The sequence below is a fragment of the Acidaminococcus sp. HCP3S3_G9_1 genome, assembly GCF_052122455.1.
GTDB lineage: Bacteria > Bacillota > Negativicutes > Acidaminococcales > Acidaminococcaceae > Acidaminococcus.
The window spans coordinates 1-40,506 of sequence record NZ_JBQKCH010000021.1 but is presented as its reverse complement, the minus strand read 5'-3'; the positions used below and the strand labels follow the sequence as shown (position 1 = coordinate 40,506).

The 40,506-nt window shown below is 56.8% G+C and carries 29 protein-coding genes, 2 tRNA genes and 1 riboswitch; of the genes, 24 read left to right on the top strand and 7 right to left on the bottom strand.

Translation table 11 applies throughout. From position 1 onward, the window contains the following. Positions 1-287 precede the first annotated feature (287 nt). The gene (locus ACTQY1_RS10750) at positions 288-680 is read left to right on the top strand and encodes a multidrug transporter (protein WP_441369154.1); all 393 of its coding nucleotides are present in this window, start codon (positions 288-290) and stop codon (positions 678-680) included. 1,037 nt (positions 681-1,717) lie between these two features. Here the strand turns inward: ACTQY1_RS10750 and ACTQY1_RS10745 are convergent. Next, positions 1,718-1,806 (bottom strand) — tRNA-Ser (locus tag ACTQY1_RS10745). A 115-nt stretch (positions 1,807-1,921) separates the two neighbouring features. Here ACTQY1_RS10745 and hydE point away from each other — a divergent pair. The 5 genes from hydE to ACTQY1_RS10720 all read left to right on the top strand — a co-directional run bounded on the left by hydE (position 1,922) and on the right by ACTQY1_RS10720 (position 6,100). After that, positions 1,922-3,031 (top strand): [FeFe] hydrogenase H-cluster radical SAM maturase HydE, encoded by a 1,110-nt coding sequence (gene hydE / locus ACTQY1_RS10740; RefSeq protein ID WP_022488170.1) that lies wholly within the window; start codon positions 1,922-1,924, stop codon positions 3,029-3,031. Between the two features lie 147 nt (positions 3,032-3,178). Continuing rightward, the gene (locus ACTQY1_RS10735) at positions 3,179-3,391 is read left to right on the top strand and encodes a DUF1858 domain-containing protein (protein ID WP_022488169.1); all 213 of its coding nucleotides are present in this window, start codon (positions 3,179-3,181) and stop codon (positions 3,389-3,391) included. Positions 3,392-3,405: 14 nt separating this feature from the next. After that, entirely contained in the window at positions 3,406-4,014 is a 609-nt protein-coding gene (locus ACTQY1_RS10730; RefSeq protein ID WP_022488168.1) for a hypothetical protein, read from the top strand. Positions 4,015-4,027: 13 nt separating this feature from the next. Continuing rightward, positions 4,028-4,588 carry a hemerythrin domain-containing protein gene (locus ACTQY1_RS10725; RefSeq protein ID WP_022488167.1) on the top strand — a complete coding sequence of 187 codons (561 nt, stop codon included), beginning with the start codon at positions 4,028-4,030 and terminating at the stop codon, positions 4,586-4,588. A gap of 78 nt (positions 4,589-4,666) precedes the next feature. Further along, a complete protein-coding gene (locus ACTQY1_RS10720) occupies positions 4,667-6,100 on the top strand; it encodes an amidohydrolase (protein WP_154487324.1) in 1,434 nt (477 codons plus the stop codon). A 279-nt stretch (positions 6,101-6,379) separates the two neighbouring features. Here the strand turns inward: ACTQY1_RS10720 and ACTQY1_RS10715 are convergent, their stop codons facing one another. Further along, positions 6,380-6,571, bottom strand: coding sequence for a ferredoxin (locus ACTQY1_RS10715; protein WP_154487323.1), 192 nt, complete (start codon positions 6,569-6,571; stop codon positions 6,380-6,382). A gap of 781 nt (positions 6,572-7,352) precedes the next feature. On the opposite strand from ACTQY1_RS10715, the gene ACTQY1_RS10710 reads away from it, so the two are divergent. Continuing rightward, a complete protein-coding gene (locus ACTQY1_RS10710; RefSeq protein ID WP_441369155.1) occupies positions 7,353-17,714 on the top strand; it encodes an S-layer homology domain-containing protein in 10,362 nt (3,453 codons plus the stop codon). A 280-nt stretch (positions 17,715-17,994) separates the two neighbouring features. Here the strand turns inward: ACTQY1_RS10710 and ACTQY1_RS10705 are convergent, their stop codons facing one another. Continuing rightward, a complete protein-coding gene (locus ACTQY1_RS10705; RefSeq protein ID WP_441369156.1) occupies positions 17,995-18,183 on the bottom strand; it encodes a hypothetical protein in 189 nt (62 codons plus the stop codon). A gap of 183 nt (positions 18,184-18,366) precedes the next feature. Here ACTQY1_RS10705 and ACTQY1_RS10700 point away from each other — a divergent pair, with 183 nt between their 5' ends. After that, the gene (locus ACTQY1_RS10700) at positions 18,367-22,203 is read left to right on the top strand and encodes a zinc-ribbon domain-containing protein (RefSeq protein ID WP_441374183.1); all 3,837 of its coding nucleotides are present in this window, start codon (positions 18,367-18,369) and stop codon (positions 22,201-22,203) included. A 942-nt stretch (positions 22,204-23,145) separates the two neighbouring features. On the opposite strand, the gene ACTQY1_RS10695 is transcribed toward ACTQY1_RS10700, so the two are convergent. Both ACTQY1_RS10695 and ACTQY1_RS10690 read right to left on the bottom strand, forming a co-directional pair. Beyond that, positions 23,146-23,222 (bottom strand) — tRNA-Pro (locus tag ACTQY1_RS10695). A 24-nt stretch (positions 23,223-23,246) separates the two neighbouring features. Continuing rightward, positions 23,247-24,902, bottom strand: coding sequence for a DUF4127 family protein (locus tag ACTQY1_RS10690; RefSeq protein WP_441369157.1), 1,656 nt, complete (start codon positions 24,900-24,902; stop codon positions 23,247-23,249). A 60-nt stretch (positions 24,903-24,962) separates the two neighbouring features. Here ACTQY1_RS10690 and rsmD point away from each other — a divergent pair, with 60 nt between their 5' ends. From rsmD to ACTQY1_RS10675, 3 genes are read left to right on the top strand one after another with little or no spacing between them, the layout of a single operon-like run. Continuing rightward, positions 24,963-25,517: a 16S rRNA (guanine(966)-N(2))-methyltransferase RsmD gene (gene rsmD / locus ACTQY1_RS10685; RefSeq protein ID WP_022487438.1), complete on the top strand. Its 555-nt coding sequence runs from the start codon at positions 24,963-24,965 to the stop codon at positions 25,515-25,517. A gap of 53 nt (positions 25,518-25,570) precedes the next feature. After that, a complete protein-coding gene (coaD, locus tag ACTQY1_RS10680) occupies positions 25,571-26,065 on the top strand; it encodes a pantetheine-phosphate adenylyltransferase (RefSeq protein ID WP_022487439.1) in 495 nt (164 codons plus the stop codon). Positions 26,066-26,096: 31 nt separating this feature from the next. Continuing rightward, entirely contained in the window at positions 26,097-26,657 is a 561-nt protein-coding gene (locus ACTQY1_RS10675) for a hypothetical protein (protein WP_022487440.1), read from the top strand. A gap of 31 nt (positions 26,658-26,688) precedes the next feature. Here the strand turns inward: ACTQY1_RS10675 and ACTQY1_RS10670 are convergent, their stop codons facing one another. Continuing rightward, entirely contained in the window at positions 26,689-27,909 is a 1,221-nt protein-coding gene (locus ACTQY1_RS10670) for a tRNA(Met) cytidine acetate ligase (RefSeq protein ID WP_308664205.1), read from the bottom strand. A gap of 115 nt (positions 27,910-28,024) precedes the next feature. Between ACTQY1_RS10670 and ACTQY1_RS10665 the strand changes: the two genes are divergently transcribed. From ACTQY1_RS10665 to rnc, 13 genes are all read left to right on the top strand, one after another. Continuing rightward, the gene (locus ACTQY1_RS10665) at positions 28,025-29,221 is read left to right on the top strand and encodes an acetate/propionate family kinase (protein WP_022487579.1); all 1,197 of its coding nucleotides are present in this window, start codon (positions 28,025-28,027) and stop codon (positions 29,219-29,221) included. Between the two features lie 62 nt (positions 29,222-29,283). After that, the gene (locus ACTQY1_RS10660; protein WP_022487578.1) at positions 29,284-29,787 is read left to right on the top strand and encodes a YceD family protein; all 504 of its coding nucleotides are present in this window, start codon (positions 29,284-29,286) and stop codon (positions 29,785-29,787) included. A 24-nt stretch (positions 29,788-29,811) separates the two neighbouring features. Further along, entirely contained in the window at positions 29,812-29,994 is a 183-nt protein-coding gene (gene rpmF, locus ACTQY1_RS10655) for a 50S ribosomal protein L32 (protein ID WP_012938743.1), read from the top strand. Positions 29,995-30,136: 142 nt separating this feature from the next. Next, on the top strand, positions 30,137-30,793 hold the full coding sequence (gene fsa, locus ACTQY1_RS10650) for a fructose-6-phosphate aldolase (RefSeq protein WP_022487577.1): 657 nt from the start codon (positions 30,137-30,139) through the stop codon (positions 30,791-30,793). A gap of 116 nt (positions 30,794-30,909) precedes the next feature. Further along, a complete protein-coding gene (gene fapR, locus ACTQY1_RS10645) occupies positions 30,910-31,500 on the top strand; it encodes a transcription factor FapR (protein ID WP_022487576.1) in 591 nt (196 codons plus the stop codon). Continuing rightward, positions 31,484-32,500, top strand: coding sequence for a phosphate acyltransferase PlsX (gene plsX / locus ACTQY1_RS10640; RefSeq protein ID WP_308664206.1), 1,017 nt, complete (start codon positions 31,484-31,486; stop codon positions 32,498-32,500). The genes fapR and plsX overlap by 17 nt, the downstream gene beginning before the upstream one ends. Further along, positions 32,501-33,511, top strand: a complete 1,011-nt coding sequence (locus ACTQY1_RS10635) for a beta-ketoacyl-ACP synthase III (RefSeq protein ID WP_022487574.1) — start codon at positions 32,501-32,503, stop codon at positions 33,509-33,511. Beyond that, positions 33,508-34,455, top strand: coding sequence for an ACP S-malonyltransferase (gene fabD / locus ACTQY1_RS10630; RefSeq protein WP_154487316.1), 948 nt, complete (start codon positions 33,508-33,510; stop codon positions 34,453-34,455). The genes ACTQY1_RS10635 and fabD overlap by 4 nt, the downstream gene beginning before the upstream one ends. Before the next feature lies 1 nt (position 34,456). Continuing rightward, positions 34,457-35,200, top strand: coding sequence for a 3-oxoacyl-[acyl-carrier-protein] reductase (gene fabG, locus ACTQY1_RS10625; protein ID WP_022487572.1), 744 nt, complete (start codon positions 34,457-34,459; stop codon positions 35,198-35,200). Positions 35,201-35,240: 40 nt separating this feature from the next. Then, a complete protein-coding gene (locus tag ACTQY1_RS10620) occupies positions 35,241-35,483 on the top strand; it encodes an acyl carrier protein (protein ID WP_012938736.1) in 243 nt (80 codons plus the stop codon). An 87-nt stretch (positions 35,484-35,570) separates the two neighbouring features. Beyond that, a complete protein-coding gene (locus ACTQY1_RS10615; protein WP_022487571.1) occupies positions 35,571-36,524 on the top strand; it encodes an NAD(P)H-dependent flavin oxidoreductase in 954 nt (317 codons plus the stop codon). 11 nt (positions 36,525-36,535) lie between these two features. Further along, entirely contained in the window at positions 36,536-37,783 is a 1,248-nt protein-coding gene (fabF, locus tag ACTQY1_RS10610) for a beta-ketoacyl-ACP synthase II (protein WP_441374182.1), read from the top strand. Positions 37,784-37,798: 15 nt separating this feature from the next. Next, entirely contained in the window at positions 37,799-38,503 is a 705-nt protein-coding gene (gene rnc / locus ACTQY1_RS10605; protein ID WP_022487569.1) for a ribonuclease III, read from the top strand. A 35-nt stretch (positions 38,504-38,538) separates the two neighbouring features. Here the strand turns inward: rnc and ACTQY1_RS10600 are convergent, their stop codons facing one another. Beyond that, positions 38,539-40,212, bottom strand: coding sequence for a sensor domain-containing diguanylate cyclase (locus tag ACTQY1_RS10600; protein WP_441374181.1), 1,674 nt, complete (start codon positions 40,210-40,212; stop codon positions 38,539-38,541). Between the two features lie 95 nt (positions 40,213-40,307). Beyond that, positions 40,308-40,384, bottom strand: a riboswitch (cyclic di-GMP riboswitch). Positions 40,385-40,506 lie beyond the last annotated feature (122 nt).

Below are 40,506 nucleotides of genomic sequence, written 5' to 3'. Positions count from 1 at the left end.
GTTGGGTCCAAAAATGAGCACGCCAATTTTAAAGGATTCAAATTGTAGCCTGTCCAATTTTGTGGGCAGGTGCTACTCTTAAAAAGTGTCCACACTTATGGGTACAGTATAACGGCAGGGCCGCACGGATCCGTAGGGGCCGCACAACCGGCGGCCCGCCAGAACTACGAATCCCTGACCCCAACGCCGTAGGGGCTAGCCGCAGGCAAGCCCTTCCCGGCCGCCCAAGGGGCCTCTACAACGACGAACGACCCACGATGAATGAAACCAAAGGAGAAATTTCAACCATGTGCATTGAATCCGATTGGAAACTGTTCAGAAAACGCCTTCCAGGTTGGCAGGGAAATTACATGGCCACCCTGCTGGAACAGTATAAAGCCATCCTGGAAGAAGACACCCAGGCAGCCGAAAGGTTCCATAAACTGGAGGATGAACTCCTGGAACACAGAAAAGATGCAGGCGTACTCTGCGAAATGCGCAGGTCCCGGATGTTCAGCAACATCCTCTGCCTGATCCACGAAGGAGCCATCACCCAGGACGATCTGGAAGGCTTCAGCGAAGAACTGAGAAAACGAGTGGCTGGCTGGTTGAAGATGGAAGAGAAGGAAGATAGTAAAAAAGAGGTAAGGCATCGAGAGAGCAACTGGGTAAGGAATCCGGTTAAAAAAATCAAACCGTAAGTCCCCCCAGAGGGCATGCATCAACCGCCTCCCGCCAAAGGAGACCATTTGCCATGGGCAAATGTTTTTGAAGGAAAACGCAGCCCTGTGGGCTGCTAACCCACCACCCATGCTGGGCATGGATACCCCCGCCCTTGCAAAGGGCGGATATAAGACCGCCGGCCCTGCGCCCCTACAACGTTGGAATCGGGGGCCGACAACAACGGTCAGAGAAACGGATCCTCCGATAACCCCGTCCTCAGAATTTTCCGTGGTGAATCCCTGACCCCAACGCCGTAGGGGCTAGCCGCAGGCAAGCCCCTCCCGGCCGCCCAGAGGGGCCCATTCCGCACAAAAAAAGAGCCGTTGCCTGGGCAACAGCTCTTTTTTCAATTGCAGCGAAGGTGGGAATACCCTTATTCGCAAATGGTTAGACGAGCACGATAAAGACGGCAACTAGCCAAAAAATACCCCCGGGCTAGCCCCCCAGGGGTATTCGTGCAAGTATGCACCTTTTGTCCTTCTGGCTGATTCCATTATAGGCCAGAAAGACAGGAAAGTCAATTACGGGAACGGTATTGTATGTGTCAACAAGTTCTTGGAGAAGCCTCCATCACAGTACCGTTATTCATGCATGTTTGAAAGGGCAGAGTGAAGAGTGCAGAGGGAAGAGCGGGACGGCAGGGCCGCCCGCTCCATGCATCAACCGCCTCCCGCTAAAGGAGACCATTTGCCATGGGCAAATGCTTTTGAATGAAAACGCAGCCCTGTGGGCTGCTAACCCACCACCCATGCTGGGCATGGATACCCCCGCCCTTGCAAAGGGCGGATATAGAACCATGGGCCGGGCTGCCGTACAAAGTTGGAATCGGGGACTGACAACAACGGTCAGAGAAACGGATCCTCCAACAACCCCGTCCTCAGAATTTTCCGTGGTGAATCCCTGACCCCAAGGTTGTAGGGGCTAGCCGCAGGCGAGCCCATCCCGGCCGCCCAGAGGGGCCCATTCCGCACAAAAAAAGAGCCGTTGCCCGGGCAACAGCTCTTTTTTCAATATTTGGCGGAGGAGGTGGGATTCGAACCCACGGTCCCTTGCGGAATCGCCAGTTTTCAAGACTGGTGCCTTAAACCACTCGGCCACCCCTCCATAAGCTAACAGAGTTAGTATATCGTAGTGATTTTCCCTTGTCAAGGAACTCTGCCTACTCTTTTTATCCAACCTAGTGTATAATAAAAGTACTGCAATCAAAAGGAAAGGGCGGGTGGACATTGTGGATCTGGTGGACAAGCTGAAGGAATATTCCGTGCTTACGGAGGAGGAGTATAAAGAACTCCTGCTGACGGAGGATCCTCTGCTCCGGGCCAAGCTGTTCCGGGGGGCCCAGGAGGCCATGAATTTTGTGTTCCACCGGAAGGTGCATTTCCAGGGGGTGCTGGAATTCACCAACCACTGTCCCCAGAACTGCCTGTTCTGCCGCCGCCGGGAAGAGAACAACGACCTGCCCCGTTTCCGGCTGAACTGGGAACAGATCCGGGGCGCCTGCGAACTGGGGTACCAGATGGGGATCCGGTCCTTCCTGCTCCAGGGCGGGGAAGACCACTACTATACGGACATGATCATGTGCAACCTGCTCCGGAACCTGCAAAAGCAGTTCCCGGACTGTGCCCTGGGGCTGTCCATCGGGGAACGGAGCCGCCAGTCCTACCACCGGCTCCACCAGGCCGGGGCCCAGCGGTATTTCCTCAGCTTCCAGACCGCGGATCCTCTCCATTTTTCCCGGCTCCATCCTCCCACCCATTCCCTGTCCACCAAAATCGCCTGCATCAACGATCTGAAAGACCTGGGTTTTGAAACGGATACCGGGTTCCTGGTGGGAGCCCCTTATGAACAGGCGGAATACCTGGTCCGGGATCTGACCCTGCTCCAGGAGCTGGCTCCCCATTCCATCACCCTGACCCCCTTCCTGCCGGAAGAGGGGACACCTTTCTACCAGCAGGACCGGATGGCCCTGGAAGAATACCTGCGGCTTACGGCGGTGCTGCGGATCCTGTTCCCCCGGGCCAACATTGTGGCTCCCTGGTCCATCCGGCGGATCCATGCCCACGGCCAGATCCTCAGCGTCCAGAGCGGGGCCAATGTGCTGCGGATGCCCATGGCGCCTCCTGCCGGCCCGGAAGACCTGAGCCAGGACGCTCAGAAAAAGATGCTCCACACGGTGGAAGTCATGTACCGGTATCTGAAAAATTACGGGTACTATCTGACCCCGGGCCGGGGAGATTCCCTGCTGTATCCCCACCGGGTGGAAGACCCTGAGCCCGCAGCCCTGGAAGAGGCCAAGACGGAAGAGACGGAAAATCCCGAAACTGAATAAAGAAAACCAAGATATGTTGTTAAAACAACATATCTTTTTTTGTTCCTCCCGTATACTATGACATGTAAGGAAACAAAGAACCTGCCGCTAGGCCAGGTTCTGCTGATAAGGAAAAACAAAAATCATCATACAATGGAGGAAATGAAAATGGAAAACGCAAAGAAAATCACGGGCGAAATGCTGGTTGGCAAGATCTGTGCTGAACATCCGGAAGCCATCCCGGCTCTCCAGGCTGTAGGGATGCACTGCCTGGGCTGCCCTTCTTCCCAGATGGAATCTTTGAATGACGCTGCCTTCGTCCACGGGCTGGACCCTCAGAAGGTGGTTGACGCTGTGAACGCCGCTCTGGCGGAAAACTGAGGGGAGGGGAGACCATGAGCGCATTTCTGGGACCCATCCATCACTGGCTGTACGGCAAGATCCAGCTCCAGGAAGCCATCATCGCCCGGATCGCCGGAGAAGCGGAAAAACAGGGCTGGGGCACCGGGGACAAACCGGCAGCTGACTATGTAAAGGAAGAAACCCGTCCTCTGGACGAACTGATCGACACCACCAACATCCACGGCTGGCTCCAGGGCCGGATCCACGATGCGGAAGGCCGTTATGCCCAGCTGGTGTCCGCCCTGCTCCACCACAACGACAACCTGCTGCCGGAACTGGAAAAACTGGCCCGGGAAGTGGGCCAGGACCGGGCTCTGGGTTCGGACGCCGATGCTTCCGCCATCTACCGGGCCTTTGAAGACGCCTTCCTGAACGGCATGCCCTGCGACCGGGTGAACCAGGTCACCGACCAGAATCCGGATGCCTTCGCCTGGGACCAGACCGATGATCTCCACGGGGGCTACTGGCAGGAAGCGGACGTGAACCCCCGGGTGTACTACATCCTGCGGGATGCCATGATGGAAGGGATGCTGGAAAACACCGGCTACACCCTGGAACAGGAAGACCACACCCATTACGTGCTCCGTCCCAAAGCGGCCTGAAGGAGGAAGAACCATGACCTACAGCATTGAGTGCATGAAAAAAGAACATGAGAACATCAGCCGGATGCTGGAAGTGATCCGCCAGGCCTGCATCGGGATCCTGGAACTGTCTCCGGTGGACGTGGGGGATTTTCGGGACATGGTGGATTTCATCCGGAACTATGCGGACAAACATCATCACGGGAAGGAAGAAAAGTTCCTGTTCCCGGTGATGGTGCAGAAGCTGGGCCGGGTGGCGGACAACCTGGTGACCCACGGGATGCTGGTGGAACACGACCTGGGCCGGGACCACGCCATGAGCCTGGCCACCGCCCTGGATGAATACGAAAAGAATCCCAAGACCGAATACAAGCTGGACATCCTGACGGAAGCCATGGGCTACGCACGGCTGCTGAAGCGCCACGTGGAAAAGGAAAACAACGTGGTGTACACCTTCGCCGAAAACCAGCTGACCCCGGAAGACCTGGCGGACATCGACGCCAAAAGCAGGAAATTCGAGGAAGAAGAAGGGGCCAAAGGGGTCCAGGACCATTACCTGGGAATTTTGGAACGGTTGGAGAAGAAGTATCTGTGAGTAAAGGGGCTGCTTGGAAAAGCAGCCCCTTCTTTGTGCTATAATGAAACCATCTTCTATTCTAGGGAGCGTGATGGTATGGATGCACAGAAAATCATTGAACGGGCGGTGGATGACCGGTACCGGGAGGAACTGATCGGCCTGAGCCGGAAAATCTGGGAACTGGCGGAAGTGGGCTACGAAGAAACCCGGTCCGCCGAAACCCTTTGTGAGGCCCTGGAACACCACGGGTTCGCCGTTACCCGTCATCTGGTGAACATTCCCACTGCTTTCAAAGGCGTCTGGGGCAAGGGACGCCCGGTGGTGGGGATCCTGGGAGAATACGACGCTTTGCCGGGACTCAGCCAGGAAGCGGGCTGCCCGGTGAAAAAGCCGGAACACGAAGGCTGCCCCGGCCATGGCTGCGGCCACAACCTGCTGGGCACCGGGGCACTGGCCGGCGCCCTGGCCCTGAAGGACTATCTGGAAGAAACCGGCAAACCGGGCACCGTGGTGTATTTCGGTACTCCGGCAGAAGAAAACCTCAGCGGCAAAGCCTTCATGGCCCGGGACGGGGCCTTTGACGGGGTGGACTTCTTCCTTACCTGGCATCCGGCTCCGGAAAACCGCACCGCCACCCCCCACCTGAACGCCAACGTGTGCCGGACCTACAAGTTCAAAGGCATCACCTCCCACGCCGGAGGCGCTCCCGAACTGGGCCGCAGCGCCCTGGATTCCTGTGAGATCATGGGGGTGGGGGCCAATTACCTCCGGGAACACGTGATCATGGAAGCCCGGATCCACTACGCCTATCTGGACGTGGGCGGCCGGGCCCCGAACGTGGTCCAGGACCATGCGGCGGTCCGCTATGTGGTCCGGGCCCCCTATTACCGGCAGGTGAAGGAAATCGTTCCCCGGCTGGACGACGTGGCCCGGGGGGCGGCTCTCATCTGCGGCACCCAGGTCACTGTGGAACGGGAATCCGGCTATTCCGAATACATCAACAACAAAGTCCTGGCCCAGGCAGCCACCGAAGCCTTCCACGCCATCGGTGCGCCCCAATGGGATGACCGGGACTTCGCCCTGGCCAAAGCCTTTACCGATTCCTTCAGCGACAGCATGAAGACCAAAGAAAAGGACATGATCCTGAAACGGTACGGCCGGGACCGGCTGGAAGAAAAACTGGCCCGGCCCCTGGATACGGAGATCAAGGACTTTGATCCCGACCGGGAAGAACTGGATTTCGGCTCCACCGATGTGGGGGACGTGGGCTTCATCGCTCCCACCTACTACTTCAACGTGGCCACCGAAGCCCTGGGCACTCCGGGCCATTCCTGGTACAAAACCGGCCAGGTGAATTCCAGCATCGGCCAGAAAGGCATGCTCACCGCCGGCAAAGTCATCGCCCTGACTGCGGTGAAAGTCCTGGAAGACCCGGCCCTGCTGACAGCCGCCAAAGAAGAATTCCAGGCCAAGAACAACGGCCAGTACGACTGCCCGGTGGCAGGAGTGGAGAAGCTGCCGAAGCTGTAAGGGCCGGGAAGGGCGGGCCTTCGGCCCGCCCCTGCGGCGTCTCCGTCGGACATTCGGGCTGCTGGTCAGAAAAACACAGATGCCCCGACAATTCCGTCCCTATGGTTTTCCTGATGGATCTTTGACCCCAACGCTGTAGGGGCTTGCCGCAGGCAAGCCCATCCCGGCCGCCCAGGGGGCAAAAACGTTCAAAACCAGATGCGGTAGCATCTGGTCTCTATCGGCCGCTGACCGCTGACAAAAAAAAGACCGGCAGCCGCCGGTCTTTTTTCCTTACTCTCAGTCTTCTACTTTTTCAATGGCACTTGCCGGGCAGCCTTCCATGGCAGCCAGGGCATTGGCTTCTTCTTCAGCCGGAACAACATCGGGAATGGCTTCCGCCACACCGGCGTCCGTCATATGGAACACAGCAGGGCAGGTCCCTTCGCACAGCCCGCAGCCGATACAATTTTCGTTAACCTTGAATTTCATAACAGTCACTCCCCTTTACTTTGGGCCCGGCACCGGTATTCGGTGACCGGGCCTCTTTATGGTTCCAGTATAGCCCGGGAACCTGAAAAAAACAGTTGGTGGAACAACGAATGAAAAAAATAGTGAAGAGTGTAGAGTGAAGAGTGAAGAGCAGGGACGGTGGGGCCGGACCGCCTCACGCCAAAGGAGACCTTTTGCCGGAGGCAAATGCTCCCGAATGGAAACGCAGCCCAGGGGGCTGCTAACCCACCACCATTGCGCAGGCGCAACGGTCCCCCGCCCTTGCAAAGGGCGGATAACAAGTACGTGGGCTTCGCCCTTGTACTGAAATAAACAATGGGCCGAAGGCCCGAGCGTATATCCGCCCTTTGCAAGGGCGGGGGACCAGCCGCAAGGCTGGTGGTGGGTTAGGCGCCGCAGTACCCGGCGCCGTCGTCCTTCCCGGCCGTCGGTCGGGCCATACGTTCAGAACCAGATGCGTCAGCATCTGGTCTCCACAACGATGAACGACCAACGACAGACTCGCTCCCCACAATCTACCTGTAACAACTGCAAAAATGATAAAAATACAAATATCCACAAATTCCTCACTTTATTTTCATCTTTTATTCATTATCACAATTTTATTCATTTGGCGTAAATTCCTTATTGAAGACTGAAATACAACATATTACAATGAGAAATGTAATTTCAGCAGAATGGATTGCAGACAGGAATGAAAATCTACAGCTGATAAGAATAAATCGTTACTGGAATGCCAAAATACAGACAGTATAGAAATATGGCAGAAACGGTGATTCCGGTGAAATTGAGCAAGGGGGAGACCTATGAACAGGATCTACAAGGTCATCTGGAGCAAAGTGCGGAACAGCTGGGTAGTGGTATCGGAAATCGCCCGGAACCACGGGAAGGAACATTCCCAGCGGAAAAATATACCGGGGGGGTATATGCCCTGACTCTGGCCCTGGCTCTGGGCCTCACCTGGCCCTCAGGAGCATGGGCGGCGGATAAAACGGTTGATCTGGGCAATGGGGGCGCCGCGGCTTACGATAACAAGGGCAATCTGACTGTAGGGAAAGTAGTTCAAGGCCAAAGCACTGACAAAAAAGGTGAAAATAACACTGCCATTGGTACCCAAAGCGATACCCTCCGCAACGTAACGGAAGGGGATACCACCAAAAACGGCCAGCCCATGGATGCAGCCAATACCAAGTTGGTAGACGGGGAAGGGGCAGCCCATAAACTGGACACCTCCACTGAATCCGGCGGCTCCACAGCTGTAGGTTACAATAACAAGGCTGAAGGGGACAATTCCACCGCCATCGGCAACACGGCAAAAATCACCAACAAACCCATAACCTATTACGCCGACAAAGACGGCAACAAGACTACATCTACCGACAATGCCGCCTGGTACAAGGACAGCAGCGGCAATCCCACCCAGGTGCCCCAGGTGTTCCGGGACGCCGACGGCAACACCACTACTGTGCCCCAGTACGTCCATACTTATACGGTCAAAGATCCGGATACCGGGGTAGAAACCACCAAAACCGAAATCACCAGTGATGCCGCAAAGGCCGACCAGAAAGACGGCAAGCCGGTATACAACTACCAGAAATCCGACAACCTGGATAAACTCTATTCCGTCACCCTCTACCAGGCCGCCAGCAATTCCATCGCCGCCGGGTCCAGTGTGACCGCCAACGGGAACAACGCCGTGGCAGTAGGGTACAATTCCACTGCGGACAATTCCGCCGTAGCAGTGGGGGATACGGCTGTGGCCAGTGAAAATGCCGTATCCATCGGCAAAAATACTAATGCCAGCGTGGAAGGCTCCATTGCTCTGGGTAAAGATTCGAAAGCAGACCGCTCCGGCGGCATTACCGGCTGGGACCCCAAGACCGGCACCACGTCCACCCAGAGCGGCCTGGCCTGGAAATCCACAGAAGGCGCCCTTTCCGTAGGCAGCGGCAGCGTCAGCCGCCAAATCACCGGCGTAGCCGCCGGCAGTGAAGACAGTGATGCCGTCAACCTGGCTCAGCTGAAAAACGCCATGACCCATTACTACAGCGTGAAGACCACAGCAGATACGGATGCAGCCGGGAACAACAACTACCTCAACGATGGCGCCACCGGCGACAATGCCCTGGCCGCCGGGGTCAGCGCTGTGGCCAAGGGGAACAATGCCACGGCTGTGGGTACCCAGACCTATGCGTCGGGAGAAGATGCCTCTGCTTACGGATACCGGGCTGCAGCCATGGGGAAAGACAGCGTATCCATCGGTTCCGGGACCAGTGCCCAGCAGGAAGGAGCTGTGGCTATCGGTGGACATGCGATTGGAAGTAATTCTATTGCCATCGGTTCAGATTATCGCAGCAATCGGGTTAGTGCTGCCGGTAGCAGTTCTATTGCTATTGGCGGGTATACCAACAGTGATTACAATGTTGCCATTGGTTCCGGGTCATCCACCAGCGGCCCGTATGCCATCACTGTTGGCGGTTCTGCCACATCGGATCATGCAGTTTCTATCGGCGGTGTAGCTGGAAATTCACAGGCAACGGCCGTAGGCAGCGGCTCTTCAGCAACGGGTCAACAGAGTACAGCCATTGGGGCTTATTCTGCAGTCAGTGGCAGTCATGCCGTTACCGTGGGTGGTACAGCCTCGGGCGATAATGCCGTTTCTGTAGGCGGTGTGGCTTCCGATAATGCAACTGCCGTAGGACGTGGTTCAACCGCTTCCGGCGGCCAGAGTACGGCCGTCGGTTTTCAGTCGGCTGCTGGTGGAAGCAATTCTACAGCAGTGGGCTTGAGTGCTGCGGCTTCCGGCTCTTCGGCTACAGCGGCAGGGTATGGAACAAATGCACAAGGTAATTATTCTACGGCCCTGGGGAACATGAGTTCAGCAAGAGGGGAAAATTCTACGGCCGTTGGCGGAGCCAGTGCCAGAGGAAAGAATGTGACGGCTATCGGCAAGAGTTCCACCGTGGAAGGTAATGGCTATTATGATGATTCGGTTACGGACGCAACAGCCATTGGCGGTGCCCATGTTGGCGGAGATGCAAATTATTCTACGGCCATCGGTTCCAATGCTACGACAAATCAGAATTATGGCGTGGCTTTGGGCTACAATTCCAATGTATCCTATGCAAGTACAGGTATAGGCTCTGGAACCAAAGCCTCCAATACAGGTACGGCTGTAGGCTATAATGCTCAGTCTTCCGGATACCAGTCCGCTGCCGTAGGGGCTGGTTCCAATGCTACGGGACAAAATGCTGTTTCTTTGGGTGGCGGAGGAGCCTGGGGGAATTACAGCATTGCCCTGGGATCCGGAGCCGGGACCACGGCTCATGGCATTGCCTTGGGACAGAACAGTGGGGCCTGGGGTGAAAACGCCATTGCCATCGGCGAAGGGACCAATGCCTGGCGGGCCAACTCCATTGTCCTGGGGAAAAATTCCAAATCCGGGGCGGATAAAAATATCGAAGGCTATGACCCGCGGACCGGCATGGCTTCTGTGGATGATACCTCAACCTGGCAGTCCACGGACGAAGCTGTTTCCATCGGCCGGGCAGAAGAACGGGATGGGGATGGCAAAATCACTGCCACTGCCATTACCCGCCAGCTGAACAATCTGGCTGCTGGTACTCTGGATACGGATGCCGTCAACGTGGCCCAGCTGAAAGCGGCCACCCAGAAGGTCAATGTCCATGACTACAGCGTCTGGTCTCCCGATACGGAAACAGATACCAACTATACCAACGAAGGTGCTGTGGCTAAAAATTCCATGGCAGCCGGTGTCAGCGCCAAGGCGACGGGCGACTCTGCTGTAGCCATCGGCAATGGCGCTCAGGCAGAGGGAAAGGGTGCCACGGTCATCGGCAAGAATGCCAAGGCTACGGGCCAGTATGCCACGGCCTTTGGCGGGCTGGAAACCACTGATAAAAAAGGAAATATTGTCAATATTATCAATACGGCCAGCGGTGCATCTTCCACGGCCTTTGGCCAGGGTGCTCAGGCTAAAGGTGCTGCTTCTCTGGCTTTTGGCCATAATACGGTGGCAGGTGCAGATGACGGCAGTGGCCAGCAGTCCGTGGCTTTCGGCGAAGACACGCAGGCTCTCGGCGGCCGTTCCCTGGCCTTTGGCGAGAAGACCATTGCCAAGTACAATGACTCCGTCGCTTTCGGCAACGATACCCGCGCTTCTTCCACGGGCGCCACGGCCTTTGGCAACCGTACCCGTGCTCTGGCACAGTATTCCACAGCCTGGGGTAACGCCACTGTCGCCGCCGATGAAGAATCAACGGCCTGGGGCACGGATACCATCGCTGGTGCCAAACTCGACGAGAATGGTGCTGTGACCAACAAATACACGGAAGATGACACGAATAAGACAGAACAGATGGATGTCCATGGCAATCTTGCCTACACGTACACATCTGCTGCTGATAATAAAGTTCATACTGCCGGCATCAAGCAGATGCCAATCGACAGCGGCAGCGAACTCCACGATTATGTGGTTCTGGCCGGCAAGGATGGCAACACCTACGTCCGTGATTATCAGGGCAGTCTCTGGAAGGTCAATGTCGATGCCAATGGAAATGTTACCATTGATACGTCGGCAGGTACGAACGGTAAAGTCTACAATGGCCAGAAGAAGACCTCTTCAGCCAAAACTACGATTAATGGTACAGAAGTCGCCATTACGCCGGACAATGTGCTGACGAAAGCCCATGAAGGAACGAACGGCTACAACATCGACGGCTATAAAGATGCCACGGCCTTCGGCTATTCCACCGAGGCTTCTGGCGACTACGCCACGGCCTTCGGCAACGACACCAAGGCCGCTGCGGCAGGTGCCACGGCTTTCGGCTACAAGACGCTTGCTTCCGGTGAGAACTCCACCGCCTTTGGTGAGAATTCCATCGCCGCCGGCAAGAATTCTTTGGCGGCCCTCGGCGCTACCACAACAGACGCTGCAACTAACGCGGCCGCCATCGGGAGCGGCGCCAAGGCAACCCTGGCGGACAGCGTGGCTCTGGGCAGCGGGGCTCTGGCCAACCGTGCCAGCGGATCCAAGGGCTATGATGTGCTGACAGGAACTGCCAGCACAAATACTTCCGCGGCTTGGGTTTCCAATGCCAACGCCCTTGCTATCGGCAACGACACGGAAGGCAGCCTGCTGACCCGCCAGATCACCGGTGTGGCAGCCGGGTCCCTGGATACAGATGCGGTGAACGTGGCCCAGCTGAAAGGGGCGGGCCTGAGCTTCACCACAAACACCAAAGATGCTTCCAACACCACGGACAACTACAAGGGCTACAAGGTGGTCAGCCGGAAACTGGGAGATACGATTTCCATCAAGGCCAGCGACGAAGCGGCTAACCACAGCTACAGTACCGCCAACCTGACCACCCGGATTGCGGAAAACGGGGATATCTCCATCCTCATGGACGAGAATCCGGCCTTTACGTCGGTTACCACCAGCGATGTGATTTTTGCCGGCAATCCGGACCTGACGGACAAGGACGGCAAGGCGGCCAAGGCGGATACCAATGCCGCCTACGGTACCAAGACCTTGACGGACAGCCAGAACATCACCTCCGCCGGTAATGACACCCAGGCCACTCGCCTCCACTATAAGGATGACCAGGGCCATACGTATGAAGTCGCCACCATGGATGACGGCCAGATCTACGCCGGCGATATCAAGACCGATGGCACACTGGACAACACCGGCTTTGCCCGGACCATGAACCAGAAGACCACCATCAACGGCGGCGTGACGGAAAAGGATAAACTGACCGATAACAACATCGGCGTGGTCTCCAACGGCACCGACACCCTGACCGTGAAACTGGCCAAGGACCTCAAGGACCTGAACTCCGTCACCACCGGCAAGACCGTCCAGAACGACAGCGGCATCAAGATTACCAACAATGCAGGCGATGAGACCAAGAACGTCATCATCAACGGCGACCAGATTTCCTTTGGCGGCAACCAGGTTAACAACATGGGAAGCGGCTCCGACGGCACGGCTGATGGAAAACCGACCTACAACACGGACACCAACGGCGCCAATATCGGCGATGTCAAGAATATCGCGGGCAGCACCACGGATGCAGCCAAGCTCACTGGCGACTCGAATATCACCGTCACCTACAATGATGCGGCTGCCGGCGGCAAGAACACGGTCAAGCTCAACGACAGCATCACGCTGGGCAGCGATGACGGTAAGAAAGTTACCATCGACGGTACGAAGGGCACTATTACGGTTGGTGATAAAGTCAGCTTTGATGGCAGTACTGGCAAGGGCAGCATCGGTGGCGTGACCATCGGCAGTCAGACCGGCGTTGCCACCACTAAGAAGGATGGCGACAAGGCCAAGACGGAAGACGGCACCTTTGTCACGGGCCTGACCAACACGACCTGGAACCCCGATGCCAACGGTATCGTCAGCGGCCGGGCGGCTACGGAAGACCAGCTCAAGACGGTATCTGACACGGTCAATGCCGGCTGGGAACTGGATGTCAACGACGGCAAGCAGAAAGATGTGACGCCTACCAGCAGGAAGGTCAACTTCAAGCAGGGACAGAACATCATCATCTCCGGCAGCGGCGACGATGTTACTGTGAGAACGGATGATACGGTGCGCTTTACGACGATTAACGTAACAGGCGATAAGGATGCTTCAGGCAGCTACACCGGCGGCATCACCATCGGCAAGCAGTCCGGCGGCAATAGCGCCAACCCCGGCCCGGGCTACTATATCACTGGATTAGAAAATACGAGTTGGAACAGCAGTCAGATCCAGAGCGGCCGGGCGGCTACGGAAGATCAGCTCAAACAGGTTGCCGAAGATATCAAGCATGGCACGGTAGACGGCGATAAATACATCACCGGCGGCAATGCTACCTATGATGAATCCGGCAAAGGCTCGGCGGCTCTTACCGGCACCAATGGCCTCGAGGGCACGATTTCCAATCTTCACGATTACTATGTCACCAGGGGCGAAGTGTCGAATGATGGCAAGACTTTGATCATGACCAAGAATGACGGCACTACCTTCAATGTAAGCCTTGATAAAGTCATGCAGTCGGATATGCGCCTGGTGAAGAACCCTGCCAGCAAGGACGGCAAGTACACCGTTGATAATAATGGTGATTTGACGATCACTGTGCAGGATGCCAATGGTACAGAAGCAACGAAGCAGACCATCACGCTCTCCGGCCTGGCTTCCAAGGAAGAAGTGGATAAAGGACTCAATTTCGCGGCCAACTCCGGCACGGCTTATAATGCCAAACTGGGCGGCAAAGTGACCATTAAGGGCAGTGATCTCAAGACAGGCCATGACTACAGCGAAGATAACCTGACCACCGAAGTCGATGCCGACGGCAATATCACCATCAAGATGGACAAGGACCTGACGGCTAACACGGTGACAGTCAGCGGCAAGGATGGCAAAGACGGCCAGATCGGCATCACCGGCAAGGACGGCGCTGACGGCACAGTGACCACCATCATCAAGACCATCGGCAAGAATGGCACCGATGGCAAGAATGGTACGCCTGGTGTCAACGGCACCGACGGCATCACCCGCATTGTCTATCAGGACGGTGAAGCCGGCACTACGACCCATACCGTGTCCACCCTGGATGACGGCCTGAAATTCGGGGCCAATATGCCGGTGGCCGGCAAGACAGCCAATCCGGTGGGCAATAAACTGAACAGCACCATCAACATCAAGGGGGCCGGCACGAAAGAACTGGACAAATACTCCGGTCAGAATCTGCTGACTTCCGTGGAACAGGATGCGGATGGCAACACCACCATCCATGTACTCATGGACAAGAACATCTCTGCGGACAGCGTGGTGGTAGGCCAGGAAGGCAAAGCCGGGAATGACGGCAAGGATGGGTACATCGGCATCAACGGGAAAGACGGCGCTGATGGCATCACCACCACCATAATCCGTACGGAAAAAGGACAGCCCGGTGCTGACGGCAAGAATGGCAAACCTGGCGTGGACGGCACGGACATCACCCGTATCGTCTATACGGACAAAAATGGGCAGAACCCCCAGACCGTAGCTACGCTCGATGACGGCCTGAAGTTCGCCGGCGATGACGGCCAGAATGATGATACAAAAGTCATCAACAAGAAGCTCAATAAACGGCTGGATATCGTGGGCAAAGCCCAGGGTGACCTGACGGACGCCAATATCGGTGTGACAAAAGATGATAATGGCAAGCTCTACATCCGGCTGGCCAAACATGTAAATCTGGATGATGGCACCCTGCAGGCCGGTGATGCTACGATTGGCCACTTCACCAACACGGAACTGACCACCAACAAGGGCAACCATCCGGTTGATGGCAGTTATACGATTGGTCTGTCCAATAAGGACTGGAGTGTAACGGCCCCGGATTATGTCAGTGGCCGGGCTGCCACCGAAGATCAGCTGGCCAAAGTCAGTGAAGCCATCACTAATGCCACCACAGCTGCCGGCAAGCGTACCGTGGTCACGGTCAACGACAAGTCTGATCCGGCAACCGCTGATCCGGGGACCAATACCTATGGGGAATATGACAAAAAGAACGGCAACCTGATGATTGCTGCTGAAAGAGACAGCGATGGCCTCATGACCTACAACATCAAGCTCAACGACAATCTGGCCCTGGGCAAAGACGGTGCGGACGGTCAGGAAGGCTCCATTGGCCTCACCGGCAAAGATGGTCTCCCGGGGACCGACGGTAAACAGAGGTACAGTACTACCATCATCAAGACGGAAAAGGGACAGGCAGGAAAAGATGGCAAGACCGGCAAGGAAAATCTTAGCGGCACGGACATCACCCGCATTGTCTATACCGATAAGGATGGCCAGAATGCCCAGACCGTGGCCACCCTGGACGACGGGCTGAAATTCGTGGGCAACGACGGCCAGGAAGTCACCCGGAAGCTGAATGAGACCCTGTCCATCAAAGGCGGCTTGGATAAAGACGCTGTAGCCAAGGCATCCAGCAAGAACCTGGGCGTCCGCAAGAGTGGCGACGGACTGGAAATCGTCATGACCGATACGCCGGACTTCACCAAGGTCATGGTGGGCGGTGACAACAAAATCACCATCGGCGGACAGACCAATTCCGACACCAAGAATCCGGCCAACGGTAACTACATCACTGGTCTGAACAACACCAAGTGGGACAAGGACCATGTGACGGAAAACCGGGCCGCTACGGAAGGGCAGCTCCGCGATATTGTCGGCTCCATCACCAATCAGAACCAGGGCGGTGGTTTTGCCCTGACGTCTGATGAAAAAGGCGCTGACAAGATTGTCAAGCAGGATTTGGGCAAGGCTATCCAGATTAAAGGTGACACGACCTACAAGGCTGATGGCACTGTGGAAAAAGCTGGCAACATCAAGACTTCCATAGACAATGGAGCCATCAAAGTTGAACTGAATAAAGATGTCGACCTGACTAAAGACGGCAGCATCAAGGCTGGCGAAACGACCATCAATAAAGATGGGGTGAAGACTAACGAAGTCAAAGTCGGTGACATCACCATCACCAAAGACGGCATCAACGGCGGGGCCAAGCAGATTACCAACATTGCCAGCGGCATTGACGGCAAGCAGTATGCCGATGCCGGCGACAACAATGCGGCCAGCATCGGGGATGTGAAGCAGCTGGCCAAGAATGAAGCAAAGGCTTCGGAAGCCAAGAGCGGCAAGAATATCACCGTGAAGGATGACCATACGGTGAACCTGAATGATGATATCATCCTGGGCAATGATCCCAATAAGCAGGTTGCCATCAAGGGCTCCAACGGCCAGGTAGTCATCGGGTCCGGTGACAGCACCATGACTCTGGGCAAGCAGTCCAATACAGCGGGAGACAGCAATCCGGCAGACGGGAACTACCTGAACGGTCTGGACAACCGGAAATGGGATGGAGAACACATCCAGAACGGCCGGGCCGCTACGGAAGATCAGCTGAAGACGGTCAGCGACAAGGTGAACAGCGGCCGCAAGTTCCAGGGTGATGACGGCAAAGATGTGACCGTGGACCTGGGCAAGACTTTGAACATCAAAGGCGGTGCCGCAGACGTCAGCGATGCCAAAAACATCGGTATCGTGAGAGGGGACGATAATACCCTCAATGTACGCCTGGCCAAAGACCTGACCGGCCTCAACAGCGTCACCACCGGCAGCACCACCATCAACAACAGCGGGCTGATCGTGAAGACCGGGGATGCCAACCGGACCATCACTGTCCAGGACGGCAAGGTGGACATGGGCGGCAACCAGATCCACAATGTGGCACCGGGGACGGCACCGACCGATGCGGTGAACGTGAGCCAGCTCCAGCAGACCGGCCGGGCCATCAACCAGCTGGGCAACAGTGTGAATAAACTGGGTGCCCGGGTGGACCGGGTAGGGGCCAACTCCGCAGCCCTGGCCGCCCTCCATCCCCTGGACTTCGATCCTGACGACAAACTGGACTTTGCCGTGGGGGCCGGCAGCTACAGCGGCGCCAATGCGGTGGCCCTGGGGGCCTTCTACCGGCCCAACGAGGACGTGATGTTCAGCCTGGGGGGCAGCACCGGCGGCGGTGAAAACATGGTGAACATTGGCGCCACCTTCAAGCTGGGCCAGCACAACCACGTATCCAACAGCCGGGTGGCCATGGCCAAGGAAATCCGGGGCCTGAAGGAACTGGTGGCCAAGCAGGAAGGGGAGATGCAGCAGCTGAAGACCCTGATGAACCAGATGGCCGGCCGGACCGTGATGAAGGTGGACAAGGATGCCCTGTTCCCGGATATCCCTGAAAACCACTGGGCCTATGACTACGTGACCAAACTGGCCAAAGCAGGCATTGTGGAAGGGTACGAAGACGGAGAATTCAAAGGGAACCGGATGATGACCCGGTACGAATTCGCCGCGGTGATCTACCGGGCCATTATGGCCGGAGCTGGTTCCAACCCGGCCCTGGACCAGGATGGGACCCTGGGGAAACTGGTGAAGGAATTCGACGGAGAACTGAAATACATCCGCATCGACGTGATCGAAAAAGACAGACACGGAAAGCCCACCATCGAAAGGGTGCGGACCGTGGAAGACAGTGAAAAGCATCATGGGAAGTAAAAAAGAGGGGGTGCTGCGCAGAACGCGCAGCACCCCCTAGCTGTAGAGCCGCGTAGCGGCTCAAGTCTGGAGTCTGAAGTCTGGAGCCGAATGTTAAATTTGCATGCAAATTTTTGAATATGTAGAACCTTTGGACGAAATGATGGCTCAGATTGATTTCGATTCTGGTTTTACATAATCAAAAGGATCCGTCCAGCCAGGCGGATCCTGTCCTGAGGCTTCCGACTTCAGACTCCGGACTTCCGACTAAGGGGCTGCTGCCCAGGCAGCAGCCCCTTTTTTACAGACTATGTACCTCTTTCAATCCCTGGACCAGCCAGCTGCCCTGGGCATCCATGAACCCCCAGCCCTGCTTGCCCTTGGCCGGTGCCAGATGGCTTTCCCGGGCAGTCCGGACCAGCCCCGGCACCTTCCGGTTGGGGTTGGGCACCAGGAAGCCGCCCAACCGGCGGCCCGCCATTTGTACCATACGTTGACCCCAACGGCGTAGGGGTTCGCCGAAGGCAAACCCGTCCCGGCCGCCCGGAGGGCATGGCAAGAAGTCAGAAACGGCCCCAGGGGCCCGGCCGCCCTCTTTCATACTTTTTTTCTCCGGCCAGGTATGGTAGAGTAGTACTGACATAAGGAAAATCTTTTCAGAGGAGGACTGAAAATGTTTTGCATAAATTGTGGTACGAAACTGCCGGATGGGGCCAAATTCTGCTTTAACTGCGGGGCCAGGATGCCGGAAATGCCAAACGGTACGGTGCCGGAAAGTGCCCCGGCGGCAGACAAAGAGGCAGGGGCCTCGGCAGGCAGCACGGCCGCCCCAGAGGCTCCCGCCACATCCGGACAGCCCGTTGCAGAGACGGCCCCTGCACCTGTGGAGGAAACCCTGCCCGATGTGCCGGGCAGCCAGTGCGTCATCCTTTCCAAATATCACATCGATTTCCCCCGGCCTCTGGCCCTGCGGCGGCAGCTGTGGGCCTCCTTCAACCGGGAAGGGGCACGGCAGAGACGGCTTGTGGGCCGGTATATCCGGGAACACGTTGCGGTGGAGGAATACACGGACCCGGCTTCCCTGGTGGGGGACCTGACCAGGATCATCTTTAATGCCTGCGATCCTTCCATAGAGGCGGCGGTGGAAGTCCTGCTCAATCACGGCATTGATTTTATAAGCAAAAAAGATCTGGAAGACAGACTTTTTGAGCAGTACAAGAAAACAGAACTGGTTACCGGGCTGGCCGAAGACCAGGCGGTGATTGCCCGCTACCTGGAGCAGCTGGGGGAAGAAAAAGAGATGAACAAGGCCCATTGGCAGGGAGGCGGCTTCGGCATCACCGGAGCCATTACCGGTGCGGTGAAAGCCGGCATGCTCAACATGGCTTCTGACGGACTGAGCGCCCTGGGACGGGCTGTTACGGGCAATTCCTATTCAGACAGGGCCAAACGGTTCATCCGGCAGCGTCTGGACCGCCGGAATTACGGGAACCTGGGGGGGAATCTGGCGGACAACGTGATTTCCGTCTGGCTGGTCAACTACCTGATGGTGACCCTGACAGAGCATCACAAGCTCCCTCCCTTCAGCTTCCGGAACAAAGAAGTGGAGAGCCGGCTGGACAACATCGAGGTGATGATGGAAAAAGGCCGCTGCAGCAAAGAAACGGCTATGGAGACCCTTTGTGACTGCCTGACCCAGACTGCGGACAGTCTTTCCGTTTACCGGGCCATGGCGAAACTGGCCCCGGAGGCCATTCCGGATATCCTGAAAGTGGCGGATGCGGAAGGAGAGGGGCTTTCTCTGGCCGGGGATTTATGGAGCGGCCTCCATCAGAAAGGGAACATCCCTTTTCCCTATTGGGTGGACTGCCTGGGCATTGAAAAAGGCCAGGCCATCAGGACCCCGGGGGAAATGGCGGCTCTCCAGTATCTGATGCGGGAGTATCCGGAAGGGTATGAGGAAGAACGGGTTGTGCTGGTCAATGCCAGCGACCAGACCCTTCCCTTCTATCCGGAACTGGAACATGTTTCTTATTACGGGTTCGGTGACCATCTCCAGTTTGCCTATGAAGGGACGGAGCCCCTGGATTTTGCAGCCAAAAAGATCCGCTTCTATAATATCCGGTTTGCCCCGCCTTATGAGGCAGTGGCCGCGGCCCAGGTGGAAAATTTCAAAAAGGACGCCCGGAAGGCCCTGGACAAGGGAGACCGGCAGCAGGCGGCGGCCTCTTATCAGGCGGCTGCGGACATGGGGGACAGGGAAGCCATGTGCCGGTTGGGACTTGTGTGCCGGGATCTGGGGGACCCGGAAGAAGCGGCCCGATGGCTGAAGACGGCGGCAGAACTGGGGGATCCCAATGCGGCCTGGGAATTCTACCGGCAGAGTGTCCAAAACGGATCTCCGGAATACGACTACCTGTCCGCGGCGGCCAAATGGGGCCATGGGGAAGCCAATATGAAAGAGGGCGAACTCTATGAAACCGGGACGGAAATGGAAGACGGCCAGGACTTTGACAAGGCCGCAAAGTATTATGGGAAGGCTGCGGAACTGGGCGTAGAAGGGGCCGCAGAAGCCCTGGAACGGACCAACAAGGCACGCCATACCCCAGCCTTCCAGGAGGCCCTTTTCAAGAACTACCAAAAATACAAGGACAGTAACGAAGAAAGGGCCCTGGACTACCTTCGGCGCAGCGCGAAACTGGGATACGGGAAGGCCCGGGAAGTCCTTGCTGCCTGGGATCTGGAACAGGGGGCCCGGCTCCGGCAGGAAGAAGAAACGGACTGGCCGGAAGTCTGTGCCCTGTACCAGGAAGCGGCGGACTGTGGCAGTCCGGAAGGTTGTTGGGAACTGGCCCTTTTGAAAGAAAGCGGGAAAGGGACGGCTGTGGATCTGGCAGGGGCAGCCAGCTTGATCCGCCAGGCGGCTGAAAAGGGCGTTGGGCCGGCCTGTGCCCGGATGGGCCTGGAGGAAGCCAAAGCCGGTCATAAGGAGGCCGCCTTCCAGTGGTATCAGAAAGGGGCTGAGGCGAAGGATCCCCAGGCATGTCTCCAGGCAGGTCTGTGCCGGGAAAAGGGAACAGGCTGTGAAAAGGACCTGGAAAAAGCCCGGGACCTGCTGCGCACAGCCCTGGCCGGAAATCTGGCAGAAGCCCTGGCCCCTCTGCAGCAGGTGGACCTGGCCCTGGGGGACGCATTCCAGGCGGCAGGACGCGTTGAGGAGGCTCTGGCCTGTTATGAAGAGGCCGCAGCAGGAGAAAACGCCGAAGCCATGGTGAAGGCTGCGGGTATCCGGGGCAACCAGGATCTGGAAGACTGTTACGATTATGGGAAAGCCATGAGCTGGTATGAACGGGCGGCCGCTCTCCAGCCGGAAACGGAGGAAACGAAAACCGCCCGGATCTGTCTGAAGGCGGCCGGTGAATACTCGGAACTTCTGGCCTATCTGGAAAGCAAGTATGGGGCTCAGCTTGAAGGCAGCCATTACTATCTGGGGGACAATATCCCCGGAGCTCTTCTGGACAACGCCATGAAGGCCTACGGCAGCCGGCTGGGTGTGGACCGCTCTGAAGTCCTGCTGCTTTGTGATGCCTCCAACGCCCTGCTCTGGGGAAAGGGAAAGAAAGGGTTCCTTCTGACAGAGGAAGGGGATATCTTCACCTCCCAGGGCGGAAAAACCTTCGTGGATGATTTCTGCCGGGTCTTCCTGAACCAGGATCGTGCGCTCCAGAGTGACACGGGTTTTGTCCTTTGTACCTTTGAAGAAAGTGACTGCAGCAGTCTGGATGCCAATTTTGCCTCCTGGCTGTCAGAAGATGTGATCCTGTCCAAGGAAGAATACGATCTTGCCGAAGCCCACGGTGTTTTTGCCAATGAGGAAGAGAAAGACGAAGAGGAAGACAGAACAGAACCCTCCGGCAGCCAGGCGGCGGAGAAAGCCCGGCCTGCCGCTCAGGAGGCGCCCGCTGCCTCCGCTGACCACCCGGCCGCAGGTTTCTGTTCCCAATGCGGAGCACCGGCCAAACCGGGGGCCCGGTTCTGTTCCCATTGCGGTGCTCCTCTGGCAGTAGTGCGGTCTGCGGAAAAAGAGACCTCTTCAGAAGGAACTGACCGGGCAGCCCTCCTGGCCTTTGTACAGCAGCTGGCTCCCATGGCCAATAAAACCAATACCTATCTGTACTGTGCCCCTGATATCCCGCCCAAGAAGATGGCCAATGCCCTGTCCAGCTATGCCCAAAGCTATGGGCTGGATCCGAAGGATGTCCTTGTCCTTTGCGACAAAACCGTAAGGGGAACCGCCCGGGACGGCTTTCTCCTGACCTGGGATACCCTCATTTCCTCTGAAACGGGAGCCGTTCCCCTCAAAGAAATCGGCCGGATAGAACCGCCCACCAGCATGTGGAGCGGCAAAATAATCCTCCAGCCCGGGAACCGGAAATTCCTGAACATAGCCCGGGATGACGAACTGACAGCGTTCTGTGAAGGGCTGAACAAGCTGCTGAAGAGCAAGTAAAGAGGGCAGAGAGCAGAGCGTCAGGGCTTGGCAAACTGATGAAAACGTATTTCATCGATTGGCCGCACCCTGCAAAGACCAGGACCCTCCGGAGTATTGCGTTGTTATCGGTCCATGGACAACGGCGGCGTAGGGGTTCGCCGAAGGCAAACCCATCCCGGCCGCCCAAGGGGCCAAAACGTTCAAAGCCAGATGCCCGGCATCTGGCTTCCTATATCACGATATGTTATACTGTACACGGTGTTGTCTATACGGTAGGCGGTCAAATCTTGCCCCAGAGATGGGGTGGAGCCCTATGACGAAATACGATTTTTTTACCTTTTTGGTAATCCTCTTCGTGATTATCGTTGCAATTCGGGCATAAAGAAATCCGCCTCCAGCTTCCAACAGTAGGCGGATTTCTTTCCATACACTGCTATGGGGCTGACCGTCACCAGACAGCACCTTTTGTATTTTCATTATAACACAGATCCATAGGATTGCAAGGAGAACGGAGAACGAAAAGCGGCCAGCCGCTTTTCAGTCTCGCGCCAAAAGGAAACCATTTGCCGGGGCAAATGGACATGAGCTTACAGTCTCTGGTCACTAGTCTCCAGCCGATGGAAGGAACCCGCAGGGCGGGTTCCTGGGAATATCCGAAACCCGCAGGCCGGGAAGGGCGTGCCTGGGGCCCGCCCCTGCAGCGTCAGGGTCTGGCAAACCGATAACAACGTATTTCATCGATTGGCCGCACCCTGCAAAAACCAGGAACCTCCGGAGTATTACATTGTTATCGGTCCATGGACAACGAGGTTGTAGGGGTTTGCCAAAGGCAAACCCATCCCAGCCGCCCAGAGGGCAATACATTCAAAGCCAGATGCCCGGCATCTGGCCTCCAAAACGACAAACGATGAACCCGAAAAAAGCCGCCACCCGAAGGTGACGGCTGTCCTTTTTAAAAGTTGGTCGGGGCGACAGGATTCGAACCTGCGGCCTCTTAGTCCCGAACCAAGCGCGCTACCAAACTGCGCTACGCCCCGACAACACAAATAAATTATAGAGGGTCAGCGGCCATTTGTCAACTGTTCTTTGCCAAATTCCGGAAAAATTTTCAGCCGGATCTCGAAAGGCCGCTCCCAGGGCAGGTTTACGGCAAACTGGGCGTCCCGGAACCAGTACCGGGTCCCGACCTCTTCATAGTAGGGGAACTGGCGGCAGTACCACAGGAGCACCTGGTGGTAGATCCCCAGCTCCCGGGACAGGTAGCAGGTGGCGGCGTTGGGATAATCCCCGCCTTTTTCCGGGTCCACGCCGTTGAAGTCCTGGAGCTCCGCCATATGGGGACGGATCAGCTTCTGGTAGGCCCAGTCGTCCAGGAACCGGGCGTAGTTGAACCGGAAATTGGCGCTGTACAGGGCAGGAAGCTGGTCCTTGGGCAGCCGTTTTGCCTGGCCGGACACAATGGTCCCCTGGGCCACGGCGGTACCGATGGCGTTGGAGGCGGTGTTCCAGCCGGAATAGGACAGCAGCCGGGGCAGGGGCGTCCCGTTGGCCATGAGATGGGGCAGGATGCAGTCTCCGGCGGCGAACCGGGTGGACAGGTCCACCAGAGCCACCGGTTTCCGTTCCATCAGGCTTTTGATGTCTCCGGCGATCCTGGTATAGTCTTCGTCCTTTTCCCCGCCGCAGTGGATGTACAGGACGAAATCCGCCCCTTCCAGGGAACCGGTTTCCACCCCGTTGGCCAGTTTGATCTTTTCCTCCGCAATCTGCCCCAGGGTCAGGGGGACGAAATGGAGGGTGTAATCCTTCATGGCCGGGTCCCCGTAGAGCACTTTGATCCTGGGCCGGTATCCGGTGCGCCGGCTGTAGATCCTGGCAGCGGCCAGGGTGCCCAGTTCATCCGCCCCCTGGGAGGTGTAGATGGGGGGATGCAGGTCGTAGGCGTTGGGATAGGCCCCCGCGTTCAGCCGGTTGTAGTTGGGCAGGCCGTAGGGATGGGCATCGTCCTGGCCGATCACCAGGTCCGTCAGGTTCTCTTCGGTGACGAACTGGACCAGCTCCTCATTGAACCGGTCGTTGTCCCGGTACAGGGTGATGTACTTCCACTTCAGGTCCATAGGGATCAGGGCCTTGACTTCTTCGTATTTCTCCTTGTCGTAGGGCAGCCCCCGGATTTTCTTGTCCATGTTGATGGTCCAGGTCATAAGATGCCACTGGTACCACCGGTCCGGCAGCACATGGTCGCTGATCAGCAGACGGGGGATGATGGAATACAGGTAGAACTGCTTGTCCGGGTTGTCTTCCTTCAGGTCCTCCAGATAGGTGAAGAAATCCCCGGCTTTCCGGTCTGTCAGGGGCTCCATCCGGGAATGGAGCAGGCCTCCGAAGATCAGAAGGTCCGAAGAAAGGAGGGCCCCCTGCTGGCCGGGTATGATGCCGGTGAGCCAGGTTTTGAGCGCCGGGACCTTGGCCGGTTCGTCGTACCAGTCCATGATCTCATTGGGCGGAGCGGTGAAGCGGATGCCCCCCAGGGCCCCCAGTTCTTCGGTGAAATCCCGGCAGGGAGGCCGGTTGTCCAGAGGCAAAAGGGCCCAGTTTTCCGCAGCCGGCACCTCTCCGGGAGAAAAAACAGCCCCTCTGGGTGCCAGAGTATGATACAATACACCTGCGGCCATGGCTGCAGCGGCAAGAGCCAGAAGGGGTTTCTTCAGCTTCACGGGGGGATGCTCCTTTCACAGTATAATAATCTATTATAACGTACGGAAGAGGTTTTGTGTATGCGAATCATTACGGGAAAGGCCAGGGGACTGAAACTGGTGACCCCGAAGAACTATCTGGTGCGGCCTACAGCGGACCGGGTGAAGGAAGCCCTGTTCAACATCATCCAGAGCCGGATCCCCGGCAGCACCGTGCTGGACGCCTTTGCAGGCACCGGGAACCTGGGGCTGGAAGCCTGGAGCCGGGGAGCGGAACAGATCGTCTATTTCGACAAAAGCCGGGAGAGCCTGAAGCTGGTGAAGGCCAATGTGGAAAAGGCCCGGGCCGGGGAACAGGTGACCCTGATCCACACCGACGCGGTGAACGGTCTTGCCATGATGGCCCAGCAGGGAAAGGCCTTCGATGTGATTTTTTCGGATCCGCCCTATGACAAGGGTCTGAACCGGAAAGTGGTGGAGGCCCTGGAAAAATGGCCGGTGCTGAAGGAGGGCGGTCTCCTGGTGCTGGAACACTCCCTGGAGGAGGATCCGGCAGACTATCTGCCCCAGGGCACAGAATTCCGGCAGGAAAAGTACGGAGATACGAAAATCTCCCTAATAGTGTGGAAAAGCTGAACCGTTTTTGTTATAATGGTACGTAGCAAATCTGCTTCTCTTGGAGGTTCAACGTGCGTAAAGCGGTATGTCCGGGCAGTTTCGACCCGGTGACCATGGGACATCTGGATATTTTTGAACGGGCCAGCAAGATGTTTGATGAACTGATCATCAGCGTGTTCGTGAACCCGGCCAAGGACAAGGCCATGTTCTCCATGGAGGAACGGGTCTCCATGATCCGTCAGGCAACGGCCCACATCCCCAATGTGCGGGTGACATGTTTTTCCGGCCTGCTCAACGAATTCTGCGAAAAGAAAGGGGCCCGGTTCATTGTCCGGGGTCTCCGGGCGTTTACGGATTTCGAATACGAATTCCAGCGGGCGCTGCTCATGAAGGAAATCGATGAACAGCTGGAAACGGTGTTCATCATGACCAACGCCAAATATTCCTATCTCAGCTCTTCCGGAGTGCGGGAAATGGTCTATTTCGGCGGCGATATTTCCGGTTTTGTACCGGACTGCATCCGGGAGCAAGTGATGGCCCGGGGGAAACAATCTCTCAAACGGTAGGATCGAATACAAAAAGGAAGGAACGATGGTCATGGAATTGGATAAAATCTTGGACGAAATGGAAAGCATTCTGTCAGATGGCTGGAGGATCCCTCTTGTCAACAAGGTGATGATCGACGAAAACGAAATCACCATGGTGATGGACAAGCTGAGAGCGGCGGTGCCTCTGGAAGTGAAACGGGCCCATGACCTGCTGGAAGAACAGAAGAACATCATCGACAAGTCCCGGGCGGAAGCCGACCACATTGTGGAACAGGCCCATGCAGAAGGGGGACGGATTGTGGATCTGGCCAAGGCGGAAGCGGACCGTCTGGTGCGCCAGGAAGAAGTGGTGAAGGCTGCGGAAGAAAAAGCCAACGGGATCATCGCCACCACCCAGCAGTACGACCGGGATATGCGGGCGGCTGCAGATGCCTATGCGGAAAAGCTCCACAGCGAATCCATGCAGTACGCCATGGACGTGTTCAACTATCTGGAAGAAAACCTCACCAAGACCCTCAGTGCCGTACGGGACAACGGGAACGCCCTGAAATCCAGCTACGACGCCGACCACCAGCTGAACGCCGGGGACAAAGGGGAAGAAGAGAAATAAGGGACGCAACGGAAAAAGCCTGTTGTGCTGCTCAAGGCAGCATAACAGGCTTTTCTTTGTAATCCCGGTCCGTGATCTTTCCTTCGGTCACCAGCTGGTACAGGTCCTGGGCCCTCAGGTCCAGCTGGAGCTGGCGGCGGAAGGCGGGGGAGGGGGCCTTGGCCAGGGTGTCCTTCTGGATGGCGGTGAGAAGGGGGAGACGGGCGGTATGCTTCATGGCCCGGAGCAGCTGCCGTCCCCGGTCCGTGAACCCCAGCACCCGCAGGTACTGCGGCCCTTCCTGGGCCCCCTGGCGGAAAGGACAGTCCGGGCCGGACAGCAGGAACTGCCACAGGATCCGCCGGATCCGGGAAGGGGAATACCGCCGGGTGCGCACCTGGTCCACCAGCCCGTCAAAGCTGACCGCCCGCCGGCATTTCCAGATCCGGTCTTCCAGCCCTTCGGACACCTGGGTGAAGGCGGCCAGGTCCGCCGGGGACCCTTTTTCCAGAGCAAAGGCCAGCAGGGTATCCAGCCGGTCCTCCCGGGCTCCCAGGTCCAGCCCTGCCTGGCACCAGTCCCGGCACGGGGAACGGAGGGACGTGGGCAGGGCTTCTTCTGCAGCCCGGGTGAACCCCCGTTCCGCCACTTCCTTCCGGAAGGCGGTGGCACTGGGCCAGGTGCCTTTTTCCAGGGCGGCGCTGCCGTAAAGGGTCCCTTCCCGGCGGATGGGCAGGGGCTGGATCTCCGGGTGGCCCTTCAGGGCCTTCAGGTATTCCAGGGCCAGCAGGTTGTTGGACCCGGAAAAAAGTCCCTGATAGGCCAGGTTCCGCCGGCAGGCCAGCTGCTCCGCCGCCCCGGCATAGGAAAGGCCCCCGGAAAGGGCTGCTGCCCATTCACCCGGAGAAAAGTCCTCCCGGGCCAGCTGGAGCAGCAGCTTCGGGTCCCGGGCTTCGCAGCCAAAGGACAGGTGGGTCACAAGGCCGGTGGCGGCCAGGCTTTCCACCCCAAAGAAGGCGAACCCCTGGGCACTCTGGAGGCTCCCGGCCGCCGGCAGTTCCAGCACCAGGTCCACCCCGCCCAGGAGAGCCAGCCGGGTCCTGCGCCATTTGTCCCACAGGGGCAGTTCTCCCCGCTGGGTCAGGCTGCCGCTCATCACGGCAATGACGGGCACCGGGCCCAGCAGCGCCCGGGCGGCCTCCAGATGATGGCCGTGGCCCCGGTGAAAGGGATTGTATTCGGCCACCAGGCCGATGACAGAAGGTTGTTCCATAGCAGATCTCCAAATTTTTATTTTACAAATCCGTAAAACTTTGCTAACATATATTAGTATTATAGCATAAGCATAATACTGGTTTAAAATCAGTAGTCGATCAGGAGGCAATGTAATGAAGATTTTTGTTGTAAACTGCGGCAGCTCTTCCATCAAATATCAGCTGATTGATATGAAGGATGAATCTGTCATCGCTAAAGGTCTGGTAGAACGTATCGGCATCGAAGGCTCCGTTCTGACCCACACTCCCGCCGGCAAGGACAAGGTAAGACTGGAAAGCGCCATCCCCGACCATGTGGACGGCATCAAGAAGGTCCTGGCTGCTCTGGTTGACCCCAACCACGGCGTCATCAAATCCATGGACGAAATCGATGCTGTTGGCCACCGTGTGGTGCACGGCGGTGAAATCTTCAATGAATCCGTTGTGATTACCGATGAAGTGCTGAAACAGATCGAAGATCTCAGCGATATGGCTCCCCTGCATCAGCCGGCCAACGTTTCCGGTATCCGTGCCTGCCAGAAACTGATGCCCAACACCCCGCAGGTTGCCGTATTCGATACTGCATTCCATCAGACCATGCCTCCTGTGGCATATATGTTCGGCGTGAAATACGAAGAATACAAGGACTATGGCATCCGGAAATACGGCTTCCATGGGACTTCCCACAAATACGTGTCCGGGGTGGCTGCTCAGCTGCTGAAGAAGGACATCAAAGACACCAAGATCATCACCTGCCATCTGGGCAACGGTTCCAGCATCACCGCTGTGGACGGGGGCAAATCCGTGGATACTTCCATGGGCTTTACTCCTCTGGACGGCGTGCTGATGGGCACCCGTACCGGTTCCATCGACCCGGCTGTGGTTCCCGTGCTGATGCAGAAGAAGGGCCTGGATGCTGCCGGCGTTGACAAGTACATGAACAAGGAATGCGGCGTCCTGGGCGTTTCCGGCGTTTCCAGCGACTTCCGTGACCTGGAAGATGCTGCCGCCAAAGGCAACGAAAGAGCCCAGCTGGCCCTGGATATGTTCTGCTACCAGGTGAAACGGTACATCGGCGCTTATGCAGCTGCCATGGGCGGCGTTGACGCCATCGTGTTCACCGCCGGCGTAGGCGAAAACGACATCCATACCCGTCAGCAGGTTTGCGCAGGCCTGGAATTCCTGGGTGTGAAACTGGATGCTGACCGGAACAACGTACGGGGCAAAGTCACCGAAATCAGCGCCGCTGATTCCAAGGTGAAAGTATTCCTGATCCCCACCAACGAAGAACTGGCCATTGCCCAGGATACCCTGAGACTGTGCAGCAAATAAGATGATTTGGGCTTTTGCTTGACAAAGGCCGGTTTCATCGATATAATGTAACGGTTGATAATATGATTAAAATCAATGTAGCAGAAATCAAAAAAAGACTGACAGGGTCAGAATCTTTCCAGTACGACCTTGCCCCGTCCCAGTTGAACCTGACGCCGGAAGATGCCAGCCTGGAAGGGCACATCCTGGTGGAAGGGGAGATTTCCAACGGGGGAGACGTGCTCCTTCTCACCGCTAGGGAAAAGTTCGTCTGCCACGGCACCTGCGCCCGCTGTCTGAAAGATGTGCGGCTGGAGCTTACGGCCCAGGTGGAAGAACGGTATTATCCCGAAGGCACGGAAGGACTGGAAGAAGATGCCTTCACCTATCAGTTCGATATGGTTGATGTTACGGATGCTTTGAGAGAGTCCCTGCTCCTGGCCATCCCGGCCAGAGTCCTGTGCAAACCGGACTGCAAGGGGATCTGTCCGGTCTGTGGAGCGGACCGCAATGTGACGGAATGTCACTGCGATACCCATTCCATCGACCCCAGGTTGGAGGCTCTCAAGGCGTTGTTAGAGAAATAGCCTGAGATTAGGAGGTGTAACGATATGGCAGTACCGAAGAGAAAAATGTCCAAAGCCCGTCGGGATTCCCGCCGTGCCAACTGGAAACTGGCTGCTCCTGGCCTGGTTGAATGCCCTCAGTGCCACGAACTGAAGCGCCCGCACCACGTATGCACTGAATGCGGCTACTACGATGGCAAGGAAGTCGTGAAAGAAGACGAAGAATAAGGAACCCGGTCCGCCGGACCTTGAAAAGGACGCCGTCCCGAAAGGGGCGGCGTCCTTTTTTCTTCCCCTTCCTAAATCCTCCAAACTGGCTTATAATGATAGAATAGAAATGATTAAATCGATGCGAGGAGAGCAGCTATATATGAAATTCTTTATCGATACGGCCAACCTGGACGAGATCCGGGAAGCGGAGGCCATGGGGATCATCAGCGGGGTCACCACCAATCCTTCCCTGATCGCCAAGGAAGGCCGGGACTATGAGGAAACCCTCCGGGAAATCGCCCAGATTGTGGACGGCCCCATTTCCGGGGAAGTGAAGGCCAGCACCACCCTGGCCCGGGACATGGTGATGGAGGGCCGGGTGATCTCCCGGATCCATCCCAATATGGTGGTGAAGATCCCCATGACCCGGGAAGGCCTGAAAGCCGTGAAGATCCTGGCTTCCGAAGGGATCAAAACCAACGTGACCCTGGTCTTTTCCGCCACCCAGGCCATCCTGGCTGCCCGGGCCGGTGCCACCTACGTATCTCCTTTCCTGGGGCGGCTGGACGACATTTCCACCGACGGCACCCGGCTGATCAAGGAAGTGATGGAGATCTTCCGTCTCTACCCGGACATTACCACCAAGGTGATCTGCGCCTCCATCCGGCATCCCATGCATGTGGTGGAATGTGCCAAAACGGGAGCGGACATTGCCACGGTGCCCTACAAGGTGCTGATGCAGATGGTCCAGCATCCTCTCACCCGGACGGGCATCGAGAAGTTCTGTCAGGATTTCGAAGCGGTGTTCGGCCGGTAAACTATGAACAACCTGTAAATTCTGTAACAGACCACCCGGTCAAGACTTGTATTTTGCCCCTGCTCTGGTATAATAGGTGTAAGTGTTATGACTAGGTACTAAAAGTAGGTGGTAGAATGGGTTCTGTGGGACAGAAAAAGGCAAGACAGCAGCGTCTGCAGCAGCTGCTGGCCAGGAATCCGTTCCTGACCGACGAGCATCTGGCCGAAACCTTTCAGGTGAGCATCCAGACCATCCGGCTGGACCGGCTGGCCCTGGGGATCCCGGAACTCCGGGAGCGTACCCGTCATATGGCGGAGGACGCCCAGGAAAAACTGAAAGCCATTACCAGCGAGGACATCGTCGGGGAACTGATCGACCTGGAAATCGGGGTCAGCGGCATCTCCATGATGACGGTGGACCGGGAAATGGTGCTGCAGAAAACCGGTGTCTGCCGGGGACAGTACATGTTCGCCCAGGCCAATTCCCTGGCTCTGGCGGTGATCGATGCCCCTGCGGCCCTCACCGGGGTGGCCAATGTAAAGTACAAAATCCCTGTGACCGTGGGAGCCATTCTGGTGGCAAGAGCCGAAGTGGTCCGGAAACAGGAAGACAAATATACCATATGGGTGAAGATCAGGAACAACCACAAGGAAGTGTTCCGTGCCAAGTTCCTGATTGTCGCCATTCCGGAACAAAGGAGCCAAGAAGATGAAAATCGCAGTTGACGTAATGGGCACTGACTATGGCCCTGCCGAGATCATCAAAGGGGTGCTTCAGGCGGTTGACGAATATGGCTGCGACGTGGTGCTGGTGGGGGATCAGGAAGTGATCCGCCAGGAACTGGCCCGGGAACATCAGGAAAACAATCCCCGGGTAACCATCCATCATGCCAGCCAGGTCATCGAAATGAAGGACCATCCGGGAATCAGCGTAAAGAAGAAACGGGATGCCTCCATTGTGGTGGCTACCCATCTCCTCCACGAAAAGGAATGTGACGCCCTGGTGTCCTCCGGCAGTACCGGTGCCGCAGTGGCTTCCGCCCTGTTCGGCCTGGGACGGATCCGGGGCATCGAACGGCCGGCCATTGCCACGGTGATCCCCAATGTGAAGGGGGCCACGGTACTGGTGGATTCCGGCGCCAAGGTGGATGCCAAACCGGAACAGCTGGTCCAGAACGCCATCATGGGGTCCATTTATGCGGAACTCCAGCTGGGGATCCCCCAGCCCCGGGTGGGCCTTCTGAACATCGGGGAAGAAGAGACCAAGGGCAATGAACAGTGCCTGGCCACCTATCCTTTGCTGAAACAGGACTCTCACATCCATTTCATCGGCAATGTGGAAGGCCGGGACATCAACAAAGGCACTGTGGACGTGGTAGTCTGCGACGGCTTTGTGGGCAACGTGGTGTTAAAGACCATGGAAGGCCTGGCCAGCGCCGTTATGGAGATCCTGAAAAAGACCCTGATGGAAAGCGGCATCTTTGCCAAACTGGGAGCCCTGCTTATGAAGCCGGCGCTCCTGCGGATGAAAAAACAGATGGATGCATCGGAATACGGCGGCGCCCTGCTTATGGGTGTCCGGGCTCCCTTCATCATCTGCCACGGCAGTTCCAAGGCCAAAGCCATCAAGAACGCCGTACGGGTGGCCATTGAGCTGACCCAGAAAGACGTGGTGGGACGGATCCGCCAGGAAATCATGCACGACGAAGAAAGTGGTGAATTATAAATGACGAAACCTGCAGTGGGCTTTTTGGGCATGGGGTACTATGTGCCGGAAAAAGTCCTGACCAACTTTGATCTGGAAAAAATGGTGGATACCAGCGATCAGTGGATCGTGGAACGGACCGGGATCCGGGAACGGCACATTGCCGCTCCGGACCAGGCAACCTCTGATCTGGCCTTTATCGCGGCCCAGCGGGCTCTGGAAGACGCCGGGATCACCGCCGACCAGCTGGACCTGATCGTGGTGGGCACGGAATCTCCGGACATGAAGTTCCCTTCCGTAGCCTGCATCCTTCAGAACAAACTGGGAGCCTCCCATGCGGCGGCTTTTGACTTGGCTGCCGGCTGCTCCGGCTTTGTGTACGCCTGCGGCATTGCCAGCCAGACCATCGCCAGCGGCATGTACAAACACGTGCTGGTGGTAGGAGCGGAAACCCTTTCCCGGATCCTCAACTGGCAGGACCGGAACACCTGCATCCTCTTCGGGGATGGGGCCGGTGCCGCAGTTCTGGGACCGGTGGAAGAAGGCTACGGCATCCTGTCCGTTGACCTGGGGGCCAACGGGGCCGGGGGCCAGTACCTGACCATGCCTGCCGGGGGATCCCGGAAGCCGGCCAGCGAGGAAACCGTGGCCAACCACGAACACTGCATCCACATGGTGGGCAAGGAAGTGTTCAAGTTTGCCGTGAAGGTCATGGGCCACAGCGCCCTGGCCGCTTTGGAAAAGGCCGGCATGGGCAAGGAGGACATCGATCTTTTGATTCCCCACCAGGCCAACCAGCGGATCATCGATTCTGCTGCCAAACGGCTGAAGCTGTCCACGGACAAGATTTTCGTAAACCTGGAAAAATACGCCAATACATCCGCTGCATCCATTCCCATTGCCCTTTGCCAGGCACGGGATGCAGGACGGATCCATAAAGGAGAGAACGTGGTGATGGTGGGCTTTGGCGCCGGCCTCACCTATGGTTCTCTGGTAGTGAAATGGCAAAAAGATGAGGAGGCCAGAGCATGAGTAAAATTGCTTTTGTGTTCCCGGGACAGGGGTCCCAGACCGTAGGCATGATGAAGGAACTGTACGACAACTACGCCTGCGTCCGTGAAGTATTCAAGGAAGCCGATGAAGCACTGGGCTTTTCCATGACGGATCTGTGCTTCAAAGGGCCGGAAGACCAGCTGCGGCTCACCTACAACACCCAGCCTGCCATCCTGACCTGCAGCATTGCAGCCATGAAGGTGCTGAACGAAAACGGGGTGTTCCCGGATGTGGCCGCCGGTCACAGCCTGGGTGAATATTCCGCTCTGGTGTGCGCCGGTTCCCTGAAATTCGCCGATGCAGTGCGCACGGTGCGGAAACGGGGCCAGTTCATGCAGGAAGCAGTTCCTGTGGGCCAGGGGGCCATGGCCGCCATCATTGCCCTGGATACCGCCAAGATCCGGGAGATCTGCGCTGACATCCAGGAAAAACGGAACGAAGCAGTACAGCCGGTGAACTTCAACTGCCCGGGTCAGGTGGTCATCGCCGGGGCCACGGAAGCTGTAAAAGAGGCTTGCGAAGCCTTAAAGGCCGCCGGTGCCAAACGGGCCATCATGCTGCCGGTAAGCGCTCCTTTCCACAGCACCCTGATGCAGCCGGCTGCAGACCGTCTGAAGGAAGTGCTGGACGGCATCGAAGTGGCTGACGCCAAGATCCCGGTGATCGCCAACGTCACCGCCCGTCCCGAACAGAAAGGGGACGAAATCCGTCAGGTACTGGTGAAACAGGCTGCCAGCCCGGTACTCTGGGAAGACAGTGTCCGGTACATGATGGAAAACGGCGTGGATACCTTCATCGAAGTGGGACCTGGCAAGGTGCTCACCGGTTTCGTCAAGAAAATCGACCGTTCCTACACCGGCCAGAACGTGGAAGACCTGGCCAGTTTGGAAAAAACCCTTGCTTATTTAAAGGAGGTCAGATAAAATGACTTTAGTCGGGAAAGTGGCGCTGGTTACCGGCGGCTCCCGGGGCATCGGCCGTGCCATTGCCCTGAAGCTGGCGGAAAACGGAGCTGACGTAGCCATCAACTATGCCGGCAATACCGCTGCAGCAGAAGAAGTCAAGACGGCCATCGAACAGATGGGCCGGAAGGCTCTCCTGGTCCAGGGCAGCGTAGCCGATACCGACGGTGTCCAGACCATCGTGAACACGGTGGTGAAGGAACTGGGCCGTCTGGACATCCTGATCAACAACGCGGGGATCACCCGGGACGGGCTCCTGATGCGCATGAAGGAAGCGGACTGGGACGATGTGATGCACACCAACCTGAAAGGGGTGTACAATTGCTCCAAGGCCGTCCTGCGCACCATGATGAAGCAGAGAAGCGGCCGGATCGTGAACATGGCCTCCGTAGTGGGGGAAATGGGGAACGCCGGTCAGACCAACTATGCGGCTGCCAAAGCCGGGGTCATCGGCTTCACCAAGAGCCTGGCCAAGGAAGTGGCTTCCCGGGGCATTACGGTCAATGCCATTGCTCCTGGCTTCATTGCCACGGATATGACCAGTGTGCTCACCGACGACCAGAAGGCCGAAATGGCGCGGACTATCCCTCTGGGACGGGCCGGCCAGCCTGAAGATGTTGCCAATGCAGTCCTTTTCCTCGTTTCCGAGGGGGCTGCTTATATAACCGGCCAGGTTTTAAATGTGGACGGTGGCATGGTAATGTAGTATCATTATATGTTAGAGGATTGGAAGGAGGTGAACTGGAATGAGCGAACAGAGCACTTTTGAAAAAGTAAAGGCCATCACCGTTGATCAGCTGAGCGTTGCTCCTGAAGACGTAAAAATGGACTCTACTTTTATCGATGACTTGGGAGCTGATTCTCTGGACATTGTGGAACTGATCATGGCTTTCGAAGAGGAATTCAACACTGAAATCCCCGACGATGTGGCCGAAAAGATCCGCACCGTAAGAGACGCAGTCGAACTGTTGGATAAAGAAGGCAAATAATAGCATCCCATTATTTTCGGAAGGCCCTGCAACAGGGGCTTTCCGAACTTTATCCATGATCTTATGATCTGAAATGGGGGATTTTTGTTGAAAGTGCCAGTGCTGAAGATTGGTGAAAAAGTAGCAACTATGCCTATCGTCCAAGGCGGTATGGCCATACGCTTGTCCACGGCGCGTTTGGCAGCTTCAGTGGCCAATGAAGGCGGTGTGGGTCTGATCGCTGCTTCTGGTCTGCCCTTCGATGAGCTGCGCAAGGAAATCCGTCTTGCCCGGAAATTATCCAATGGCAAGGGAATGATTGGCATCAATGCCATGGTAGCCGCCCGGGAGTTTAAGGGTCTCATTACAACTGCGGCCCAGGAGAAAGTCGATCTGATTGTGGCCGGGGCTGGCTTTTCCAGAGATATGTTTTCTGTCGGCAAGGAATATAATGTTCCCATTGTGCCGATTGTATCCTATGCCAAACTGGCAAAGATTGCGGAACGGCTCGGTGCTTCCGCCGTTGTGGTGGAAGGGACTGAAGCAGGGGGCCATTTGGGGACCCAGCGTTCCATCAAAGATATCCTGCCGGAAATCCTTTCGGTGGTGAAGATTCCGGTCATTGCGGCTGGTGGCGCTGTCACCGGCAAAGATGCGGCGGAATTGCTGAAAATGGGTGCCAGTGGCGTCCAGATGGGCAGCCGGTTTGCTGCCAGTGAGGAGTCCAACGGGTCTCCTTTCTTAAAACAATTTTATTTGAAAATGACCCAAGATGATGTGGTTCAAATAGATAGTCCGGTAGGATTCAAGGGCCGTGCCGTGCTGACGCCTTTTTCCAAGGCTGTGCTGGAAGGCCATCCTCTGAAACCCACCACCTGCGACAGCTGCCTGAAGCACTGCTCCCGCAGCTTCTGTATCATCCGGGCTCTGACCCGGGCCCAGCAGGGAGACCTGGAAACAGGTCTGGTGTTTACCGGAGCCAACATGTGGAAAATTAAAGAAATCCTTCCCGTCCATGAAATCTTCAGACGGATCCGGGAAGACTGGGACAATATTGAGTAGAGGTGATCCTTTTGAAACGAAGAGTGGTTGTGACCGGCCTCAGTGCGATTACGCCCATTGGCATCGGTAAAGAAGCATTCTGGAACAGCCTGATGGAAGGCAAATCCGGTATCGGTCTGATTACCCAGTTCGATACCACTGATTTTAACTGCAAAATCGCCGGGGAAGTAAAGGATTTTGACTTTGCGGATTACGGCGACAAAAAAGAAGGCAAACGGATGGACCGGGTGACCCAGTTCGCCGTGGCCTGTGCCAAAATGGCAGTGAAAGATTCTGCCCTGGACCTGGATAAGGAAGATGCAGACCGGATCGGCGTGTGCGTAGGCACTGGCATCGGCGGCATCCATACCTTCCTGGATGCGGCCACCAAGCTGGTCTCCAAGGGACATGGCCGGATCAGCCCCTTCTTCATTCCCATGGAAATCCCCAACATGCCGGCAGCTCAGATCGCCATCGATCTGAAGGTGAAAGGCCCCAACACGGCCATTGTCACCGCCTGCTCCACCGGTTCTGACTGCATCGGGGACGCCCTCCGGACCATCCAGTACGGAGATGCGGACGTGATGCTGGCCGGGGGTACCGAAGCAGCCATTTCTCCCATTGCCGTGGCCGGGTTCGACAACATGAAAGCCCTGTCCCGGAACAACGAAGCTCCGGAAAAGGCCTCCTGCCCCTTCGACAAGAAGCGTAGCGGCTTTGTCATGGGCGAAGGCGCCGGGATCGTGGTCCTGGAAGAACTGGAACATGCCAAGGCCCGTGGGGCTCAGATCTATGCAGAACTGGTGGGCTACGGCCACAACAGTGACGCCTACCATATCACCGCTCCGGATCCGGAAGGGGATATGCAGGTGAAATGCATGGAAATGGCCATCAAAGACGCCGGCCTGACCCCGGCTGACATTGACTATGTGAATGCCCACGGCACCAGCACCCACCGGAACGACCTGAACGAAACCAACTGCTGCAAGCGGGTATTTGGAGACCGGGCCAAGGAAGTGCCCATCAGCTCCATCAAATCCATGACCGGCCATCTCCTGGGCGGTGCCGGCGGCGTGGAAGCCGTGGCTACGGTACTGACCATCAAAAACGGCATGATCCCTCCCACCATCAACTATGAAGATGTGGATACGGAAGAAGGCCTGGATCTGGACTACGTGCCCAATGTGGCCCGGAAAGCCGATGTGAAGGTGGCTCTGTCCAACAACTTCGGTTTCGGCGGTCACAACGCCATCCTGTGCTTCAAAAAGTACGAAGACTAAGGGGCTCCCGGTACCATGGAGGAACAGCGTCAGAAAGAGCTGGAAGGGCTCTGCCGCCAGCTGGGCATGGTCATGAAGGACCTGCACCTGCTGGATATGGCACTGACCCATACGTCCTATGCCTATGAGTCCAAAAAGAATCCCCGGCCCCAGCACAATCAGCGGCTGGAGTTTTTGGGGGATTCGGTGCTGAGCCTGGTGGTCAGCACCCATATCTACAAAACCTGTCCCCAGATGGACGAAGGGGAGCTGTCCAAGCTCCGGGCCTTCCTGGTATGTGAGGAGACCCTGGCCCAGCTGGCCACGGAAAACCATCTGGGAGACCATCTGCTCCTGGGCAAAGGGGAAATCAACCTGGATGGGGAGGAGAATCCCTCTATCCTGGCCGATGCCTTTGAAAGCGTCCTGGGAGCCTATTACCTGGACCAGGGTTTTGCCAAAGTGACGGAGCTTTTGGGACGGCTGTTGATCAGCCGGATCCCGGAGCTTACTGCCGACGGCATTGACCGGGATTACAAGACCCGGCTCCAGGAAGTGGTGCAGAAAGACGGCCCGGTAGAAATCGACTATGAGCAGGTTTCCGCAGAAGGCCCCAGCCACAACCGGACCTTCGTCATGCGCGTCCTGGTGAACCAGGAAGAGCGGGGCAGAGGCCGGGGAAGAACCAAAAAAGAAGCCGAACAGCGGGCTGCCAGAGAGGCCCTGAAGGCTTGCAAATGAGATAAAAAAATACCGCGCATCTGCGCGGTATTTTTTTATCTCATTCTGTTTCCTTCTGCCTTCTTCTTGTTTTCATACATGACCGCATCGGCCCGGAGGAATACATGGAGAAAGTTGATGTCGTTTTCCGGATCGTAGGCGCTGAATCCGGAGGCAAAGGCCAGCTGGTCCCAGGGCCGGTCATCCTCATAGTTTCGTTTCCGGTTCCAGGGCTTCAGCTGGGACAGGATGGCCTCCCGGTTGTGGTAGTCCTCCTTCTGGAGGATTACCACGAATTCGTCCCCGCCTACCCGGTACACCGGGCTGTGCTTGAACAGGTCGCAGATGTATTTCACCGTCCGCAGGAGCAGATCGTTGCCCCGGGCGTGACCGTATCGGTCATTGACTCCTTTCAGGTCGTTCACATCCACCATCAGCACTCCAAAGGAAGGAACCTTGGCCGGATCCTTCCGGATCAGCCGGTCCAGTTCCTGGACCTTTAGCTGGTAAGCCCGGGTGTTCTTCACCTGGGTCAGGTTGTCTTCCAGGGCCTGGTTTTCCAGCCGGTCCACCATTTCCTTCATCCGCAGCATGGTCTGGTCCATGTTCCGGGCCAGATCCCCCACCTCATCCTTCTGGGTGCTGTGGAGCAGGGTGTCATAGTTCCCCTGGCCCATCCGCCGGGCGGCTTCGTCGATTTCCTTCAAAGGCTGAATGATCCGGTTGGCCCCGGCAATGGCCATGCCGGAGGTAATGAGTCCGAAGAACACCATCAGGAACAGGTTTCGTCCGTAGGAAATCCGCCGTTCCTCATAAATCTCCTCATCCGGAGCAATGATCCCCAGATTCATGCTGTTCCGCAGGGTAATAAAGGCCAGTTCCTTCTCCTGGCCCTTGTAGTGGTAGCTCAGCAGCTGGTCGTTGGAATCCCGGCCTTTCAGCACCTCCGCATAGGGTTCCAGGCCGAAATCTTTCAAGGTGGTGGGAGCTCCCTCCGGATAATCCGGATGGTAGTACAGCTCTCCCTCATTAGAGAACAGCACGGCATAGCCGCTTTCGTAGATCCTGGTATCCCGGATCATGGAAATCAGGGTGTCCATCCGGATGCTCAGGCCCACAAAACCCACAAACTGCTGGTTCTTGTAAACCGGTACCACATAGGAGATCCGCCGGACTGCGAAATTGTGGTCATTGTAAGGCGGGCGCCATACAGGCTGGCCGCCTTTCCGCAGATCCTGGAAGAACTTCCGGAGATGCCGGTCCTTGAAGAAATACTGTCCCATTTCCTCAGGGGTGTGGGGTAAATAGGCTTTCCGTTCCGGATCCCAGGTGTACCAGAATCCGTTGGGGTGGCCGGTATATTCACTGTTGAACTGGAGATAATACCCAAAAATGGTGGAAGAACTTTCCGCCGACAGATGGAACTGTTTTTCCAGATGATCCAGGATCTGCTGCTGGACAGCCGGGTCCCTCAGGGCTCTGGGATCGTCAATATCCGCTTCCAGGGAACGGGCCAGGGCATCGGTCATGTCCTTGGCCTCCGTCAGGGTGCTCTGGATGGGGGCCGAAGTCCGCTGGGCCTGCCAGTTCAGGCTCATGGTGGCGATCCGGGTGGAAGTAGTAGTGACAGTCTGCAGGTCCAGGAACCCCATGATCAGCACCAGGGACACGGTAATGCCCAGGATGATCAGCAGGAACTGGGACCGGAGACTGCGGAATTTGATCCACACAGCACAAATACGCTCCTTTATACAGAATTATAAAAAGCAAAAGCCGGCTGTTTCCGTGACAGCCGGCTGGGGAACCCTGGAAAAAGAGAGCAGGTCTCTGCAGCTGGCTGCCATTTTACAGGCCCTTATAGCTTTGCGTCACTGGATTTCTCCAGGTTTGCCAAATGTTTTCTTTATTTTTTTGGCTCTGTCACAACAAATGGTTGATTTTTGACGAGAAATAGCGTATAATAATAGTAAGAAACAGTACCACCGAAGGAGGTAATTGGATATGCCTACTATCAAAGACGCATT

Excerpts from the sequence above, each read along its gene's own strand:
- ACTQY1_RS10670 (WP_308664205.1), bottom strand. The coding sequence starts at position 27,909 with ATGGAACAACCTTCTGTCATCGGCCTGGTGGCCGAATACAATCCCTTT.
- rsmD (WP_022487438.1), top strand. The coding sequence starts at position 24,963 with ATGCGAATCATTACGGGAAAGGCCAGGGGACTGAAACTGGTGACCCCG.
- fapR (WP_022487576.1), top strand. The coding sequence starts at position 30,910 with ATGGGTTCTGTGGGACAGAAAAAGGCAAGACAGCAGCGTCTGCAGCAG.
- ACTQY1_RS10720 (WP_154487324.1), top strand. The coding sequence starts at position 4,667 with ATGGATGCACAGAAAATCATTGAACGGGCGGTGGATGACCGGTACCGG.
- fsa (WP_022487577.1), top strand. The coding sequence starts at position 30,137 with ATGAAATTCTTTATCGATACGGCCAACCTGGACGAGATCCGGGAAGCG.
- ACTQY1_RS10750 (WP_441369154.1), top strand. The coding sequence starts at position 288 with ATGTGCATTGAATCCGATTGGAAACTGTTCAGAAAACGCCTTCCAGGT.
- ACTQY1_RS10730 (WP_022488168.1), top strand. The coding sequence starts at position 3,406 with ATGAGCGCATTTCTGGGACCCATCCATCACTGGCTGTACGGCAAGATC.
- ACTQY1_RS10660 (WP_022487578.1), top strand. The coding sequence starts at position 29,284 with ATGATTAAAATCAATGTAGCAGAAATCAAAAAAAGACTGACAGGGTCA.
- ACTQY1_RS10710 (WP_441369155.1), top strand. The coding sequence starts at position 7,353 with ATGGCAGAAACGGTGATTCCGGTGAAATTGAGCAAGGGGGAGACCTAT.
- plsX (WP_308664206.1), top strand. The coding sequence starts at position 31,484 with ATGAAAATCGCAGTTGACGTAATGGGCACTGACTATGGCCCTGCCGAG.
- ACTQY1_RS10725 (WP_022488167.1), top strand. The coding sequence starts at position 4,028 with ATGACCTACAGCATTGAGTGCATGAAAAAAGAACATGAGAACATCAGC.
- ACTQY1_RS10735 (WP_022488169.1), top strand. The coding sequence starts at position 3,179 with ATGGAAAACGCAAAGAAAATCACGGGCGAAATGCTGGTTGGCAAGATC.
- ACTQY1_RS10700 (WP_441374183.1), top strand. The coding sequence starts at position 18,367 with ATGTTTTGCATAAATTGTGGTACGAAACTGCCGGATGGGGCCAAATTC.
- rpmF (WP_012938743.1), top strand. The coding sequence starts at position 29,812 with ATGGCAGTACCGAAGAGAAAAATGTCCAAAGCCCGTCGGGATTCCCGC.
- ACTQY1_RS10715 (WP_154487323.1), bottom strand. The coding sequence starts at position 6,571 with ATGAAATTCAAGGTTAACGAAAATTGTATCGGCTGCGGGCTGTGCGAA.
- ACTQY1_RS10620 (WP_012938736.1), top strand. The coding sequence starts at position 35,241 with ATGAGCGAACAGAGCACTTTTGAAAAAGTAAAGGCCATCACCGTTGAT.
- rnc (WP_022487569.1), top strand. The coding sequence starts at position 37,799 with ATGGAGGAACAGCGTCAGAAAGAGCTGGAAGGGCTCTGCCGCCAGCTG.
- fabD (WP_154487316.1), top strand. The coding sequence starts at position 33,508 with ATGAGTAAAATTGCTTTTGTGTTCCCGGGACAGGGGTCCCAGACCGTA.
- ACTQY1_RS10675 (WP_022487440.1), top strand. The coding sequence starts at position 26,097 with ATGGAATTGGATAAAATCTTGGACGAAATGGAAAGCATTCTGTCAGAT.
- ACTQY1_RS10635 (WP_022487574.1), top strand. The coding sequence starts at position 32,501 with ATGACGAAACCTGCAGTGGGCTTTTTGGGCATGGGGTACTATGTGCCG.
- ACTQY1_RS10705 (WP_441369156.1), bottom strand. The coding sequence starts at position 18,183 with ATGGTACAAATGGCGGGCCGCCGGTTGGGCGGCTTCCTGGTGCCCAAC.
- ACTQY1_RS10665 (WP_022487579.1), top strand. The coding sequence starts at position 28,025 with ATGAAGATTTTTGTTGTAAACTGCGGCAGCTCTTCCATCAAATATCAG.
- fabG (WP_022487572.1), top strand. The coding sequence starts at position 34,457 with ATGACTTTAGTCGGGAAAGTGGCGCTGGTTACCGGCGGCTCCCGGGGC.